The organism is Candidatus Colwellia aromaticivorans (genome assembly GCF_003333305.1).
GTDB classification, from domain to species: Bacteria; Pseudomonadota; Gammaproteobacteria; order Enterobacterales; family Alteromonadaceae; genus Colwellia; species Colwellia aromaticivorans.
The window spans coordinates 1-55,648 of sequence record NZ_QOLD01000097.1 but is presented as its reverse complement, the minus strand read 5'-3'; the positions used below and the strand labels follow the sequence as shown (position 1 = coordinate 55,648).

Genomic DNA, 55,648 nt, shown 5'->3' with positions numbered 1-55,648 from the left:
CGACCATTTCAATGATGAATTGCCATTTTAGTCATCGAGTTGATTAGTTCAAAAAATTGGTAATAGAGCCTTCTGAACGGTAAATTATTATGCGGCAAATAGTGGCGGATTTACGCCGGCACCAACATCCCCAAAGGAATCACAATTCTTGTTGTAATATCGCTAATTAAGGCATTCTGAATATCAATAATATACGGGTATGCTTCACGGCTTTTTTTACTTGGATTTATATATACATCAAATTGCGACATTAAAATTCTCTAAATTCATCACCAAAACATCCATTATCATCTACAAAGTCATTGTAGGCTTGTATGGCATTTTTATTTTCTTTTACCCATTTTTTAGCTTCAATACTTTTTAATTTATCTTTTAATGCTTGCTCTAAAGTTGCAGATAAATTAATGTTAAGTGCTCTTGTTCTTTTTAGTAAGTCACTATTTAGACTAAGATTTGTCGCTTTTTTGGGGGCGTCAAAATCGTATAATGCTTGCATAATATGTCTCCAAGTAGTTATTGAATTAAGTATGCGCACTCTAATGCGTATTGTAAAGGGCATATAACAAGCAAATTAACAAGGACACGTAACAGTTGGCTACGTTTCGCTTCGCTACACATTTTAGCAAACTATTATCAGACCCTTATGCGGTCGTTATAAGCACACTGAATTACGGTGAACATTTCTAACATGGGGAGTAAAATGAAAAAACTAGTTTTTTTTGTATTAATAACTTTTGGGTGTATAGCAAACGATGACACCCTATTTGATTCATCTACATTAGATGACACGCAAATAATTTACTGGGTAGACAGCCAAACAAGATCAGCTGTTTTATATGCTAATTTTGAAGTGTTCCATAAACTGAAAAATTTAGTTTCAACGACTATTCTTACCACTAATGCTACAACCCAAACATCTGAAAATCTTTGCTCATACGATAAGCTTGTATTCGTAGATAGCAATAAAAATATTAGTTCTATATTTCATATAAAAAATAACAGTATGATTTTTAACAATAGTGATTTTACAGTACCAAGAATGCAATTAAGTAAATTTGTTAATCACAACCAAAACCGCATAAACAAAGGTGACGGGTTGCATAGTAAAGCAATGAAGCGCAATATTAATAACTACAGTGAAAAGTGCTATAAGAAATTAAACAAGGACAAAAAAACAGTTGGCTTTTAACGAGGCGTTAGCAGTATCACTGGAGTAAAGATATGAATCGTAATTTGGTAATGTTCGGAACTGCAATAATATTTCTTTCAGGTTGTAGTTCATCTTATAAGCATAATGAATTCTAGTCGCCAGAAGTTAAATTAGATCAAAGCGTAGCTGTTTTAATCTCAACACCAGAAAATGGTTGGTATGATCAAACGGAATATAGAAATTCTGGTCGAATGACAGCAAATACAGTTAGAAGTGCCTTTTCTAAGAACGCTTCTAAAGTAACTATTACTACTGATTGTAAAGGTCAGGAGTGTTTAGAGTCTATTGATCCGAATGCATATGGTTACTTTGTACAACCTATTATCCTGCATTGGGAAGATAGGGCTACGGAATGGTCTGGAAAATCGGACAAAGTAGAAATTCAAATCATTACTTACGATTCAAAGACCCAAAAAGAGATCGGGAATACAACGTACACAGGCAAAAGCAAGTGGTTAACTTTTGGGGGAGATCATCCTCAGGATCTACTTGAAGAACCAACCCTTAAATACGTTGAAAGCTTGTATAAGTAACTGCTAACAAGGCGTTTAAACGGAACTAAAACAGTTGGTTAGGTTCCGCTTCGCTCCACATTATAACCAACAATTTTTAGCCCATTATTGGGGCGTTAGCACTATAGGTAATACATGAGTTCAGAATCAGATAAAGGACTTTATGAAATAGAGGTGTTTAATCAGTTCTGTTCTAAATTATCTCATATTGAAGTATCTGGTGTTGTTAAATGCTTTCCTCCCAAGCCTGATTTAGTCTGTAATTTTGATGGGAAGGTTACTTATTTTGAGTTAGCTAGAAATTATACTAAAGAGTCCGCTAAACCATTCCTTGATTGTTCAAACAATACCAATGAGGTTTGGGGGGAAGACAGCACGAATAGAATACTGCATGCAAAGTTAGAAAAAAAATATCTGGTTAAAGAACCAATTCAATTATTACTTTATGATGATTTAGAATTAGCATTACCAAATGATGTAGTAATTTCAACTATAAAATATATTTTATCAAATAGAAAAAATGTTCAATTTGATAAAATATGGTATTTTGCAGAAGATGAGGCAATAGAAGTATATAGTGCTAACAAGAAAATCAACAAGGACACGTAACAGTTGGCTATGTTTCGCTTCGCTACACTATTTTAGCCAACTATTTCTGTCCGCTTAAGTGGGCGTTATAACTCAAAATCAAAGGCTTGTGTTTATTTCTAATTCTTCCTATAACCAGTACTATTTAAAGTACAACTAAAGGTATCACCATGAGTAGACTTCATTTTGATAAAGATATTCAACCCTTATCAGATTTTAGGGCTGGAGCGGCTTCATTTATACGACAAATTAATAAAACAAGACGGCCAATTGTTATCACCCAGAGAGGAAAAGGTGTAGCTGTAGTTATTGATGTCTCAGAATATGAAGCGATGCAGGAAAAAATTGAATTACTTGAAGAAGTTCAAGAAGCAGAGGCTCAACTTTCTGCTGGGTTAGGTATTTCTAATTCAGATGCCCGCACAAAAATATTGCAGAGTATTAAGTCTTGAAAGTAGTTTGGTCTCCATTAGCATTAGAGAAATTATAAGCAACAGCAAAGTTTATTGCTCTTGATAAACCATCTGCGGCAGATAAATGGGTAAATGATGTTTTTGATCGTACTGATTTACTTGGTTCTCAACCTGAATTGGCTCGAAAAGTACCAGAGTTGTTAGGTTCAAATTATCGTGAAGTAATATTTGGTAGTTATCGTATTATCTATAAAATTGAGAATGAGATTAAAATACTAACTTTACGTAATAGTCGTCAATTGCTTGGTTTGGATAATATTGAGTTATAACAAGCGCTTCAAACTTATAGATCAGCCTGTCTTTCTGGGAAATTAAGTCGGACACATAAAAGCTTGCTGTGCTCGTACCTCGCACATTTAGCCAACTATCCTACGCCGTTTAACAGTAATCCTGATTTTTTAAAACCTTAGAATACCGCCCTACTTTGGATCATCTTTTGGAAGGTACTTATAGCCAGTAATCATGGCAGAAACCAATGCAGTTTTTTCTCTTCTTTCAGCGACGATAACACCTATAATGTGCAATGGAATAAGAAAAAGAAAACAATAAAATGCATAAACATGGGCTGTAATGAATGGTTTTCGTATATCCCTCATTGCTTTGTAAGCTGTTTCATCAACATTCACTTTTGAGTAAGGCTTAATTGCTTCAATATTTTGTTTATCTATTGCAATACTCTCGGCAAAGTATCCTCCAAAAGGTGGATAATAAATGTCTGTGCCAGCAATCACCAGACCTGAAACCATTTGAACGAGCATTAAAAATAACAATGCCAACACCATTAATTTTCCTGCAGGATTATGCCCTTTATAAGCTGATTTTTTCTGCTCCTTAAATTCAACTAACTCTTGTGAAAAGCCTTTATTAAAGGGTAACACTTTACTCCATCGTTCGTGTGCTTTACCTATAAAACCGATAATTATTCTAAAAAGTAAGTTGACCGCAAAAACATATCCTACGCTTACATGTAACGTTTTTAAGAGAATTTTTCCATCGGTACTAACACCAAATAATTTCGCATTTAAAATGATTAATCCTATACAAATAAGTAACGTTATCGCTATTACATTTATCCAATGAAATAACCTTATGTTACGACTCCATACAAAAATTTGTTCTCGTTTGATATCCATATTAACCTCTCTTTTTTGTCGTAAATAGTATTAAAAATGACCATTTTCTATAACGGGTGTTAACCAATACCTTAATTTTGCTGGCTGGTAAACAGGCTTCAGACATTCTTTTAGCTTACTAACCTCACTTGACGCGATAAGCACTTCAAATTGAAAAAAAGCTTTGTAACCTTCAACTTGTTCAGATATATCAAATAAGCTGTATTCTTTACTATAGCCGCTTATCTTTTGTAAGTTAAATCCCGAAAGGTTTGGCAAGCTAATTAATTGATCAATTATCTCATCTTTTAGGCTTGTCGGCACATTTAATGTAAACATTAATACTTCAGTCATTTTTTTCTCCAACCAGCAGTAAAATATAGGTAATACATACAGTGTAGTAATCGTGGATGTTATCAACCCGCCAATAACAACTATCGCTAAAGGTTTTTCAATTTCAGCGCCAGGGCCTGTTGCAAAAACTAATGGCAGTAATCCAAACATGGCGGTTGGCGCTGTCATTAGTACTGGCCTTAATCGACGATTTGCGCCTTCAATAACACGTTTATAAAGATTTGGGTGTAGTTCTTTTAAAACGACGACCTATTACTAAGCTACCTCGAGCGAGTGAATTGATTGTATAAAGACGCTTTTTCGATTGCTGTTTATGGAAGTCCCAGTACTCATCAAAATCACCGCTTGATTTTAACGATCTCAGCTTAAGTAACGCCTCTGCTCCTTTCAGCCCCAGCGAGCTCCTGTTATATCTAATCTATCATTAATTAGGTGGCGACAGGCTACTTCAATAATACCGCTGGCTATAGGGAAACCTGCAACCAAGGCCTCATCATACTTCAGCCTTTTTTATTATTCAGCAAGTACTTAGCACAACTGTCGACGGTGCCATGCTCTTGAGTAAGCGGTAAATCCGCACTTAAATGAGTGATCATAGTATTTAGCTGCTGCTTCGCATCAGAAAAGAATGAAAAATCGAAAGAATTACCGTAAAGCTGGAGTCATAAGAGGCTTTTTGGGGTGTTTATTTTTCTTCGCGGTTAATAACTACCACAATATGGCCTTTTTGTTATTTTATGTTAAAGGTAACTCACTGAAATAAAAGGATCTTACCTTATTTTCTGTCGTCACAAAGGATCTACACCCAATTTAGATTGACTAATTTGGTATACAAGTTCTAGCTTTGTCGAAGACGGTAAAATAAACACCCGAAGAATAAAGCGACACCAAGAAAGCCGATACTAAGCAAAAGAAATACACACCTTTGCTTTTGTCTTATTTCACATCAATAGATTAACTTGTTAGTTGAGCTAAAATGACCTTTTAATCAAATAATTTATTGGTGGATATAGTGTCAGAGTCTTTGAGCCTATCGCGTTTCTCAAGTGAAAAAATCATGAGTTACGCTTTGGTGTTTTTTACAAGTTTAGTGATCTTCTTTATCGCACAAGTTATTCAATTTTATCTTGGCGCTTATGATTTTAACACCATGTATATTTCTTTTTGCGCAGGCTTTGTTCTATTTATTCCTTTAGTGAGCTTAGTCTTACACCCCCTACTCCTTAACAAAGAAGGAAAAAGAGATACTTTTCATTTTAGCGACTTACTCGCAAATATCGGTTTAGTCTGTGTGGTGCAGTTTCTCTTCTTTCTCATTTGGATTACCGATGCTATTGCTTTGTATAGTATCTATGTTGATCAAAACTCATTTCTTGCCAAAGCCTTTGATATACAAACACAAGCCAGAGGTGATATGACCTTTGAGTTTTATTGCTTTAACTTTGTGCTTGCTTGGGTGTTTGCACTTTTATCTATGGTTGTTGGTCTACTACCGTGTTTAATTGCCCGTTTAGACAATTTAGGGATAGTTGGAAACTTTGTTGCTGCTTTTTCATTAGCAAAAAGGCATAAAGGTATGTTTTGTCTCTATGCCTTGTTAATTACTAGTTCAGTCTTAGTGCCCTTGCTATACGCTAAGTATCTTTTTTTAGTAGTTTTTCCTACTGTATTAGTTTGGGTTTTCATTAGTTTAAATGAAAAATACTTATTATTACCAACCTCAAAAAAGTAACGTGTATACCTAGCCACTTCAAAATATAGAATTAACCCATTAAAAGCCTTCTAATACGATTTTTCCAATTGATTTACCTGATTCAATCTCTTTATGGGCAGCTCTTAAATTTTTAGCATTAATTGTTCCTAATGTTTTACCGACCGTAGTTTGGATATAACCTTGGTCAATCAAATCAGAAACCTTGTTCAGTAAGTGATGTTGTTCGTTGATATCTTTTGTTTTGAACATTGATCGGGTGAACATAAATTCCCAATGCAGTGACAAACTTTTCTGTTTAAGTTTAGTGATATCAATTGATTTAGGGTCATCAATTAATGCAATTTTCCCCATTGGAGCTAACAGCTCAACATAGCTATCTAGATATGAATCGGTGTGGGTTAAGCTGGCAACATGCGTTACTTGTCCAATATTTAGATGCTCAATTTGTTTCTGTAATGATTTGGAGTGATCAATTACATAATCAGCGCCAAGTTTCTTTACCCAATTTGACGAGCTTTCACGAGAGGCGGTAGCGATAACTGTTGCACCGGTTAATGCACTCGCTAATTGAACTAAAATTGAGCCTACACCACCTGCTGCACCAATAATCAAAATCACATCAGTTGACTGTTCTTTTGTGTCAGGGTGCTGTTGTGGCACGGCCAATCGCTCAAATAATAATTCCCAAGCAGTAATCGTTGTTAATGGTAATGCAGCAGCTTCTCTATCAGATAAACTTTTTGGCTTATTACCGACAATACGTTCATCAACTAATTGATATTCTGCATTACTACCCTGCCGATTTAAGTCACCTGCATAAAACACCCTATCTCCAGGCTTAAAATTATTTACTGATTCACCTATTGCAACCACTTCACCAACAGCATCCCAACCAAGTACTTTGTAATCATCACCTTCTGGTACAACATTTTGACGAATTTTACAATCAACTGGATTAACAGCAATCGACTTAATTCTCACTAACAAGTCATGACCTGATGCGGTAGGTTGCGGTAGCTCAATATCTATTAAAGATAATGGGTCGCTGATAGATAATGATTGCGTGTAGCCAATTGCTTTCATGGTTATTCTCCTGTGTATCTAAAATTGATAGCTAAAATTGATAGTTAATGTTCACAGTTAACTTGGGAGTAATAATATAACTTGATTGATCAGATGGAAACAGCATAATGATTGAATCTTTATCAATTATTATTTGACAATCATGCTTTTAGAAGACCTTAATGTTATTTTAAAGGTTGCTGAATTTCGCAGCATTACCGCCGCCGCAGAAAGTTTAGATATGCGTACAGCAACAGCCAGTGCGGCAATTAAACGGGTTGAACGTGCGCTGGGAGTTGAGTTATTTATACGAACGACTCGACGTTTAAGACTTTCTGTTGCGGGTGAAAAGTACATTCCCAATTGCGAGCAAGCATTACAAATGCTCGACCAAGCCCAGCAAAACGTTAAAGATGATTTAGATATTATTGATGGAGAATTAAGAATTTCAGTTCCGTCTGATTTAGGCCGAAACTTGATTTTACCTTGGCTTGATGAATTTATGCAAGCACATACAGGTATTCGTATAAAACTTCATATCAGTGATAGTAATGTTGATTTCTATCGTGACCCTGTCGATATCGCGTTGCGTTATGGCTCTCCAAATGATCCTAACCTCTATGGCTTTAAGATTTGTAATGTGCCGCGTGTGGTTTGTGCAACAGCTGAGTACCTAGAAAAATATGGGTTACCTAAACACCCGAATGATTTAACAACCCATAATGGACTTTTGTATCAGCTTCATGACATTATTTATGATGTTTGGGAATTCTCTCATCGAGGTGAATCTATTAAAGTAAAAATACAAAGTAATCGTACTTCAAATGATGCTGAACTGGTTAGGCGTTGGTGCGTCAGTGGTAAAGGGATCGCAGCAAAATCTTGTTTAGATATGTCACATGATTTACTTAGCGAGAAAGTCGTTCCGCTATTATCCAAATTTGAAGCTAGATCGACTGAACTATGGCTTATCTGCCCTAGTAGACAAACAATTACACCGGCAGTTCGACTGCTTAGAGAACATTTAAAGGTCAAATGTGCTGATGTGTTAGCCCAACTCGTTAATAAAGGCATTTTGACTAAAACTGGATTATGAAAAAAGGTCTTAATCAGTGGGAGTTTATCTTGAGCCATTAACAAAATGAGTGCATGTCTACACATTATAGTATGGACTATTATATAGACAATTGAAGTTATACTGGGGCACATAGCCACAGAAAGTGATAGCCAAGACTAAGGCATTAGTTAATGGCCTTCACAAGCACATTTTAGATTTCCGAAAAATGACATTTATTCTACTTATTACTAAACTCTGTTTATTTAACCGATAAAAAAAGCTTGTAAAGCTCTATTACTAGCTCAAGGCTCTCAATGGATAAATAGTCTACACTTGAATAACAGTCTTTTTACAATGCAGTGGACTAATTTATAAAAAGGAGAATTAAAATGACCAATGAGGTAGTAATAGAAGCATGGAATACGGTGTTATTTGACAAATTCACACGATTTAAATATCTCTTTGTTGAAGGCTATGCGGCAATTAGTGAACAAGTTTTTGAACGGCATCCTCCACCAGTTGGTTCAAAAATATTAGATGTTGGCTGCGGATTTGGTGATTGCACGGTTCGTATAGCCAAGTTAATTGGCGATAAAGGTATCGCTTCTGGTGTTGATTGTGCTAGTAACTTTATTCAGCAATGTAACCTTTTAGCTGAACAAGAAGCCCTTAACAATACAAAATTTTTTGTTGCTGATATTGAGGTTGATGATTTATCAGGTCCATATGATCAAGCATTTGCCCGCTTTGGTACTATGTTTTTTAATATGCCAAGCCTAGCGATGAAAAATATCCGCCTATCACTAAAACCTGGTGGTAAGTTTACGCAAGTGGTGTGGCGTAAAAGAGAAGCAAACCCTTGGCTACATGATGCTGAAATGTGTGTAAGAAATATTGTGCCAGTAGTTTCTCATGATGAAACTGATGCTGTGCATTGTGGACCTGGTCCATTTTCAATGGCAGGCCCTGATATGGTCAGTGACATGCTAAAGGCAGTAGGTTTTGAGCGTATTCAGTTTGAACGGTTTGACTCTGAAATATGTATTGGTCGTAATTTGGATGAAGCAATTCAATTTGCCCTTGAGATTGGTCCCGCAGGTGAAATAATTCGTCTTGCCGGTGAAGAAGGACAGCGCCTAAAGGGACAAGTTGAGAAGGGTTTGGCCGATGTTATTGCCAAGTTTGAACGAAACGATGGAACAATCTGGGCGCCTTCAAGTGCATGGTTTATCACGGCTTTTAATCCAAGTTAGCCACAATGATACGGGGGTATTGTATCGCCAATGATTAATACCTTGTCGTTAAAAGGTGACGGTGTGCATATTGCTCGCGACTGCACTGTTGTTCCGTGAGCTATATCTCTGACTTTCTATTTTAGAAAGTCGCATGCTCGAAGTTTACAGTCGAGTGCCAAATTGAACATAGTTAGCTCGCGGAAATTATTACTAATATCCAACCTTGTACGAATTGAGCATATTTCTTCAAGCTTTAGCAGTAACTTTTGTCCAACAAGTTTATCTTTATTCCAGCTTGGTTTTGGAATATAAGGAATTATTTGATACATGATAGCTCTCCTTTGATAGGGACTATTAAGTATGGCAGCTTTTTCATGGTCAAAATGCCATTGGTCTCATACTTTAATTTGAATAAAAAAGAAGTTAGAAGTGAGTTATATCTAACTTCGCCTGTGCGCTCAGACAAGTGAAGTTATAAAGGATCACAAAGGGTTAGATTATGAAGATATATAGGTAGTAGGTCACAAATTTACGCTCTGTATTAAGAGGCAATTGTGACCTGAAATGACTAACCGTTAACAGCATCTTTTAATGCTTTCCCAGCTTTAAAAGCAGGTACTTTTGCCGCAGAAATTTGGATCTCTGCACCTGTTTGAGGATTACGACCAGTACGAGCAGCACGGTCATTTACTTTGTAAGTACCAAAACCAACTAATGCAACATCACCACCATTAGCAAGTTCGGTTGTTATAGAGCCAATTAAACTATCTAAGGCACGACCAGCAGAAGCTTTTGTAATGTCTGCGCCTTCGGCGATTTTCTCTATCAATTCACTTTTGTTCATTATTATTATTCCTTGATTATGTTTGTTACCAACATATTAAGGAATATCGGTGAATTGAGCAATAGAAATAGTATTCTTTGTCCTCAATACTACCTATCCATCTGTCGTTTTATCCGACATTGCGGTCATAAGCCTCAAACATTTTGCTCTATATTGTCTACTGAATAATTTCTGTCGTATTACTTAGTATAATAACACCTCCAGTTAGGTGGCTAAATAAACTATGCACTACAAAGAATGGAAATCACTCGCATTAACGATAAGAGAGTACTACGCTTATCTGTGTATATTAAAAAATAAACGCTATTTACTGGTAGCAAAAAAGTAGCCTAAGCAAGTTATTTGAGTGTAATAGGAGGCATGTTGCCCTTCTCATTAATCGTTGAATATCTTATGCTGGTGCATTAGGCTTAATGCAAGTTTTACCAAGAACAGGAAAAGAATTAGGTATTACAAATTTAAACGATCCTGAGCAATCAATTATTGCTGGTGTAAGGTATTTAGATTGAACCCGAGATCGTTTTTCAAGTTCCTTACCTATTCAAGAACAGGTTTTGTTTTCTTTAGCATCCTACAATGCTGGTTTTGGTCATGTAAAAGATGCTCAACGACTTGCTAGGCAACTTGGATTAAGAGATGACAAGTGGTTTCATAACGTTGAAAGCGCTATGCTATTGTTGCAAAAAAACATTATTATCAACATGCACGATTTGGCTACGTCCGTGGCAGTGAGCCGGTAAAATATGTCTATGATATTCATCAACGCTATTTAGCTTACGTGGAATCAACAAGTCGATAAAAAAAGAGCTAACTTAACACTAACACTCAAAATATCATGCTCTTTTGCAGAAATAAGTTACCCCAAAATTTGATTACCCATTTTTACATTAGGGGCTGTTGATCTTTCGAGATTGTTTTTGCAGCAACTTGTTGGGTATTTATACAAGGCAGAGCCTTTGTCATGTGGTTGTTCAGGACAATATGCTCCTGCATTGTCTTATAAACTACATCCATGTAGCGTCACATAAAAAGGTGATAACGCCGTAAAAATGACAAAAAAATGCTGTCCGATGGATTCGGCTAAAAGCGTTTTACTCATTGTTGAGTAGTATTTGCTTAGAATGATTAGGCTACATACTACTCGCCGCGATTAAAACGCTTTTATCTCGAACAAAATTTAACCGCGAAAGATCAACAGACCCTAAACTCGTCAAACAAATAAGCAAACATAATGATGTAAATAATGTCATTTCGTAGGTAGAATTGCGTCAATCATGTCAACAGTCATCTTATTTGATATAAGTTGTCTAGCAAAAGGTAAGTAAAGTTAATGGATTATTTTGAACAGTTAGGTGTAAGTAGAGTATCGACGACTCTCGATATTAAAAAAGCCTATCGTAAACTCGCTAACAAATATCACCCTGATAGAAATGACAGTACTGAGGCATTAGAAAAATTTCAATTAATTCAACAGGCTTATGATGTTATTTCTGATCCAAAAAAGCGTTCATTATACTTAAAAAGCAACTATACCGTCATTACTGATCCCCGAGAAATTGCTGATTCTTTTTGGCAAAGTGCTTTAAACTAAGCTTTGAATGAAACGCTAAATTAGACTTTTGCTAGACTCTCCATTAAACTTTTTGTTAGATTTTTCATTAGGACACAATGAATGCAACCCGAAACAAGCTTACCTGATTATTTAACCGATGATTTTTCTCTCTATTTAGAGAATATGATTTCATTAACTGATCCTGAAAATCCTGATTTATTATCAAATTATTTATCTAATTTATTCGAACAATTAAAACAAATGCCTTTGTTATTTAATGGCATGGTAGATCAACTCGCAATGGCAATATCAACCAAGGTGAGAATTGATAGCAAAAACCTAGCAAAAGTAGAACTGACAGCAGAGCCTACTTGGGACGAAATAAAACCTTTGGTGGGAGTGCACGCTGATGCTAGAGCCTGCATAACAGAAATAATGACCCATACAGAACAGGATTTAAAAACCGCCATTTTACTCATTCATTTTTATAATGGCTACGATGCTACCCCGTTAAAAGCTGAAGAAGATGAACATGAACAGCTCGATAGCTATAACTCAAATGAATACGAATATAATGACTATGATGAGAACTACTAGGCTTTATAAAACCTATAGCCGTTCCACTTGAAGATGCATGGTTCAGCTGGAACGGGTATAAACGTAACCAATTAAGAAGTCTCATTAAGATATTTACTTAATGAATCTATTTAAAAAATATATAAGCTTTAAGGAATCACCTTGACAAAAAATGCATTAATTCTTGCTACCGACATTATTGAACAAGCACAACATAGCGGTAGACGCGCAGGAACCTCATTAGAAAACATTGCTTCTGAGCAAGGTGATGAGACTATGCTTGCAGTGTTAACCGAAATGGATATCTTAACCGTTGCTAAAATTGTTAGAGAGCACGACGCGACTATTCCTTCTATTGCAACATGGTTAATGGACGCTGAATCAATTAAGCAGCTATTAAACGTTGAACCATCCTATTGGCAAAATATGGATGAAGATCACGTGTTTTGTGCACAAACTGAAGCACACAGTTTATTAACACAAATTTTCCTCTCTTCTGATGATGAAGAAAAACAATTGGAAGTATTAACTGCCATTGTTGAAGATGATTTTGGCCTTTTATATTTATCTTTACCGTTTATTGGTCACGATTTTTCGGAATTAGAAGAAGACGAAGAACAAACGTCTGGCAGCATTGAAGAATTGTTAATGAAAATAAAAACGCTAAGCGAAGAAGCTTATCGTGAAGTAATGACCGTAAGTACGAATGGCACACTCGACAATATCGAAAACGCTTTAAAACAAAATGCCAATAAACAAAGAGTAACTGCTGTTGAAATGGATACCGACGATATGTTCGCGCCACTTTAATTTGTTAGGTAATTTGTTAGGTAATTTATTAGGATTCATCAATGAAAATTGCAGCGTTAAGAAATCAACCATTTCTCCTTTTAATCTTAAAAGATGGCGAAAGTGAAGGCTATTTTACGCCAGAATTCATGCATAAAACTAAGCAACAATTATCCGATATGTCATTGAGAATAGCCTCTGATAACTTGTCGATTATTTATGCTGATCAAATAAACAAAGGCTGTGAAATTGTTCTGGGAATGAGTAATTTAGGTCTATTAGAACTGTGCGATAACGATACAGATAAAGCAAAAGAATTACTAAAAACTCAAGGTATCGTTTATTGCTTTAGAGCCGGTTGGGCAAAGTATGCTCAATTAAAAAAAATATCTCCTTCATATTTTGAAGAGGTCTCGCTCAGTAGTTATGCGTTGGCCATTAATGATACCTCTGATATAAGGCTTATGCACGCGACATTAGTGAGTGAAGGCTATCAAAGTGCCATGCTTTTAACCGTTTATAAAAGTATTGCCGCAAACTATTGTGCTAACGCCCTACTTATTGATACTGATGAAGACGTGTTAATATTTGAATTACAAAAGTTTCTAAATACTGCTATTGCATTGCTGCTCATTGATTGTGACAAAAAAATGTTTACCAATACATTATATCAACAGTTGAACACTTATCTTACTAGCACGGATAAAGCGGCGCTGCTTGTTAAAGTGGACAGTAGTATCAAACACTTCACCCAGCAACTACCGCTATTAACTAAAGAGTATCTGCAAGAAACAGGTTTATTAGATTTCAATGAGTTAAAGGGAATTATTGATCAACAAGTTAATATCTCTATTTTTATCCCAGAAATATTAGAACTTCCTATCACTGTTGCCAATGAATTGAATGAAGATTTTGAGGGTGGTTATGACTTTCATGCTGATGATGAAGATGATATTGCTTATTTAAAACCTGACGAGCAATAAAACAAGCGCTCTACTGTGCGCAAAATCTGGGGAGTATGGAACTCTCCAGATTTCTTTATTTCTAAACTTCAACGTTAACCTTTGATTAATCCGTTTTCACCTAAAGATTTAATCTAGGCATTTCTATAGCAGGACAGCGGTTTACAATCATTGTGATATCACTTTCTAACGCCAATAATTCAGCCTTTACGTCAATTACCCCTAGTTGTGTCCATACATAGGTAATATTAGCTTGTTTAGCCTCAACAACTATATCGTACAAATACTTAGACTGGCGAAACACGTCAAGCATATCGATAGATGATGGTATGTCGCTTATACAACTATAAACCTCACGGTTCATTATTGTTGTTCCCTCAAGGAGAGGGTTGACAGGGAAAACTTGATAGCCCCTGTTTATTAGGAAAGCCATCACTTTATAACTAGCACGATCTGGTTTTGAACTAGCCCCTATTAAAGCAATAGTTCTGACATTTTTTAAAGTTTCAATGACTTTTTGATCTTCAAGATCATAAATAAGCTCAGTGCTCACATTAAAGTCCTTTCCATTGTGGTGCTCTTTTATCAAAAAATGCGCTCACGCCTTCTTCACATTCATCAGACAACATAGCTTGCAACATAGCATGACTTGCTGAAATGTATGCGTTTTCGATAGATTCATCAATTTGCTGATAGAAAGCAAGCTTACCTGAATGAATACCAACAGCGGATTTTTGTGCAATTCTATTTGCTAACTTTTCGGTTTCATCTTTTAAGTATTCTATTTTTACAACCTTATTCACCAATCCGAAACGCATGGCATCTTCTGCAGAAAACATATCACCTGTTAATGCTATCTCCATCGCATGCTTACGGTGCATGTTACGGCCTATACCTACAAGTGGAGTGGTACAAAATGTACCGATATTAACGCCCGGCGCACAAAATTCAGCCTGTTCTTGAGTAATAGCTAAATCACACATAGATACCAGTTGGCAGCCCGCCGCACTTGCCGTGCCTTGCACACAAGCAATGACTGCTTTAGGAGATTTAATGAGTGACATCATTAGTTTCGTACAGTCATCTAAAACAGTTTTGATTCGTTTAGCATTATCAGGCTCGCAGTTCTCTTTTCTTCCTGACATTTCTTTTAAATCATGACCTGCAGAAAAAACACCACCTTCGCCTGTTATAACAATTACGCGAACATCATCATTTGTATTCACTTCATTTATATGTTCATGTAAAGCCCTTAACATAGTAGAAGATAACGGGTTTCTTTGTTTCGGACGATTCATAGACAACCAAAGAACATGGTTTTTGATGCTTGCTAATACATAAGGCTGATTTTCATTACTTTGAGTCATAACTTTCCTAGTTTTGATTATTATTCCATATTATGCGTGACAATAACGCCTTGCTATGAAGCTAAAATTCGTTAGCTAAAGTTAGCGAGATATAAACAAATATTCCACTCAACTCCGTATTAATTTTAAACACATTAACACAAAAGTATTTCGCTTTCATTTAATTGAAAAATGAATCCAAGTGAGCATGATTTGCACATTCGCCTGTTTAACTTAAAATGTTGGTTGTAAGAATATTGTTAATTGGTCTACCTATTCACAAGGTTTTTCTATCTTATTGTTGCTTAACTGGAACCATTATCTAAAAGTAATATTTGACTGTTAATCCGTATGTACGTGGGTTAACGTAGATGTTTCTTCGAGTGCCAAAAAAACTTTTTTCACCTAGTATTGTTGCACTATCTTCATCCGTTAGGTTTCGTACCCATAAATGAAGGCTGATACCATTATCTAACTGCTCTAAACTGATAGCACCATTGATAATACCAAAACCATCAACATGCCCAATACCGAGTATTTCACCATCAGCCAGTGTCACTGTTGTTTGACCGTCAAGATCGGTATTATAATCATCTTGATAATTGTAACTCAGTGATACTGACAACTGTGAATTTGCGACGGGTATAGGATAGTAATATTGAACACTTAGGTTAACGGTAAAGTCTGAAACTCCCGGTAATGATGTTCCAGAAAGATCTTCTCCATTACTACCACCAGCTGGAAACTCATCAAATTTAGCCTCAAGTAAGCCAGCGGCTGCGTTTAATACTAAGTAATCAGTTAATTGATAAGTTAACTCTAGTTCTGCACCATAGCTTTTTACCTTTGCTGCATTACGAATACTTAACGCGGTAGTTCCTGCAGTAAGATTAACCAGCTGGTTAATTTGATAATCATCGTATTTAGCATAAAAAATTGCACTGCTAAATCTCATTTGGTGATCAAATAAGTCACCCTTTAGACCCATTTCGTAGCTAGCGACTGTTTCTTTGTCAAATTCAATACCGGCATCAAGTTGAGCTTGAGTTAAAAAATCAACATTATAACCACCACTTTTATAACCTGTGGAGTATTTAATATAAGCATTTACATCGTGATTAACTTGATAATTTAAAGAGATTAACGGCGAAAAATCATGATCAGTTCGTTTATCTATCACTTGGCCATTTGCTAATTCGAATATTGGAATAACGGGAATGTTTGTTTGAGGATCAATACTTGAGATTGTCCAATCTACTGACTTTTGTTCTGTAGAATATCGAAAGCCTAGATCGAGCCTAATATCATTATTAAATTGATAGTTACTATTAAAAAACATTGAATAACTTGTAGTATCAACATTACCAATAGTACTAAGAATACCAGGATGGAATGCCGCTAGCATAAAAATTGATTCTGGATCAGATAATGATGCGCCGTATTCAAAATCACTACGTGGTACGCCAGTAAATAAAGACAATGTTTCATCACCTACATTAGGTAAACGCTTGGTAAAAGCATCTTGCTGAAAATAATATATTCCTGCAACGTATTGAAAATCACTTTCAGGAGAGATAAGTTGTAACTCCTGACTCCATTGGCTGTAATCATCAACATAATCTAAAAAGGCAACAGATTGTGCTGAAAAGTCAAAATCATTCTTAAATTTAATAGTTGAATCTCTATGCCCTGTAATAGATTTGACGATAAAGTCATTATCAATATTCCAATCGACCGTAATTGACTCTCCACTGATTTCACGCTCTTCTTGGGGGTCAATATCAAAGCTCACTTTATTCTGCTCTGGTGATTCTGTATTTTTCAAAGTACCTAATGTATTGGTGATTGGCTCACCATCAAACGATAAACGATCTGATTTTAAACTATCAATGGAAAAGTTTATTTCAATGGAGTCAGATAGCTTGGCACTAATCTGCCCTCTATAAGAATAACTGTCTTGTTCATTTAATGAACTTCCTGTTGCAATATTTTCAACAAAACCATCTCTTTGATATTGGTTAACACTAAATTTTGCTGCTAAACCATCACTGATCGGTGCATTTAAAATAGCGCTATACTGCCTTAAATCATAATTGCCAACTGATATTCCAACATTGCCACTAAATTCATCTTCTGGTTTTTTGGTAATAAGGTTAATTGAGCCAGCTACATTATTTTTACCGAATAATGTTCCTTGTGGCCCACGTAGTATTTCAATACGCTCAAGATCTAATAAATCTTGATTATGTGCTGGTGACTGCCCTACATAAACACCATCTAGATAGAGGCCTACCCTTGCATCAAAGCCAATATTACGGCTGTGTGAACCAACGCCACGAATAATAATACTTGATGAGAAATCATTGGTTTGACTCATTTTTAGGTTTGGTATAAATTCCGCGACTTCATTAAGCTGCCGTAAGGCCATTCTTTCAATACGTTCGCTGCTAAAACTTGCAATCGAAATTGGCACTTTTTGAATGTTCTCTACCCGTTTTTGAGCGGTAACTTCAATAATTTCAATTTGACTATCACCATCTAATACGTTCAATTTTTTCTCTTCTTCCGCCCTGATCATAGTTGAAAAAAATAAGATAAATAGTGGTAGAAAAAATTTGCTTGGAATATTTTTAGATAATTGAATCAATAATATAAAATGAAAACGCATTAACGATGACCCTGTTTATAGTACGAATTAAAGAAGTGATGGATATATTTAAGGTAGGCTGCAAGGCACTGCAGCCTACCTGATGTTGCTTACATAAAATTTTTAATAGACAGAGCTAAACAATGATATTTTCAATGACTAACATCAATAAAAAAAACAAACTAAAATGACGGGTATATACAAATGCATTCGGTGCAAACCACAATGGCCATACTTCTTCACGAAATCCTTCGGGCATGATTTTAGGACGATCGTGATTAAAAACCTTGAATGTTTTAATAAGTGTAGGAAGGGTAAATAACAGTACTAAAATACTGATGCTAATATAGCCATTCAAATAGATATAAGCCGCTAGAATATATTGAGATAACATCATTAATTGAACTGCTTTTCTAGCGTTAGCAGAGCCTAATAATACCGGTAATGAATAAATGCCTTTACTTTTGTCCATATCAATTTTATCAATATGTTTACCAAAAATAACAGCGGTGGGCGCTAACGCATATAAGGTGCCTATTAGCATTGCAGCGAAACTCCAATGTCCACTACTAACAAAATAAGAGCCTCCTACCATCAATGGCCCCCAAACAAGTAATACCGACAATTCACCTAAAGCAAGTTTCTTGAGTGGCCAAGTGTAAAACAACACAAAAAATGAACCGGCTAACATTAACCATAAAATCTCTATGCCACGTAAATAAACAATAACGCCGCCACAAGCCAACGCTAATAGCCCGGTAAACATAATGTAGTTCATCAATTGTTTTTTGGTTAATAACCCACCTTCTAAAACATGAGTGCCGTACTGAATACGAAAGTAATTTCCTTTGTCCACTCCTCTTACCGAGTCAGTATAATCATTAAGTAAATTATTTGTCGCATGAGCGAAAATTAAGCCTATTACACATATTATTGATAGGCCAAAATCAACGGTTCCTGTGCTTAATGCCAGCAAAACACCTATGATTGCTGAAGTAAAAGTCATAATTGTTACGGAAAATCGAGAGGCTATAAGCCATTTTGTGAATATATTTAAAGTATCCCAACATGTTTTATCAATTTGAGGAACTGTTCTTAAGGCTTGAACCCATATAGCTTGTGACATTAACGCCTCTAATGTATTTAGTGGTTTTATAAAATAAATCAGCATATCAACGTTGATTATTGATAAAAAAGATACTTATAAATAATGATAAATATCTATATTTTTGCAGTAATAGGGTTTATAAATAATAAAGTGAAAAATATATACCTTCTATTGTACAAGTGTATGTAATAAATAATTATTTGTCACTACAACGAGAAATATAAAACCACTAAAAACATCAATTATTGGCCAGCATGGTTCGATATGGTTCAAGGGATAACTGGGCTGATATTAGTGTTATACCAAATGAAATAATGAATGAGTCAATTCAGAGCTGTGTCAGGGAAGTTAGGACTGTGGTTAAATTATTCAGTTCTTAGCGCTTCAATTGGTGTTAATTTAGCGGCATTCATCGCCGGATAAATACCGGCTAATAATCCAATAAAGGCAGAGAATCCTAATGAACCTATTAGTACATAAATATTAAGTTCTATTGGAACAGTAGGCAGTGATATTTTGGCAATAACGAGTAATACAAAAACTATCGCATAACCAATTAATCCACTCAGTAAAGCTAAAAATACCGCCTCAGTTAAAAATAATTTTTGAATTTGTTTTGATGAAAATCCTAATGCTCTCAACAATCCTATTTCGCTGGTTCTTTCTGTTACGGTAATGGTCATAATTGTTGCAATACCTACAGCACCTACAAGTAAAGAAATCAAACCTAAACCCGCACCTGCCATTTTAATAATAACAAGAATATTATCGAGACTTTTTAACATCTCCTCTTGAGTGATCAAGGTGAAATCTTCCATGTTATGTCGTTTGATTAAACGCTGTTTTATTTGCTCTGCAATCATTTTTGGATCTAAACCTGGTTGATAAAATATATCTAATTCCATCAAACTTTCGCGATTAAATAATTGCATTGCTTTAGCTGTGGGGATGTAGATCATATCGTCTAGATCTTGGCCCATAAACTGGCCTTTTTCTTTTAACACGCCAACAATACGAAAACGTTGACTACCGACATGGATGTTTTTACCTAATGCAGAAGAATTGCCAAATAATTCGCTTTTCAGTGTTGAACCTAGCACAGCAAAACTGCGTGGCTTTTGGTGATTATCATCTGGCAGAAACATTCCTTGAGCAACCGTTAGCTTCCAAGCCTGTGCAGCTTTTTCACCTACACCGGCAACTTCAGTGTATCTGGCTCTATTTTCTGATTTTATTTTTGCAGTGCCCATCACAACAGGTACAACAAACTCAACATTTTTATGCTGGTTTATATATTCACCATCAGCAAGAGTTAATGGTCTTACTGTATTGAGTAAACCACCCATGCCAAAGGTTTCTGTTTTTCCCGGAGTGATAGCAATAATATTACTGCCAAATTGAGTGAATTCTTGCATGACATAATCACGAATGCTTTCCCCAATAGAATTCATTAGTACTACTGCCGCCATACCTGTAGCAAAACCCGCAATCGTTAATCCTGCCCGCAATTTTTGCGACATTAATGATCTTTCAACCCATACAATAAGATCAAGTAGCTTCATAGATGATTATCCAAACGATTAATCATGCTTAGTATCCTCTTAAGGCAAGCACAGGATCCTGCCTTGCCGCGTATGAAGCGGGTAACCATGAGAATAACAGCCCAATAGCAAGTGCAACTGATGAACTAGCAATAGGTGACCACCACGGAATAGCAAGTGGAAAATCTGGCCAAAAATAACTCGCTAAAGTAACAACCCCGTAACCAAATACGGTGCCAGCGATTACGCCTAAACTAACCAACATAAATGACTCAATTAAAAAAAGTTGTCTAACTTCTTTGGCTGTTGCGCCGATCGCTTTTAACAAGCCTATTTCTTCACGTCGTCGACTCACGGAAACATAGCTCACATTCATAATTAAAAAGCCTGCAACAACTAAGCTTATGGCGGCAATTGCGCCAATACTGGCCGTAACTAAGGTTAAAATATTTGAAAATGAACTCATTAGTGCATTTTGACTTAATATAGAAATATCGTCTTCACCGTCATGTCGTTTAGCAATGATTTGCCTAATTTTTTCTTCGGTATAAATTTCACTGCCTGTTTGATTTAATTCGAGTAGAATTCGAAATAAACTTGGAGAGTTAAATAAGGATTCGGCTGACCTAATGGGAATTATTGCCATTTCACGTAAGTCTAATCCCATTGACTCACCACGTTCAGCTAAAATGCCAATAACCCGAAAGCGTTGCCCTGAAAATCTAACCCATTCACCGATAGCAACATTATTACCAAATAACTCCTGCTTTATTTTGGCGCCAAGCACACAAACAGGTGAAGAAAAATTGTCACTACTTTTTGGCAGAGCTTTACCCTGCCCTATGGTAAGTTTTCTCACCGGAAATATCGCCTGAGTAGAGCCTAATGTAATGACTTCTCGACTTTTAGATTGATAACTCACCAATGTTGTTCCTGCAATAATAGGTGCCATTATTTTTACTGTTGATATTTTTGCAATTGCATTAGCATCTTCAATGGTTAAGTCACGTGGAGAGGTTCCATAAATGGGGACTGAGCCACCTGTAGTTTCTTTCTTTCCGGGCAAAATAATTAAAACTTGATTACCAAGGGCATTAAATTCTTGCTCTATAAACCGCTTAGCGCCTTCCCCTAAACTGGTTAAAATGAGTACAGATGCAACACCAATAGCGACGGCTAATAACAAAAGTAAAGTGCGCACTTTATGTCTTGCTAATGCTTGCCAACTATAACTGCTGCTATCTAACCAATTCACTGAGTCGCTCGATTTATTTGGTGATTGTCTTTGTCCTGCGATATTTTTCCATCAATCATGCTTAATTGACGGTGTGCTCGTTGGCCAATAGCCTTATCATGAGTAACGATAAGTAAAGTGATTCCTTGTTTATTTAATGACTCTAATAATTCGATGACTTCTTTCCCTGATGCTTGATCAAGGTTACCGGTAGGTTCATCGGCCAATAATATTTCAGGGTTCATCACTAACGCTCTGGCAATAGCAACACGTTGTAATTGTCCCCCTGAAAGCTGTTTTGGTAAGTGATCGCTTCTGTTTTCAATACCTAATTGGGAAAAAATAGTTTTAACGATTTTTCGTCGTTCTTTTCTGGGTAATCCAGTTAACACTAAGGGTAATTCAGCATTTTCTAATGCAGTTAAACGGGGAATTAAATGAAAGTTTTGAAATATAAAACCTATATGTTTTTTACGCAGCTCAGCACGATACTCTTCTGTTTTATCAGTTGTTGAAGAGTTGTGCAGTAAATATTGACCCGTATCAGGTCTATCAAGTAAACCAATCATGTTTAACAATGTTGATTTGCCCGAGCCAGAAGGCCCCATAATAGAAATATACTCTCCTTTATTTATATTTAAACTAACCTTATTTAAAACACAAAGCCCTTGTTCGCCAACTTGATACGTTTTGTTAACTTCTTTAAGTGATACAATCAGATCGGTCATACTATTTGCTACTTTGGTTTTTATTACTGATAGCGACGGCTTCATTACCCGCCACAACACCCGCTTGACCAATTGAGCTTATAACGCGATCTGTTAATGTGATCCCTTCAAGTATTTGGCTAAATTGCCAATTATTTAAACCCACCCTAACCTTTCGCTCCTCTATCAAGTTTTGATCGTTTAACACTAATACCGTTTCATTATTAATGATTAAATCAGAAGGTAATCTAAGCGTTTGTTTTGCTGAATCTAATATAACTTCCACATCAGCACTGTAACCAGAAAGTAAGCGAACTGCTTCGTTATCGATAAAGTCAACTTCAATGCTAACGGTGCGCGCCTGTTTTTCATAATCTTGTACATAAGGTGAAATTCGTCTTAACTTACCTTCAAAAATTTGATTTCTATGGGCATCCATCGTGATTTTTACTGGTTTACCTATAATCAAACTACCGGCATCAACTTCATCAATTGGTGCGGTAACATAATGACAATCATGAGTGAGTAGATCTATCGCAGGAGGTGTAGCAACACCTGGTGGTGATGGCGTTGTATACTCTCCCACTTCGCCGGTTATTTCGGCAACAATGCCAGAAAATGGTGCTTTGAGGTAAGTTTTTTCTAGCGTTGCTTGTACAACATTTACCATCTCTTCATTCGCGAGTATTTGAGCGGTTAGTGCTCGGCAATTTGCTTGTGTTGATTCTGCATTTGCATTTGCAGCATCAAGGTTCTCTTGTGAAGTTAGGTTCTGTTTTAATAATGATTGTTGTCTTTTAGCAGCTTTTCGTGCATTTTTAGCGATAATACAAGCACTATCTTTTGTACGCTGACTAACTGTTAACAAAGCTTCTGACTCAGCTAGTTTTGCCTTTACATCATCATTCCATAATGCTAATAGTAATTGATTTTCAGTAACTAACTGCCCTTCTTCTACCGAAATTGACTTTATTTGACCACCAATAGGAAATGACATTTTAGCACGCTGGCAAGAAGTGACGGTGCCTGCTCGCGTATTTGAGATTGTTTGTTCAACTTTTCCAATATCGGCATTAATAATAGAAACCGTCAAAACCTCAGGCTTTGACAGCCAGTAGTATAAAGCGATCATGATGAGTAATACGAGTATCCATTTGATCCATTTAGTCATTGTTTTTCCTAATTAAGCATCATGTTTTAACTCTATGTAATTTTGCCAAGATTAAGCATGATATAAAACATAATAGCTTAATTTTTCCATTTCATATTTAACAAATAGAGTAAATGACTAATTAAGACAAATTAAGACAAATTATTGTGCGTTTTATCAATGAATAAAAGTTGATAAAATTGTAATTATTCACCATACCCAGCGTGCACGTCATTCCGGTTGTGTCTTTGCCTACAGGACGTAGGTATTTAGCCTTTGGTCTGGAACTACAAAGCTGAAGCCGGAATCTGCCTGTTTTAAACATTAGACTCCCGATTAAAACATCTCGGGAGTGACGATAGGTGAGTAGTTACATAAAATTTAAATTAAGCGTAAAAATTCGTCCAGAGGTAATGGTTTATTGAAATGAAATCCTTGATAAATGTTACAATCAAGTGCGCTTAAAATATCGAGTTTGGCCTTACTTTCAATACCTTCAGCAACAACATCTAAACCAAAGTTTTTCCCTAAACCAATCATAGTTTTCACCATAATCAGGTCTGATTTTTCATCAATAATATCCTGAATAAAAGACTGATCTATTTTTATTTCACTAATAGGTAAATGTTTCAAATAACCTAATGAAGAATATCCCGTACCAAAGTCATCTAAGGAAAAATTCAAACCAAAAAGTTGTAGCTCGCGTAATTTTTCAACTGTATCTGCCATGTCTTTTAATAGTACTGATTCAGTCAACTCTAATTTTAATTTAGATTTATCGATTTGGGATTCAGTCACTATTTTAATTGTTTCACTAACAAAGTTTTTCTGCCAAATCTGTTTAGCACTTATATTTATAGATATAGACAAATGTTGGTAATTATAATCTAATTGAAATTCCTTTAACTGTTTACATGCCTCTGTTAACACCCATGAACCAATAGGAATAATTAAATTAGATTCTTCAGCTACATCAATAAAATCGCTAGGGTTAACTAGGCCTAATTCAGGATGGTGCCACCTAATTAAACCTTCTGCTGCAATTAAATCGCCTTTGATATTATACTGTGGTTGATAGTACAGCTCGAAGTTATTCTGTTTAATAGATAACCGAAGATCTTTTTCTAGTTTGGTTGTATAGCTTAATTCCTTCTGCATTTCAGGATCAAACATAACAAAGTTATCTCTTCCGTTTGCTTTCGCTCTATACAAAGCCACATCGGCGAGTTGCAACAATTTAGATGCGCCAATATCAATAGAATCGATCATGGTTATACCAATACTCGCACTAATAACATAATCCACTTCGCCTTTCTTTGTCTGTAGCTGATAAGGTTTATTAACGGCTTGAAGAATATTACTGGCGATATTTTCTACTCTTAATGCTGCTTTTAACAAATCAGGATTAAGAGCATTTAAGATTATAACAAACTCATCCCCACCAAATCGGGCAACAGTATCTTCCGTTCTAATTGTTGATTGAATTCGATTCGCTACTTCAATGAGTAAGTTATCGCCGGCATGATGACCATAAGTATCATTTAATTGTTTAAATTGATCCAAATCCAAAAATAAAATTGCACCATGTATATTTGAACGCTTAAAATATTCAATTGCCTGTTTCATTCTATCTTGAAGTAAAGCTCGATTAGGTAACTGCGTTAATACATCGTAAAAAGCTAAGTTCTCAATTTTTTTCTGATTGATTATCTTATCGGTAACATCTTGCATAATACCTACTACCCATAATGGCTCTCCTTGGTCATTATGTTCAAGTACCATACCTCTATCCCAAATCCAGATCTGTTTATTATCGTTCGGGCGCTGCATTCTGAATTCAATATCATAGGGAATATTTTCTTCAAGTAACCTTTTAATTGCGGAATTTACTATTTCTTTATCTTCTTCAAAAATACAGCGTTGGAACTCTTCAAATGAATTGTCAGCATTACTCACTCCAGTAATGACTTCCCATCTGTTATTGTGAAAAACATCATTGGTCTGGGTATTCCAGTCCCACATCCCTTCACCAGAAACCTCTAAAATACCTGCGAGCCTTCGTTCATTTTTTTCTGCTTGGTTTTTTAATGCTATTAAATCAGTAACGTTTGTTGCAATAATAACGATATTATCTTCCCCTTCACTATTAGTAAAAGGCACTTTTAAAGAGCGAAAGCTATGTGTTTCTCCTGTGTTAGTATCTGTAGCATCCTCATAAATAACTTCAGGCTTTTTATTGTTCATGATAGCTTGTACATTTTCTTTAAAAGAGTTTGACTGCTCCATGTTTCCTGTGAAATGAAAGTCATCCTTGCCAACCATTTCATCTGGTATTGTATTATAAAAATCAGCGAGGGCTTTATTAGCAAAAATGAAATTTCCATTATTATCTTTCGCAAAAACAGGCTCAGGAATAGCATTAATAATGTCTAGTAAAAGCCTATTTTTTTCTTGTTCTTCTTTCAATTGCTGCTGATAATTATTTTTCATCTTGTGAAATGCCTTATTGTACCTACAATATAAAACCAAAGTAATTCTACCATGTATTCAACTATTTAAAATCAGATAGTTAATAAATATCATTATAATCAAGCATTATTACACTACTCACCTTTGCCACAAAGTGTGGCAAAATTTAAAAACTTAAACTAAATAATAAGTGCAATTAATTTTCTCCTCTAACGATCCAATCATCGGGTTCATCGTTATGCCATCCCGAAAATCCGTTTTATGCTTAACATCTACGCCATAAGCCGAAGTATCTCCAACATCAACTAAGTGTTTTGCTTAGCCGAACATGGTTACACCAATCCCTACTGAATTATCCTTATTTCGCTTTGATCATGTTTTTTGAGGTTACTTTAATATTCGTTAAAGTTCGTAGATACTTTCAAAGACTTATGTGAATGGACATAAAAAAGAAGATTAAGGTGTTTTTTCAATATTGATTAATGAGACAACAGAGCTACATAGCTAAATAAACTAATTAATTGGAGATTAAAATGAAAATATATGATGTAGAAGGTTTTCCTAACTAACTTCGCATACGTATGGTTTTGGCCGAAAAAAAATATGCGGTAGAACAGATCACCTTTATTCCTGTTGATGTAATGAATGCTGAGCATAGAAGTAATTTTTTTTAGTAAAAACCCCTGTGCAAGTGTTCCTGTACTAGAATTAGATGATGGTACCTATATTTCTGAATATTCAGCTATTATTGAATATATCGATCACACGTTTGAGGGTATTTCATTAACAGAAACGTCTGCAAAAGAGCGTGCTGTTATTATCATGATGCAACGTAGAGCTGAATCAATGTACTTGACGCTGCTGCCGCTTATTTTCATCATGCTACTGATGGTTTAGGACCGGATCTTGAAACATACCAAAATAAAGAATGGGGCAATAAACAAGATAAAAATGTACTTGCCGCTTTTAAATACTTTAATACAGTATTAAATAGCACCCCTTATGTTGCTGGTGATACATTTACTATGGCCGACATTACCTTATTCGCAGGTCTTTCTTTTGCAGATTTTGGCAAACTAATCGTGCCAAGTGAATACACAAATTTGCTTGCATGGCGTGCAAAAGTTGAAGCACACCCAAGCCTTAAATAAAAGTATATCGCTAGTTGTTTAACAGCTTAAATGGCATTAACGACTGGCTTTCCCTTTAATCTTTTTTAGATAGGATTTACTCATGGAAATTTTTGATGATTTTAATCAAAGAGCTGTTGTTCATAGTGCATCATTAGACTGGTTGGCCTCACCTATGCCCGGCGTTGAAAGAAGACCTTTAGATAGAGTTGGTGGTGAAGTTGCTAGAGCAACCACCATAGTACGATACGCAAAAGGAAGTAAATTTTCACCTCATGTTCATACGGGGGGCGAAGAGTTTGTTGTACTTGAAGGTATATTTCAAGATGAAAGTGGAGATTACCCTATTGGCTCGTATATTCGAAATCCACCTCAATCTGGTCATACGCCACGATCTGACAACGGCTGTATAATTTTTGTAAAATTGTGGCAATTTCAACCTGAAGATAGAACACATGTTTGTCTACAAATGGATAAAATGTCAGCGATTCCTTCACGAACAGTTGGCGTATCTATTACCCCGTTATACAAAGACAAACATGAAGAGGTGTCTGTTTATTATTTTGAACCAAATGCAAAAATAAATTTATCGGTACCTGAAGGTGCTGAAATATTAGTATTAGCGGGGGAGTTACAAGCACAAGATGATTTACTTCAAAAGCATAGCTGGATGCGTTTACCTTTAGACGACACATTAGCAGTAGCAGCAAAAAGTAATGGCGCAAAAGTTTGGGTTAAAACTGGGAATTTACCTGATGTAAGCAACCAAATAAAACGGGTTCAAGCTGCCAGCTAATTTCCAAATATAAGAATAAAAAAGGGACATGTTGTCCCTTTCGTTAAATTTAACTAAAAATATATTACTTTATATTCAAATAAATGATTTTACATGAATAGTTAAGCTTTCTTAATCCTCTACACGAACGCCCCAAACATCATGCTCATCGGCATGAATAATTTGTACCCAAATTAAATCGCCCGGCTTGGCATCAAAATCGTCAGACAAATAAACTTTGCCATCCACTTCTGGTGCATCCATATAAGAGCGCCCTACCGCACCAAGTGAGTTTACTTCATCAACTAGAATTAAATATTCTTGGCCAATGCGTGCTTGTAATTTGTCTGCACTGATTTTAGCCTGCACTGCCATAAAACGTTGTAACCTGTCTTCCATAACTTCATCTACATGATCAGGTAAAGCATTTGCAGTAGCACCTTCAACGGGCGAGTATTTAAAGCAGCCAACGCGATCTAATTGTGCTTCTTCTAAAAAATCTAACAATTCTTCAAACTCTGCTTCGGTTTCACCCGAAAAACCAACAATAAAGGTTGAACGGATCACTAATTCTGGGCAAATTTCACGCCATTTCTTTATCCGCTCTAGCGTTCTATCTGAACTACCAGGACGTTTCATCAACTTCAAAATACGCTTGTTTGCGTGCTGAAAAGGAATGTCTAAATACGGCAGTATTTTACCTTCCGCCATCAATGGAATGATTTTATCAACATGCGGATAAGGATAAACATAATGTAAACGTATCCAAACGCCCTGCTTCGCTAATTTTTCACAAAGCTGCTGCATGTGAGTTTTAACTGGCATGCCATCCAAAAAATCTGTTTTGTGTTTAACATCAACACCATAAGCAGAGGTGTCTTGTGAAATAACTAAAAGCTCTTTTACACCAGCATTTACTAATCGCTTAGCTTCACCAATTACATCGCCTACCGGACGAGAGTCTAAATCACCACGCATTGATGGGATTATGCAGAAGGTACAACGATGGTTACACCCTTCAGATATTTTTAAGTAAGCGTAATGCTTAGGCGTAAGTTTAACACCATGATCGGGGACTAAATCGATAAATGGATTATGCACAGGCTTAGCAACATGTTCATGCACTTGCTTTAATACTTCATCATAAGCATGCGGGCCAGTAACCCCTAGAACATTGGGATGAAGTTCGACAATTTCGTCTTTTTTAACACCTAAACAACCGGTAACCAATACCTTGCCATTTGCTGCTAACGCTTCACCTATGGTATCTAAAGACTCTTGTACTGCGCTATCAATAAAACCACAGGTATTAACAATCACTAATTCCGCATCATCATAGCTATTAGTTACATCATAACCTTCAGTGCGAAGCTGAGTAAGAATGCGCTCTGAATCGACAAGATTCTTTGGACAGCCTAGCATACTTACACCAATCCTTTGTGAATTAGCACTTTGACCGTTAATATAATGTCTTATATACAAATTATATTTACTCTTGACTTGTATTATCAATAAAGTTCAACTTTACTTAAAATCTATAATGTTTATGGTGAAATTTAATTAACCATCGACAGCGTGTTTATTTATTTGTATTCGATTTTAAATTTTATAACTTTTTATCAAAAACAATAAAGTAAAAAGGATAACCATTCATGCAAAAAAAAATAATTCATTGGCTAGCTGGGGCATTATTCTTAATGATGACTGCATCAACCAATGCAACGCTAATTAAAGTTGATTTAGTGCAAAAAACGAGTGACCGTTGGGAAGCAACCTATGTCGTAACAAACAATGTATTACCATTTAATTTAGAGTCGTTTTGGATTCATTTTGATCTTGGATTATATGAGGATATTGTTGCTATTGAGGCGCCAGCAGGTTGGGATCCTGAGGTTTTTCCACCGGACCCTTTTCTACCAGACGTTGGATTTTATGATGTCTTCGCCTTATCTGCACCAGGTATTTTGCACGGCGACATGTTAGGTGGCTTTGTTGTTGAATTTGACTTTCTCGGTAACGGCGTTCCATTTGAGCAGTTTTTTGAAGTTTTCGACCCTTTTTTTGCTGTTATAGACAGTGGCTCTACCTCAATTAACTCAGTTACGTTGTTGCCTGTACCAATACCTGCGACATTATGGTTGTTTATGTTAGGAATGGTGGCATTGAAAGCTAATAAAAAGAGTAAAAACATTTGATTTTAATCACTACGCCTTGGTGATTTAGTTCTTATAAAATTTAGGGTATGTCTATTGTCTAGGCTGCCCTAGGATATATATGTCTAAAGGATAATAAGCTAAATAACGCCTTTGACTATTTACTGAACAACGTTAATTTTAGAATGTTTTTATCTCGTTAAATTCCTATCAACATTATATTAAAAATTTCAATACCTTAAATTTACCTTTTCTATAATGTCAATTTTTTCTCATTAACCGCCTTGAATTTTAATTATCTCTCAACTATGCTTTCTAACTTAATAGAATGTAATACAGTAAGCATTTTAGGTGCTGTTTTATTTAAAGCTAGCTTAAAAATTAGCTTTACCAAACCTCTTTATTGTATTTGACGTACTCCCTGAGCTTTTTGTCAGAATTATTGACTCCACTGTTGTGAATATAACGGTGGAATGATCAGCTGACCCAGCGCCATTTTATGTTGGTAGTATGTAAAATAATTAAACGCATATCTTGCCGCAAGTTAGCTATCAATGCCCATACGCTTATCGCTCATGGAATAAATTAGTGAAACTTTCAGCATGCATTATCCTGGCTGAACAGTTTATTTTATTGTATTGATCGCCAAGGGGGAATGTGATGGATATTGGCCATCGTTTAAAACGCATTAGCCTTATTTGTTTATTAGTACTCTTTTGGATACCCACCGCCTTGGCCGAAATCTTGGTCGATAGCAGGAATATTGTCAGTTCAGCACGAGTATCAAGAACGGATGTTCAATATACCAATACCTTAAATTTGTCTAATACCGAAGGGAGTTTTTCTAACGTTGTTATTACCGTAAGCAGTAACTCCCCCAATACTGTTATTGTCGATAATCAAATTACAGTAGGTGATTATTTATCTACCGCTAATATGACCACTACCAATACCTTTTCCTTCCGCCACAATCGCCGTTTTGCCTTTGACCCCAACGCTCTTCAATATCAAATTGATTTTATTCTTATTGACGAACAACCGCCCTCGGTCGAGATAACATCCCCCATTGATAATCAATTATTTAGCAACTCCCCCATCACAGTTCTCGTTGACGCGACCGATAATGTTGGTGTCGAGACTGTTACAGTAAATGGCATCGCTGCCAACTTTGATGGCCCTAATTTTAGTGCCATTGTACCAATTAATATCGGCTTAAATACGTTGATTGCAGAGGCCACTGATGCGGCTGGAAACACCTCAACAAATAGCATCACCGTAGAACGTTCGGTTCCCGATGATATTCCCCCTGACATCGATTTTCTATCACCCAATAATGGAGATAGCTTCAATCAATCTCCTGCAAGTGTCAGTATCACCGCGACAGATAATGTCGGCATAGCAAGTGTTACCGTCAATGGTTTCAATGCCGTATTTGACGGTACTAATTTCAATGTGAATGTTCCATTAGTAGAAGGCAGCAATACATTAATAGCACAAGCAATTGATACCTCGGGGAATTTAGCCTCAGCGTCTATTGATATAGAACTCGTTGTCTTAGATGGGATTCCACCGACACTTAATATCTTATCTCCTCAAGATGGTGACACAGTGAATGAGTCACCTGTCGTTGTATCCGTTGAAGCCAGCGACGATGTTGCTGTAGCCTCAGTAACCGTAAACGGTGTTCCAGCTGACTTTGATGGGACAAATTATAACGCCAACGTTCCTTTGATTGCAGGAAACAATACTATCACCGCAACTGCAAAGGACGCCGCAGAGAATAGTGCATCAAGATCGATTGATATCGAGCTAGTGTCACTAGATTCGTCTCCCCCCACTGTCGAGATCCTTTCACCTGATGATGGCAGTATTGTCGGCGAAAGTCCTGTCAATGTATCTGTCAGTGCAAATGATGATATAGCCATTGATACCGTTGTTATTAATGGCATAAATGCTATATCTGATGGTACTAACTACAATGCAAGTATACCGCTTAATGTGGGTGCAAACACTATTCTTGCCATAGCAACAGACACCAGCACGAATGCTGCAAACGTTCAAATTTCTGTAACACTAGATCTATCCGTAGGAGATGTAACACCGCCTACCATATCCATATTGGCCCCTTTTGACGGTGCATTGTTAATTAACAACCTGCCAGAATTAGAAATTATTTATGCGGATAATGTTGCCATTGATGAAAATTCATTACAGATAAGTATGAATGGCTCACCGGTTGCGACTAACTGTAATGCCGACACTTCAGATGCATTTTGTGTTTTCAACTCAGCCTTACCTGACGGGGATATTACCTTAAGTGCACAAATCAGCGATACCGCCGGTAACTCAGCAAATACACAAATAAACTTTATAGTGGATGTTGAACCCATTGCAATTGCGGTTAGTTCCCCCCTTGAAGGCTTAATAACAATTCTAGCGGAAATTTTGGTAGAGGGAACCATCAGTGACAATGCGGAAACTGTACGAGTTAACGGGGTTGACGCCACAATAAATAATGGCCAGTTTTCTGCGTTAGTACCATTACGCGAAGGAAAAAACATGCTAGTGGCTGTTGGCACAAAAGCATCTGGCAGAACCGGCACTGATTCTGTTGATATCACTCGTGACAATATTGCGCCCATCGTCGTGATCACTTCCCCTTCAAACGCCTTTGTTTCTGTTAATAACACCGTTGATGTCACCGGACAAGTGAATGACATTGTTAATGGTGCCGTCAATCCTACCGTGTATGTTAATGGCATTCAGGCAACCGTTGCATCAGGATCTTTCTTAGCGACTTCTGTACCTTTGGTTAATGGTCCCAATACCATTGAAGCTATTGCCACCGACCAAGTGGGTAATCAAGGCACTCACCAAATTGATGTAACATTTACCATGCCTGCTGGTGCTCGAATGAGTCAATTCAGTGGTAGCGGTCAAGCAAGTGAAGTGACCTCACAGCTAGTACAACCCTTAGTTGCTCAAGTGTTAGATAGTTTAGGAAATCCCGTGGCTGGTCGACTAGTGAAATTTGAAGTGACCAGAAATAACGGCGGTGTTAGCCCCATAATGGGCCAACCACTGATGAGGGTTATTCAAATACCCACCGATGGCTCAGGTAAAGCTCAGGTGTTTTTCACCTTAGGTGCTACCGCTGGTGAAGGTAATAACAGAGTGAAAGCAACGGCGGTAGGTGTTGTTGGCGAAGTTGAATTTTGTGCCACAGCCCTCACACAGCCTGCCGATAAAATATTAATGACCAATGGTGACAACCAGCGTGGTCTGGTGGGCAGTCCATTGCCTAATCCTTTAGAGGCGTTAGTTGTTGATATCGATGGAAATCCAATAGAAGGTATACAAGTAACGTTTGCAGTGGTAAAAGGCAACGGAAATTTAGATGGTAATAGCACATTAGTGAAACAAACAGGCACAGACGGTGTCGCACGTGCTGTGTTAACCCTAAGTCTGGAGCCCGGTATCAATAATAATGTAGTCAATGCTACATTCGTCGGCTTAGCTCGTTTGCCAGCAACCTTTACTTCATCAGGTTTAACACCTGGACTTCCTGAAGATACCGCATTCAAAGGAGTAGTTCTTGATAGTGGTTTAACAGCGATACCCGGCGCTGTTGTTTCTATCCCGAATAGCACAGCAACCGGTATCACCAATGCAGAAGGGTTCTTCTTATTAGAAAATGTCCCCATTGGCAAAATTGACTTGGAAATTGACCCAACGAGTAGCCCACGACCAGAAACTTTCCCTGTATTGCATTTCGAAACAGTCACGGTGGCAGGACAACAAAACGATCTGGGTATGCCGATTATTTTACCGGCGATTCAAACCCAAGACTCTAAACTTGTTGGTGGCAATGACGATGTTGTCATAGCAATGTCCGGCGTGGCTGGCTTGAATCTTACCGTGTTTGCCAATTCAGTGACATTTCCTAATGGTGATAGCACGGGGCAATTGACTATCAGTCAGGTGCATTTAGACAAAGTGCCTATGCCACCGCCAAGTGGTACCTTCTTTATGCCTCCAGCATGGACCGTTCAACCTGCTGGCGTGAAATTTAATCCGCCAGCAAAAATTAGCATTCCCAATGATGGTCTACCCCCAGGCAGAGTGATTGATATCTTCCAGTTTGACCACGCCTTGAATGAGTTCATCAATATAGGTAAAGGCACGGTGTCAGAAGATGCCTCGGTGATTGTCTCTGATCCCGGGTTTGGTATTACTCGTGCTGGTTGGGGTGGTTGTGGTCAACCGCAACCGCCAACTACTTGTGCCGCTAAATGTGGTCCTTGCCAAAAATGTGAAGACAACGCTTGTGTCACTGACACAGGTAAAGATGGCAATGCTTGTGCGGATGGGCCTCAATCAGTGGCGTCCAACGGTGTGACCTACTCGATCGATGATTCGTGCCGAGGTGTTTGTGACAACGGCACCTGTAAAGATAGTGCTGATGGATTTAATGTCAAAAAACTACTTGATGCGCTTAAAGAAGCCGGTGGAAAAGCCTTCTCTGCGTGTATGAAAGAACCACTTAAGAAAAAGATCACAGATTTCCTTAAAGATAAAAACTTTAAAGTCAAATGTAGTTCAACCAATCCAAATTGTGGTGGCGCAGCACCAGGCTCAAACACCTTAACTTTAGGTAAAGCTGCTCTCGATGTCGCGGGCTGTCAAGATTTAGCGTCAAGTACCTTACATGAAATTGTTCATGCTGCAGGCGGTCAAAGACATCGTAAATGTAAAGCAGATGGCACTGTTTTGGGCGAAATAGCTTGTACTTCAGGAGCCGACTGTAAAACTTGTATTGACCCAGATACCGACAAAGCCTATGGGTGTGAAGCGTCCTGTTATCCTGTCAAGGGTTCAAAAGTTGGTAAAGCTACGGCATGTAAATGATGACTAAAAATAGGATGAATTAAGTGATATTTAGATGGTGGTTACCCTTAGTTTTTTTTACCGTATTCAGTGGTGATGCGATGGCTGATAACAACTTAAATAACCACTTGCACGAAGAAGTGGAGCAACATGAATTTTCAAAAGATAACCGCTTTAATTTTGAAGGCGAACAGTATTGGTATTACAATATGCTCAATCAAGTGAGTCAAGAAAGTATTAATAATGGCATGTTATTTGGAGAAATTCAGGAAAGGGATAGTAAAATTTATTTTCAAATTTCTACTAAGGAAATAGATAACGTTAACAAACGGAACCAAGGCTATACCATGGCAATAGCAAAAATTGTTGCTTTTTTAGAGCCAGGTTATTTAACTCAAAATGAGAATAACAAAGCTTATATGCAGCGTTTGAAGAAAATTTTACAGCAAAATACACAGTTATCCGATCAAATCATCGATAACCATAGTCGTTTATCATTATGGTTTTCAAGAAATAAAGCCCGGTTGCAGTGGTCTGAAAAAGACCGTAAATTGGTTGTTGGAGAGCTGAAGTAAGACATTAACAAAACTTTATCTAGATAAAGTGAATGTGGAGGTCGTAAACAAATGAATACCGAACGATTTTCTCAGAAATATGACAATGTGTTTCTACACTCATTGCGACAGTGCCTCCCTGTGATTTTACTGTCAAGCATGATAGGTTTTAGCTCCCTATCCTTAGCCAACAAAGATGATGATGAATTACCTGGGCCACCTGTAATTATAGATATCCCTAATGCGGGTCCTATACTTAATGAAGATTGTATTGCCACCATTTTAAATCGCCAAACGCAAGTCAATGTAGATGGTACTTTTATTATTCCTAATGTCCCTGTCCCGCAGGGTGCCTTTAGGGTACGTGTAGTCTGTGCTCGAGCTGATGGCAGTGTTGACAATGGACAATCCCCTTTTGTTCTTGGCACACCAAACGGTGAAACCCTCTTCGACGACATTTCGTTTACACAAGACGACCCGGTACCAGTATCCATTAATATAACGTCTCCTGCACTAGAGCTGACTCCACTGGCCAATGGGGCACAGCTTGTCACTACGGGTACATTACCTGATGGTACTGAAATCGACTTAACATTAGAAAATTCAGGGACCTTTTATCTAGTCTCTAACCCTGCCATCGCAACGGTAAGTTCAGATGGCTTTGTCTTGGCGGTTTCTAGTGGCACAGCCTTAGTCACCGCAACGCACGAAGGCGTTATTGCCACCATTCAACTGATGATTAACTTAACCCTTGATGCCGATGAAGATGGATTGCCAGATGATTATGAAACGTTAAATTCAGTTAATCCCGGTGGAGCTAACTTAGCCCGATTGCCCGGTGTGGTGGTTAATGCCAGTAGTTTCTCGGGCGGCAATGTGCCAGAACGTGCCATTGATGGCAATATTTTCACTTCGTGGTTTACGGGTGTCGGGGATGCTGCAAACAAACGTAGTGCGCCTTTTATAGAAATTTTTCTACCTGAAGATGTCGATGTTGCCCAAGTAAGATTATTAGGTAATCGTGCTAATCCGGTAGGGTTCGATTTCTTTGCTGGTCGCATTGAAGCGTTTGATGTCACTAACAATTCAGTGTTTGATTCGGGCGAAGTCTTTTTACCCTCACCTACCCGTGATTTAGCGGTACCTGTTGATATCGATATGATTCGCAGTATTCGTTTTAGTGCAACCGATGATGAAAGTAATACGCCAGGTCTTTCTGAAATTCAAATTTTATCACGTCCAGGGGGAATTGGCCTTGATCTTAACGACGACGGTGATGCATTTCTCGATTTTGATCTTGACGGTTTAGATAATACAGAAGAATTTAATTTAGGGACCAGCATCTTCCTAAATGATACCGATGGCGATGGCTTAGATGATTCACAAGAACTAGGATTAGGCTCTAACCCGTTATTATCTGATAGTGACGGCGATGGGCTATTAGACGGCTCAGAAGTCAATCCAACCTCTGACTCTGACGGTGATGGTCTTATCAATATTCTCGATCCTGATAGTGACAACGATGGATTACCCGATGGTGTCGAGATATTATTAGGACTTGACCCACTACGTTCAGACAGTAACTTTAATGGTATCCCCGATGGCAGTGAAGACAGTGACAACGATGGATTACCAAACAGTGAAGAAGTATTAGAAAACACCGACCCAACAAATCCTGATACAGATGGTGATGGGATACTCGATGGTGAAGAAGTTATCGCCGGTGCCGATGGTTTCATTACAGACCCCTTACGCGCTGACACTGATGGTGATGGAATGCCCGATGGTTACGAGTCACAATATGGGTTAGATCCCACAGATCCTACTGATGCTTTAGATGACCCAGATAATGATGGTTTTACTAACCTAGAAGAGTCACAACTTGGAACTGATCCATTCAATGACGATGTGGTAGCACCTGCCGTTGCTCAAATAACGCCACTCGACTTAGCGAATGATATACCAACTAATTCTGTGATAGTGATCCGGTTTAATGAACAACTTCAGGCGGTTTCGGTTGTTAACGGTACGGTCAGTATAACCAACGGCGTATTTATTGAAGGCAGTGTTAGTTTATCAAATGATTTATTGTCTGTGACCTTTACCCCAAATGAACAAATGCCTGGCTTAACCACGCTTGCCGTTGAAGTACAAGGAATTAGAGACATTGCGGGTAATTTGATGATCGGTAGCTTTAATAGCTCATTTTTCACAGCCGAATTTGTTGATATTGAACGCCCTACGGTAATACGCACTAGCCCGATTAATGGCAGTACTAATGTGCCGGTAAATGCGCCGTTTACTGTAGAATTTAGTGAACGCATGGATCCCAGTACTTTAACACCAGCTAACTTTATTGTTCGCGATAACATCACCTTCACTAATGTTCCTGGCATGATCCAAGTGGATCCCGATGGCAGAGTGGCTTCTTTTGTACCAGACAGTACCTTGGCTATTGGCCGTAGTCATTCCGTGTTTATTACCACCAACACGAAAGATGTTTCCGGTAACTCACTACTATTTCAACACAATTATTTCTTCACGACCGCTTTTGTTGAAGATGCTGACCGACCAAACTTTATTGCCAGCAGTCCAAAAGACTTTGATCTGAACATACCGGTTAATGCCTTAATCCAATTACAGTTTGATGAACCGATGAACTTGGTAGATGCTGTGCGAGGCATCATAGTAACCACGAATGAAGGTGAAGTTTCTGGCTCTGTTTCGCTTGAAGATGCTAACAGGCGTTTAAGTTTTATTTCAGAAAATGCCCTTGCACCAAATACCACTCATACGGTAAATGTCAGTACTGGCCTAACCGATATAGTCGGTAACCCCATTGATAACCCGATCAGCTTTACTTTCGAAACTGATGAGCTAGGCGATATTGCAAGACCGAGCTTTACTCAGGTTGATCCCTTAAATAACCGTAGTAATGTGCCAACCAATATGTCGGTTAATTTAACCTTTAATGAACGGTTTAATGATTTAACCCTTAATAGTACAAGTTTCTATGTAGAAAAATCTAATCCTTGTTGTTTCCCCGTTGCGGCAAATATCGCCGTAGCTGCAGACCGTCTCAGTGCTACCTTGACGCCTAGCGAATCACTTGAGCCGTTAACTTCATATCGTGTCAGATTGCTAACAGGAGCTAGAGATCTTGCTAACAATTCATATATTGGTACTTCAGTACCTTCTAATTTCACCACCAGTGCAGGTGAAGACAATACGGCGCCAATTGTAGCTGGGCTGAGTATAGAAGATGGACTAATAAACGTCCCTGCCAATGCAAAAATTCAAGTGAAATTATCCGAGCCGATCAACTTAGTTAATTTAGCCAATGATAGTATTGAAATAAGGCTCAATGGTTTGGCGATTGCCGGGGCTATTAGCTTGAGCAGTGATCGCATGACCATTATATTTATCCCAGACATTGCATTGGCAGAAGGCGATTACACCTTAAGCTTGATCGGTTTAACCGATATTGCCGGTAATACCGGAATCACCTTTGAAAGTAGCTTTAGCGCAGTGTCGACATCAGACACTACCAGACCAACCATCAGTTCAGTTTCCCCAACCAATGGTAATAACTCGGTTGCCGCCAATGCCAGCATGTCAGCAACCTTTAGTGAGCGCGTTAATCCACTCACCGTTAACAGTAGTACTTTTTATGTTGAAAAAACATCTGGTGGCACTACGCGTATTGCAGGAGATTTGAATCTGTCTGCTGATGGTCTAACAGCTACTTTCACACCATTAACGCCACTATTACCAGGTCAAAATTATCGAATACGAGCATTAACAAGTATTCATGATTTGGCTGGCAACACCTACTCAGGTACGTCCGTGCCCAGTTCATTTACTATAGATGTTGGTGAATCTAACGATACCACTAGCCCGCAAGTACAAATGATCACACCGAATGATGGTGCCAGTGATATTGGGGTAATAAATACCTCAGTGGTCATTACGTTTACCGAATCGCTTAACCCGAGTACCGTGAATAACAATGGCTTTGAACTCTATGCAAACAGTGTAAGACTTTTCCCCTCCATTAGCCGCTCCTTAGATAACCGCACCATCACGTTACGAGATAACTTACCGGGTAACAGCACTATTACGGTCATTATTACCGATACGGTAAAAGATTTAGCAGGTAATGCCATGGCTAACTTCACCAGTGACTTTTCCACTATTGCAGGTACAGATACCGGCAGACCATCGGTATTTACTCAACGACCCGGCAATGGAGCTACAAATGTGGCGACAGATCTCAGTGTCGTATTGTTTACCAATGAAGTGATGAATGCAGCTACCCTTCCCAGTGCGCTGCATATCTCACAAAATGGTGATGTTGTTGAAGGCACAATTGATATTACCGGTGATGGTCGAAATATAGAATTTACCCCAGATACACCATGGCAAACAAATGCATTAGTACAAGTATTTTTAGACACAAGTGCTAAAGACATTGCTGGCAACGCTATGAACAATTACCAAGGTTCATTTAGAACAATAACGGATACGTCGTCAACAGCCCCCTTTGTGAATAGAGAATCATTATTTGATCAAAGTACCAATAATATTTTGACTAATAGCTATTTTGATATTCAATTTAATGAAGATTTAGACCCTGCAACGGTCAATGGCACTAATGTCTTTATACAAGAAAACATTGGCGGTGGCAGTTTAGTGGCGGTTGATATCAGTTTGATAAATGGAAATACCATACGCATTAGGCCGGATTCGCCGCTAGCAAGCACCAGTAACTATTTCTATCGATTATTGAATGGCTTGCGCGATCTCGATGGTGTTGCGCCTACCTTTAGTACTTGGACACGTTTCTTTACCACGGGCAATTTAGCAGACAATGACTCACCAAGCGTTGTGGCTATTTCGCCACCGGATAACAGTATTGAAATTCCCACTAATGCGGTGATCCGGCTATTATTAAGTGAAAGAAGTGCCATAAGTACCATTAATGAAATGACAGTGAACTTAAATAACGGTACTGATACGGCGATTGCTTGTACCATTACCAGCCAAAATTTCAATGACGGTCAACAAGAAATTTTAATCGTGCCTCACGCGCCATTAAAAGAAAATACAGTTCACCAATTAACCCTTGATGGCATAACCGATTTAGTGGGTAATGCGATTACCCCACAAACAACAGAATTTACCACAGGCACTCAACCCGATACCGTTTCCCCTGTATTAATCAGGACCAACCCTTTTAACGGCGCAACAAACGTCGCCGTAAATGCGGTGGTTAATTTTGAAGTCAATGAAGCGCTAGATCCCGCAAGGTTTGAGCATTCTGGTACTGTGTTACGTGACAATGTAACGTTCTTGAATCTTCCAATGAGTTCAACCTTAAGTGATGACGCTCGACAAGTAACTGTTACTCCTGATGCAGCTTTACTGGTTAACCGTAGTCATTCGGTTTTCCGTTCAGGCAACAGCCTGACAGATTATGCTAACAATCAATTATTTAATTGGACCTTCAGTTTCACCACCTCTTATGACCCAGATATTACCGCACCACAATTAGTGGGAGTAAGTCCGGCAAATAACCTAATCGGAATTCCAAGAAATGGCGTGGTTCAAATAGAATTTGATGAGGCGATTCGCACCTCTAGCCTTGATGGCATTAGTCTTACTGATGATGTTGGTACACTGGTGGTGACTAAGCAGTTCAGTAACGGCAACCGTACCGTAACGTTAGTGCCACAAAGCCTACTTCGTGCTGATACCATACATACTGTCAGTATTAATGATATTGAAGACTTAAGTAATAACGTGCTTACCGGACCGATAAATGTCAACTTTACCACCGAAGATGGGGTTGATTTTTTCAGACCCTTGCTAAGATTAGTGGATCCGGTTAACCCCAGCAGTAATGTTCCCACTAATATGGTTGCCCATATTTCATTCAACGAACGACTAAATCCATTATCAATCAATACCGGTAGCTTTTATATTGAACAAACCTTGCCAAGATGTTGTCCGAAAGTACCCGGAGTAATCACGGTATCAGCAGATCAGTTACATGCGTCATTTACCCCACTTGAGCCGTTATTACCGAGAACCAGTTATCGTATTCGCATACTTACCGGTGCCCGCGACTTTGCTAACAACACCTATGGAAGTACTTCTGTTCCATCAAGATTTGTCACCGGAGATAGTGCTGATAACACCGGACCTGTGATTACTGGCATCAGTTTAGCCAATGGCATAACCAATGTGCCCAGCAACGGCGTGATTGCCATTAGGTTTGATGAAACCTTAACACTGGTCGATTTACCTGCCGATGCGTTAGTTGTAAGCCTTAGTAGCGTGCCAATTGCAGGCACAATAACCATGAGCAGCGATCGTCACACCCTATTCTTTACCCCTGCAACATTGTTAACCGCAGGCAGTTATCAAATAGATTTAACTGGTTATACCGATCTTGTTGGAAATACGGGAGTTGACTTTAGCAGTAGTTTTGACGTGACCAGCAGTACGGCAGATACCACACGGCCAACACTGGTTTCAGCCTCTCCGGTTAATGGTGCTGTTAATGTCAGTAGTAATGCGGTTATCTCAGCGACGTTGAGTGAGCGATTGAATCCACTCACAGTTAGTGCAAGCAGTGTTTATGTAGAGCAAACGTCTGGTGGTACCGCACGTATTGCCGGCACAGTGAGTTTATCCAATAACGATCAAACCGTTAACTTTACCCCATTCGCCCCGTTAACTGCTAGCCAAACCTATCGTTTACGAGTATTTAGTAGCGTGCACGATTTAGCGGGTAATACCTACGGAAGTACCTCGGTGCCAACTAGTTTCACTATAGACCCTGCTGGTACACAAGATACCACGTCACCGACAGTGCTAATGGTTACCCCTATCGATGGTGCAACAGACGTTAGCTTAATCAATAACCCCGTTGTGGTGACTTTCTCAGAGTCGATACGATCCAACACTTTATCTAATAATACCGTTGAGTTCTTTGCTAATGGCGCTAGATTATTCCCTCAAAGGAGTCTATCAAGTGACAATAGAACCTTGTTCCTTAACGATACCTTACCTAGTAATAGCCTAATTACTTTAGTGTTAACCAAAGGCATTAAAGATTTATCCGGTAATGCATTGGCGTACTACACCATTGAATTTTTCACCGGACCTGCGATAGACACTGGTAGACCTTCGGTTGTTGGTCAACGTCCAGGTAATGGGGCAAACAACGTTTCTATGGACAGCAACTTCACCTTATTCATTAACGAAGTCATGGACGAATCGACAATTGCCGATGCCTTGAATGTTGTTCAAGACGGCGTATTAATCCTCGGCACAACAGACGTGATGGGAGATGGGCGCACCGTTACCTTTACTCCAGATATCCCATGGGAGAACAACACTTTAATTCAAATTTTCCTTGATACTAGCGCACAGGACACCAGTGGAAACGCACTAAATAATTATCAAGGTTCTTTCAGGGTTGAACAAGCTGATAGTTCTATAACTCCAGCGGTTATCAGTGAAAGTTTATTCCAACAAACGACTAATAACGTATTGGTTAACAGTCAATTTGATATTAAATTTAATCAAGCGCTTGACCCTACTACGGTAAATGGTGGCACAGTTGAATTGCGTGAAAACTTCGGTGCTGCTAACCTGGTGGCTGCTACCGTCAGCTTAATCGATGGTAATACTGTTCGTATCACCCCAGACGCTAACCTTAACGATAGCAGTAATTATTTCTATCGCTTATTTAACAGCATTAAAGACCTAGATGGACAACAACCTACATTTGGTACTTGGACACGCTTCTTTTCCACAGGTACAACTGAAGACAACAGTTCACCCGCAGTGGTGAGTGTCTCGCCTCCGGACAGTGCAATAGGTATTCCTACCAATGCCCTTATCCGCATATTGTTTGATGAATCAATCAATATTACTGCAGTATCTGAGAATAATATCGAAATCAATGACGGTAGTGGCGCAGCAATCGCGTGTAGTATCAGTAGCCAAATATTTAGCGATGGACAAAATATGGTTACCCTAGTTACTCATAATCCTTTAAAAGAGAACACCAGTTATGATTTAACTCTTAGTGGGGTCAATGACTTAGCGGGAAATACCATTACCAGTCAAACCACCAGCTTTACCACGGGAGAATTACCCGATACCCAATCACCGATATTTGTTAGAAACACACCGGTTAGTAGCTCGACTGATGTTCCGGTCAATGCAGTTATTGAAGTTGAAGTAAATGAAGCATTAGATCCTAGCGTATTTGAACATATTGGAGTATTAATAAGAGAGAATACCGGCTTTACCAATCTACCATCCACCCAAAACCTTAGCGGTGATGGCCGTACGATGATGTTCGTGCCAGATAGTGGCTTAGCCTTAAACAGCAGTCATACTGTATTCCGTTCAGGCATTGTGCCAACTGATTACGCGGGCAACTCATTCTTTATGCCAACCACTAGCTTTACCACCAATGCAATAGAAGATCTTACACCGCCGTCTGTTGTTGCGGTTAGTCCAGAAAATAATTTAACGGATGTACCTATTAATGGTGTAATCGAAGTTCATTTTGATGAACCTATTCAAAGTGGTCATTTGACAGGTATTATTCTTAGTAATAGTGCCGAAAATGTTGATTTAATCATGACATTAACCAATGCTAACCGTAAGCTTATGTTAACCCCTCGAAATCCGTTAATGGCAAACGAGCTTCATACCTTAACCATAGATGGTGTTAAAGATCTTGCCGATAATACCATTGCAGCGCCAGCGATAAGTGATTTCACCACCAACGACAATCTCGATTTTGGCCGCCCCTTATTGGCCTCTGTTGACCCAATCAATAACGCTAGTAATGTACCCATAAATTTAGTGGCACAGGTTATGTTTACCGAACGGGTAAACCCTTTAACGGTAACCAAAGACAGTTTTTATATTGAAAGTACCAATCCTTGTTGTCCAAAAGTAGCGGGGACTGTGCAAGTTGGCAGTAATATGTTCAGTGCTACTTTTACACCCGATAGCAATTTAGAAACGTCTCACAGCTATCGTGTCCGATTACTCACGGGCGTACGTGATTTTGCCAATAATTCCTATGGCAGTACTTCTGTACCCGCTAATTTCGTTACCAGCGATGCAGAAGACAATACACCACCAGCTGTTTCCGGCGTAAGTCCTATAAACGGATTTACCAATGTGCCGTTAAACAGTGTAATTGTTGTTGAATTTGATGAACCGATTCGCAATGAAAGCTTGATGGATATTATCTTGAGTGATACTAGTGGACTGGTTTCGACTTCCAAAGTTCTTAGTAATGGTAATAGAAGAGTAACCTTAACGCCAAATGGTGATTTAACAATGAATGAATTACATTCTATCGATGTTACGGGAGTCAAAGATCTCGCAGGTAATGCGATGCCAATAGCCTTTGCCTCAGGTTTCACCACCGGGACTATTACAGATACAACACGGCCAACCTTAACGTCGATAACGCCCGTAAATACCAGCATAAATGTCGCGGTTACCACAACAGCAATCGCGGTGTTCAATGAGCCGATTAATGCTTTGACCTTACCGGGGAACTTTTACATTGAACGAACCTCTCCTTGTTGTACAAAGGTAGCCGGTAGTTACAGTGTTTCAGCCGACCAGATGACAGTGACTTTCACTCCAGATGAGTCTCTGGTAAATAATACAAACTATCGTGTCAGAACATTGTCAGGAATGCGAGATTTGGCCAATAATTCATTTAACGGTACAACTGTTCCCAGTAATTTCACCACGGAGCCTTAAGGGTTATGAGAAATAAACCAATAATAATTTTATCTTTATTTGTATGCTTAGTAAGCTGTAAAGATGCCGACATTAAACAACAAACTAAAGCGGTTCAAACCGACCCAGATATACAGGTAATAAAAGACGACTTAAAGCATTTAAAAAAAGAAATTGCCGTTATTCGTCAAGCATTAACTGATATTCATAAAATTGCCATGGACACTCCTGAGCCTGCGGCGCAACCCATTCCCGCTGAATTAACCTTAGACTTAAACCCAGACGACCCGTTATTAGGCAGTGCAGAGGCTAAAATAGCGATTATAGAATTTTCTGATTTTCAATGCCCCTACTGTAAACGTTTCGCTGAGCAAACCTTCCCCCCCATTAAAAAAAATTATATAGATACCGGAAAAGTTCGCTACATTGCACGAGATTTCCCCCTCGATTTTCATCCACAAGCACAAGGCGCAGCCATTGCAGCAAGTTGTGCTCAAGCGCAAGGCGCTTATTGGCCAATGCGTGACAGTTTATTCAGTAACATTCGTAATTTAGGACCTGAGCGATATACAGAATTAGCATCTAATCTTAAATTAGATTTAACGAAATTTAATCAATGTAGTAAAGATAAGAGCAAGGCAGAAGAAGTATTAGCCGATCAAGGCTTCGGAGCCTCTTTAGGTATAAGCGGAACACCGAGCTTTTTGATTGGCATAATTAAAGGAGATAAATTGATAAATGCTCGTTTAATCGTTGGTGCACAAGGATATCAAACCTTTTCAACTGTTATTAATGCAATATCGGCATCAGCACCTTAACGTAAGAGAAAAAAGTGATTAATGATATGATTGAACCTCTCCTATTGACCTAATATCAGTAGATTTGGTAGCGAAGTAACTCGTTACCGATATTTTTTTAAAGAAATGTTATTTCACAACATTAACGCCATGCGCGACTTTAAAGTTTAGTGACTAAGGTTGAAAAAGGCATGCACTGACTTTATATATAGTAATCGCCAAAAAACATTATAAAGCGATTCAGAACATGCCATTAGAAGAGTTTATCATTTGGGTTTACTGTTAGGTAGATGAAAATATCACCGAAATATTAGGTGAAACAAAAATAAGAAAACGTGGGTTTGAACCCGCCCTAAGCGACTGTTAACGTTTGCTCTTTGAGACAGCTTATATTTTAAATAAGCTTTTCCTCGGACCAACCAAAGAAAGCACATAAAAACAATAAAAGGGTTAGATTTTAAAGCAATTACCAAGCTTTCATAAAGCAAATCTGATCTAGTAAATGTACCATCTAAATCTACGTATAAAGGGGTAAGTGTTTTGGAAACAACGTCCATTTATTTACCTTCTATTCATTTAATTTAAAACTACAGATAGTAAGTTTAAAGAAACAAAAAGACAAACGACAATAAAAGTACAATCATTTGTTTATCATGACTTTTCATTAAACTTCAAAACATTTTTTTTAATCGCGACATTAAAGCTAGGATGTTTTTAAATAAAAACCAACTAAACAAGTGCATTTTAATTTACTTAGACATTTGTGATTAAAAAAAATAGCAGAGTGATTAGAGTGGAATCTACTAACAGCAGACCGAAAAGGTTCAACACTTAATATATTAAGTCTTTAGGGAAGGTAATGAAGAAGCTGTCAAAATAGATCCGAAAATACAGTATCTTAGAATTTAAAGTAAGAAGTTTTATACACTCTATGAATACTATTTACTATTGAAAGGTCAAGCTCAGCAGTTTTGCATAACTACCAAGCATTTAATGAATGGAATATTACAGAATTAACAGCAATTAAATTGATTTAAATAAGCAGAGGCTCCCAATAAGCCTGGTTGCTTCTCAGTTATAACATAAGTAGGTGATTGTTGAGTTAATGGTGTCAAACGTCCCTTAGCTTCAAAACGCGACCTAAAGTCACTTTGCTGAATAAACTCAATAAACTTTGGCACAATACCACCGGCAATATAAACACCTCCCAAACTATTCGCCATTAATGCTAAATTTCCAGCGAATGAACCAAGCACACGGCAAAACAGTGACAGTGCCTGATAACAAGTGGAACAAGAGTTAGCAACTGCCCGAGCGCTAATTTGTGCGGCAGTCAGTTTATCCACTGCTGCATTACGTTTAGTTGGGTAACTATCGAGTACAATTAATGCCTGATAAATTTGCTCTAAACCATAACCTGAAAGTAATTGCTCATAAGACACTCTATTTTTTACTCCTTGTAAATAGTGCAGTATTTTTATTTCGAGAGTATCAACGGGGGCAAAATCCATATGCCCGCCTTCACCACCCAAACAATGCCACTTGTTATCAACAGGGATCAATGTCGCCACACCTAAACCCGTACCTGGGCCACAAACCGAAATGGCTTTGCTAGGCGTGGACTCACCGCTGCCAATTTGCACCTTTTGATCATTACTTAGAAAAGGAATTGCCATGGCAATAGCAGTGAAATCATTTATTAAAGTCAAACTATTGAGGTTTAACTGTTGCTTTAAGTCTTTTTGCGAGAACTTCCATGGTAGATTAGTCATTGATATTAGGTCGTTATCTATTGGACAGGCTATAGCCAAGCAAGCATTGATACTTCTATTCTGTATTTTATGTTCTGTTAAATACTGACTTATAACCTCAAATAAGTTTTTAAACTTGGTACATTGATAAGTTTCAATGTTTGTTAGGTTATTCTTTTTATCACTAAGTGCTAACCTGATATTTGTTCCACCAATATCAGCCACTAAATTAATTATTTTGTTCATATTTTCTCTTAAGGGTATTTCTTCAAGGTAGCTATTCAAGGTAAGGCACTCACTATGGCTTTAACCGACGTTGCTTTGCCAGGCAAGCCTAGCAAGCTTCTAGCTGTAAGTACTTCAAATCTTGTCGATAGCCATTTCTAAAGTCACTTGGCGTCATACCTTTTAACTCATGAAAACGGCGATTAAAATTCGAGATGTTTTGATAACCGCACATGTAAGCAATTTGAGTGACATCAAAGTTTTCTCTTACTAACAAACGACACGCTTCATTAACCCTTAAGGTATTAACAAATTTGACAAAAGTAAGGCCGGTATACTTTTTAAAAAAACGACTAAAGCCTTGCGTGGTGAGCCCTACTTTGCTGGCAATTTCAGTTTGATTAATATCTTCAGCCAAGTTTTTTCTCACGTAACTGTAAATGTTTTCTATACGTCTTAAGTTAGTATTATTAATGTCGGCGTGTAAGTCATAATCAGGGGTGGTCAGTACGTTCAGCTCATCAGATTTAGCTATCTGATCAAGGATTTTAATCAAGGATAATAATCTATCCATATTTTGCTGTTGATATAAAAAACGCATTTTTTTGGCTATGCTGTCAGCGGTTTCACCCGTGATGGAGAGCCCTTTACTGGCGTTAATTAACAAACGGTTGATCAAGCCGGCTTCAGGTAATTGTAAAAAACCTTCGCCAAAACAACTGGCTTTAAACTGTATCACCATCAACTCAGCATCTTGGGGCAGATTTGAAAGGCCATTTTGCCAGCAATGTGGCACATTGGGACCTATTAAGATCATATCTCCCGGCAGATAATTATCAACACTATCACCAACAAAGCGGGTACCTTCGCCACTAATATTCCAGATGAGTTCATATTCAGGATGAAAGTGCCAATTATGATCTTCATTTAAGTCATGGCATTTCACCCGAAAACAACAAAATGAGCTACCTTCATTGGTCTGTACATTTTCAAATGTCGGTTCCATAACTAACTCCTAATAAGTGATAAATTGCTTCCGCAGCTCAATATTCAACCTTGTAAATCAGTGTAAGCCGCAAAACTGAAATAAGCCTGAATATCAATATTCAGGCTTATTTAAGCTTTGTAAGGGTATCTTGGTAGCACAAAAATATTTTATCGAGCCTTTAACCATGACTATGCAAGAAGAGAATAAATGTTCAAATTACATTACGCTGCTAACTTTAGTGGCCGCTTTAGGGGGCATGCTTTTTGGTTGGGATACCGCAGTAATATCCGGAACCGTAAGCTCACTTGATGCTTACTTCATAACACCGCTTGGTTTAGCTGAATATGAAGCTAACTCGTTATTAGGAACGCTCGTCTCTAGCGCTTTAATTGGTTGTATCATTGGTGGCGCAATCGCCGGCCTGTTAAGTCAACGTTTTGGCCGAAAGAAAATGCTCATCGTCAGTGCGGCATTGTTTTTCGTCTCAGCCTTAGGTTCAGCATTTCCTGAAATAGGTTTTTATAACATTGCTGGGACAGATGCCAACCAAGCACTACCGCAATTTATCTTTTACCGCATTTTAGGCGGTGTCGGTGTCGGTATGGCTTCCATGTTATCGCCCCTTTATATTGCCGAAATTGCACCAGCAAAAATCCGTGGTCGCTTAGTTTCCTACAACCAAATGGCCATTGTTACCGGTATTATTGTCGTTTACTTTGTTAACTACCTAATTTCCTTACAAGGTGATGATAGCTGGATCCAAACCTTAGGCTGGCGTTATATGTTTGCTTCAGAAATGATCCCTGCAGCAATATTTTTTGGTCTATTGTTTACTGTGCCAGAAAGCCCTCGCTGGCATGCATTAAAAGGTCATGATGCGCTAGCCAAAGACACCTTAGCTAAATTGCACGGCAATGAAGCGGCCGAAATAGAATTTAAAGAGATTAAGCAGTCATTAAGCCATCACGCCTCAAGCAAGTTATTTTCTTATGGACTGTTAGTGGTAGTTATTGGGGTATTGTTGTCGGTGTTTCAACAAGTGATTGGTATTAATGCGGTACTCTATTATGCCCCAGAAATATTTAAAGATATGGGCTCAGGCACCAGTGCCGCCATGCTGCAAACCATTATCGTTGGCGCTACCAATGTGGTATTTACTTTAGTGGCCATTTTTACCGTTGACCGTTATGGCAGAAAACCTTTGATGATTTTTGGCGCTTTGGGTATGTCTATCGCCATGATAACGCTAGGCTTTAGTTTTTATAATGAAGCTAAAGGCATTATGGTATTGATTGCCATGTTAGCTTACGTCGCTTGTTTTTCATTATCTTGGGGACCGGTTTGTTGGGTACTGTTATCAGAAATCTTCCCGAATAAAATTCGTAGTATCGCCCTATCGCTAGCGGTAGCGGCGCAGTGGGTTACCAACTACCTAGTCTCATGGAGCTTCCCTATGATGAATAACAATAGCTACTTGATTGAACAATTCAATCACGGTTTTGCTTATTGGATTTACGGTGGCATGAGTTTATTAGCGGCATTCTTTGTGTGGAAATTTGTTCCAGAGACCAAAGGCAAGTCGTTAGAAGAAATGGAAAACTTGTGGCAAACAGATACGCAAGCAGAAGCTGACTTCGCTAAACCAACGGTGAGTTAATCAATAATTGCTTTGCTTATTATAAGTAAGTATATAAGAAAGGACTTCGGTCCTTTTTTTATTGCCATTTCAGCTCACGTTAAGCTTACTATGAAAACATGAGGTATTATTTCAGTCATTAGGCAGTAACATGCGTAAAATTCTTATCGTTATAACCTTAACTATTATTGCTATTGCTCTGTATTTTTTCTTTAGCAATAGCGACAACAAACGACCAGCTGAAGCGGCTTTCATTGACCATGCTCGCATCATCCAGCCACTTAATAATAACTGGCAATTTATCAAATCAACGCCAGCGTTAGCGCATAGTTTAGCCACTAACAAATGGAAAAATGTCCACTTACCTCATACTTGGAATGCTAAAGATGGCCAAGATGGTGGCGGTGATTACTATCGTGGTACCGGCACCTACAAACACACATTTACCTTGGATGAAAAATTTGTCGATAAAAAGGTCTATATCCACTTTGATGGCGCGACTACCGCGGCGAAAGTTTATATTAATGGTACCGAAGTCGGCGCGCATAAAGGTAACTATGCCGCCTTTCGTTTTGATATCACCAAGCAGGTAAAACTTGAGCAAGAAAACATCATAGTCGTTACCGTTAACAATGAAATTGATAATGAAGTTGCCCCGCTATCTGCTGACTTTACCTTTTTTGGCGGCTTGTATCGAAAAGTTCGCTTAATTGCTAGTGCAAAGGTGCATATCGATAATTTGAATTACGCTTCTTCTGGCGTCTTTTGGCAACAAGCGAGTATCTCTCAACAGCTAGCAAAACTTGACGTTAAAACAAACGTAGTTAATGAAGAGAGCCAAGCAGCGACAATAACGGTAACAAGCCAATTACGTGATGTTAATAACAACATTGTCGCTAAAAATGAGCAAAACCTCACCCTGAAAGCTCAACAATCACTGGCTTATACCGCGACACTTACCCTTGATAATCCTCACCTGTGGCATGGTTTAGATGATCCTTATTTATACCGCGCTGAGCTTATTGTCACTATCGATGGTCAAGTGGTTGATCAAATTAACCATGATCTGGGTTTACGCTATTTTCGTGTCGATAAAGATCGAGGTTTTATCCTTAATGGCAAAGATTATCCCTTGTATGGCATTAACCGCATGGCTGATTTTCCTAAAAAAGGCACGGCGATAAATGAAGAGGACCATGAACGTGATATTCAGCTTATTCTAGAATTAGGCGCTACTGGTGTACGTTTAGGGCATCAACAAAGAGATGACTATGTATATCAACGCGCCGATGAAACAGGTTTAGTGATCTGGGCTGAAGTGCCGTTAATTAATCGCATCAATACTAACCAAGCATTTACTGACAATGTAAAACAACAAGCATTAGAGTTAGTCAGACAAAATTATAATCATAGCGCTATTATGTTTTGGGGGCTGTTTAATGAGCTCACCTTAAAACCTGGGCCAGATCCTCGCCCCTTGGTAAAAGAATTAAATGGGTTAGTTAAAAAAGAAGATCCAAGCAGATTAACCACCGCAGCCGTTGCCGCTTCTGGCGAAAAAGCATTGCAAGACCCACTAGCAACCACCACAGACATTACCTCCTTTAATCGCTATTACGGTTGGTATTATGGCAATTTCAATGACTTTACTCACTTTATGGATGAATCTCGGGAAAATTATCCCGACTTACCTATCGCATTAAGTGAATTTGGCGCCGGTGCCAGCACTAAAATTCATACCGACAAACCGGTAATGCAAGATCACAGTGAAGAATATCAAGCCATCTTTCATGAAAACTATTGGCAAGATTTAAGTCAACGCCCGTATGTTTGGGGTAAGTTTTTATGGGTATTAGCAGATTTTGCCGTAGACAATAGAGATGAAGGTGATACGCCTGGGAGAAATGATAAAGGCTTGGTAACCTTTGATAGAAAAATAAAAAAAGATGCTTTTTATTGGTATAAGGCTAACTGGTCAAAAGAAGCGGTTAGCTATATTACTGGCCGTCGTTTTAACATTCGCTCTCAAGCTCAAATTGACGTTAAAGTTTATAGCAACCAAGATGAACTTGAATTAATCGTTAATGGCAGAAGTGTTGGTAAACAAAAACTCCAAGGCAGCAAAAAAATTATTTGGCAAAATGTTTCGCTAACGTTGGGCAAAAACAGCATTGAAGTGGCAACAATGGATGGCAAAGTTGTCGACAGCATTGAATTAGAGCGTATCAACAGCCGTAATACCGAGATCACTTCGTCATTATTAGGCATAGACAGTACTCAAGGTAAGATCTATAACCTGCCAGATGGCACAACCTTTAATGAGCTTGAGCAAATAGTGACCTTTCCTCAAGACAGCAAGGTTTCGTTAATTAATGGCCAACAAGCATTGCCTCTAGGCAATGGCAATATTATCAAAGTTACCGCACAAGATGGCGTAACCAGTCAAGACTATGAGTTTATCTCCGACGCGATTTCGGTACTCAAACAAACCACCGCCAGCGCAGAAATTGCGGCGAAGTTATCAATTGGCCCAATCGATATTCCGATCATGAGTGCGGCAAAAGCCAATGATGGCATTATCACCGGCATGATTGATGATATGGAAGACGTTAATATTTGGAATGCCATGGGCAACGGGCCACATTGGTGGAAAGTTGATTTAGCCGCCGAGTATTATATTGATCACATTGAAATTATCTGGCCGCAACATATTGAGATGATAAAGCCTGGCGCTATGTCTTACAGTATTGAAACTGCAAAGGACTTTGAACAAACCTTTGATAACTTTTCCGAGACTTATCAAGTTGCAGTAGATAAAACTAACAATAGCGTGATTGGCACGACCACTGATAAATTACACCGTGAGGCACGATTTGTCAGAGTACGCCTACATAATACCAAAACCTTTGCTGACGCACCTGTAGTTGGCAAGTACCCGATATATGGCGCTGAAGAAATATCAATTATCGGCGGTTTACTTAAATCTAAATCAATTAAAATTAACTATAAAAATAAAACAATTAGCAAAGATAAATTGAATACGGTAGCTGATATTCTAAACAATATTGAGCCGATAACCAATGGCAAAATAACCGTCGTTAATGCCAGTAATCGTACGTTAACCAACCAAGATAAAGTTGATAACACTAGCCAAGTTATTGTTAGCAATGAAACAAACTCATTAGTTGAACGGTACTTTATTCAGTGATTATTTTCTAATTCAGATTAAACAGAAACTAATACCAATTACACTAATAAATTGATCAACTTAGAGTTGTATTAGCGAGCTTAGAACAAGCAAAATTACTTAAACATAGTTATTCTATATTTCTTTAATTTTGAGCCGTTATTGGTTCGCTAATAAACTCCCAAAGGGCGAGTTTAAAAGGCTTACATGCGTCGTTATTAATTTCGACAAGGACGCTACACGGATGTAGCTTCTTAGAGAATGCAGGAGCATATTCTCCTGAATAACCATTCTCTTCAATCAATGCCTTGCCTCTAAGTCTTTTAATTCTCGCTAAGTGGTCAATTAATTAATGTACTTGGTATAATACATATAAACTTACCTTAATTAATCTTCCTTTCTATACTAGAGAGGAAGCTTAATTTTTTTGGTTTAATCTTTTGGTATGACATATGTTGAAACGCAAAAAACTCTGTTTGATACTCGTTTATACTTTAATGATGTTTACTCAAACTATGCTTGCTCAATTTACTTTTGCAGCAGATAAAATATTGAGTTTTGCCGTACCTGATGCCATTTCAATCAACGTCGACCATCAGGCCTATTGCTTGTTTGAAAAAGCCATTGATAACATGGGTTATCAACTTGAACGAGTAAAGGTGCCATTAATAAGAACCATTACTGAAACCCAAAAAGGCAATATGGCTATTGTTTTGATTTCCAGGATTAATTTTAGGGTCAATTCAGGAGCAGTAAAACTACCACAAGATATTGCCTTAACATCAACTCCCTTTGTAACTACCCCGATATCATTTTATAGCACTCAAAATAGCCAAATAATTATGAATACAACGGACTGGATAAATCGTTATCGTATTGGTGTGGTAAGGAGCTTACATACCCATAACATCAGTGACTACAACACAAAAGAAACTGGTAATTATTATTTTTATACCAGTTCACTCGCCGCCTTTAAAGGATTGTTAGCTGACAGGCAGGATATTGTCATTGCCTCAGAACTCGATTATTTATCAGCACAGTTAACTCTCAACTTACATGATGAGGTAAAAAATATCTCTACTATAGGTACGGTATCTCTTTATCCGGGCTTTTCTTTTCAATACTTTGGCAAGGAAAAGGCTATAGCGCTCGCTAAACAGTACCGCGTTGAAAGAGAAAAACTAACTGACGCCGAACGTAAACAATGTCTGCCCCAAGTAAAAACAAACCGTTAATCGCTAATAGTATTCAACCCAGTCAATTCACATCCCTGTCACCGCGACATACCGTTCGTCCGGAAGATAACAGCAAAGTTACTCCCTGCATTTGCTTAATACAGTACTTCCTAAACATACACGCTCTTTGCCATCCATGGCACCGCGACATACCGTTCATCCTGAACATATCGAGTAGGGTGAGGCTCATGCCTCATCCCTCTCACAGAACCGTACGTACGGACCTCGTATACGGCTCATGCAATTTACTATTTCTCATCACTTTGATCAGTAATAAGAAGCGAGAACGCCTGTTT

At 38.1% G+C, this 55,648-nt stretch carries 39 protein-coding genes and 7 pseudogenes; 25 read left to right on the top strand and 21 right to left on the bottom strand.

The features are described from left to right. Nucleotides 1-110 precede the first annotated feature (110 nt). Together DWA31_RS16055 and DWA31_RS16050 are read right to left on the bottom strand one after the other, a co-directional pair. Nucleotides 111-251, bottom strand: coding sequence for a CcdB family protein (locus tag DWA31_RS16055; RefSeq protein WP_114327577.1), 141 nt, complete (start codon nt 249-251; stop codon nt 111-113). Next, the gene (locus DWA31_RS16050) at nt 251-496 is read right to left on the bottom strand and encodes a type II toxin-antitoxin system CcdA family antitoxin (protein WP_114327576.1); all 246 of its coding nucleotides are present in this window, start codon (nt 494-496) and stop codon (nt 251-253) included. The genes DWA31_RS16055 and DWA31_RS16050 overlap by 1 nt, the downstream gene beginning before the upstream one ends. A 204-nt stretch (nt 497-700) precedes the next feature. Here DWA31_RS16050 and DWA31_RS16045 point away from each other — a divergent pair, with 204 nt between their 5' ends. The 5 genes and pseudogenes from DWA31_RS16045 (at nt 701) to DWA31_RS16025 (ending at nt 3,052) form a co-directional block, all read left to right on the top strand. Beyond that, a complete protein-coding gene (locus DWA31_RS16045; RefSeq protein ID WP_114327575.1) occupies nt 701-1,189 on the top strand; it encodes an SMI1/KNR4 family protein in 489 nt (162 codons plus the stop codon). A gap of 140 nt (nt 1,190-1,329) precedes the next feature. Next, nucleotides 1,330-1,743: pseudogene (locus DWA31_RS16040) on the top strand (DUF4823 domain-containing protein); the annotation flags it as partial. A 114-nt stretch (nt 1,744-1,857) separates the two neighbouring features. Beyond that, nucleotides 1,858-2,331: a hypothetical protein gene (locus tag DWA31_RS16035; protein ID WP_114327574.1), complete on the top strand. Its 474-nt coding sequence runs from the start codon at nt 1,858-1,860 to the stop codon at nt 2,329-2,331. A 149-nt stretch (nt 2,332-2,480) separates the two neighbouring features. Continuing rightward, nucleotides 2,481-2,762: a type II toxin-antitoxin system Phd/YefM family antitoxin gene (locus DWA31_RS16030; RefSeq protein WP_114327573.1), complete on the top strand. Its 282-nt coding sequence runs from the start codon at nt 2,481-2,483 to the stop codon at nt 2,760-2,762. A 53-nt stretch (nt 2,763-2,815) separates the two neighbouring features. Beyond that, entirely contained in the window at nt 2,816-3,052 is a 237-nt protein-coding gene (locus DWA31_RS16025; RefSeq protein WP_168427377.1) for a type II toxin-antitoxin system RelE/ParE family toxin, read from the top strand. 150 nt (nt 3,053-3,202) lie between these two features. Here DWA31_RS16025 and DWA31_RS16020 read toward each other — a convergent pair whose 3' ends face one another. The 4 genes and pseudogenes from DWA31_RS16020 to DWA31_RS17645 all read right to left on the bottom strand — a co-directional run. Beyond that, entirely contained in the window at nt 3,203-3,916 is a 714-nt protein-coding gene (locus tag DWA31_RS16020; RefSeq protein WP_114327572.1) for a cytochrome b/b6 domain-containing protein, read from the bottom strand. Between the two features lie 30 nt (nt 3,917-3,946). Next, a pseudogene (locus tag DWA31_RS16015) lies at nt 3,947-4,237 on the bottom strand (DUF3240 family protein); the annotation flags it as partial. Nucleotides 4,238-4,249: 12 nt separating this feature from the next. Continuing rightward, nucleotides 4,250-4,471 (bottom strand): annotated as a pseudogene (locus tag DWA31_RS16010) (efflux RND transporter permease subunit); the annotation flags it as partial. Continuing rightward, nucleotides 4,461-4,794: pseudogene (locus tag DWA31_RS17645) on the bottom strand (ISKra4 family transposase); the annotation flags it as partial. The pseudogenes DWA31_RS17645 and DWA31_RS16010, both read right to left, overlap by 11 nt. Before the next feature lie 467 nt (nt 4,795-5,261). Here DWA31_RS17645 and DWA31_RS16005 point away from each other — a divergent pair. After that, nucleotides 5,262-5,981, top strand: coding sequence for a hypothetical protein (locus DWA31_RS16005; protein WP_136038008.1), 720 nt, complete (start codon nt 5,262-5,264; stop codon nt 5,979-5,981). Nucleotides 5,982-6,020: 39 nt separating this feature from the next. Here the strand turns inward: DWA31_RS16005 and DWA31_RS16000 are convergent, their stop codons facing one another. Further along, nucleotides 6,021-7,046, bottom strand: coding sequence for a zinc-binding alcohol dehydrogenase family protein (locus DWA31_RS16000; RefSeq protein WP_114327570.1), 1,026 nt, complete (start codon nt 7,044-7,046; stop codon nt 6,021-6,023). A 142-nt stretch (nt 7,047-7,188) separates the two neighbouring features. Between DWA31_RS16000 and DWA31_RS15995 the strand changes: the two genes are divergently transcribed. Both DWA31_RS15995 and DWA31_RS15990 read left to right on the top strand, forming a co-directional pair. Then, entirely contained in the window at nt 7,189-8,121 is a 933-nt protein-coding gene (locus DWA31_RS15995) for a LysR family transcriptional regulator (protein WP_114327580.1), read from the top strand. A gap of 350 nt (nt 8,122-8,471) precedes the next feature. Next, nucleotides 8,472-9,335, top strand: coding sequence for a methyltransferase domain-containing protein (locus DWA31_RS15990; protein WP_114327569.1), 864 nt, complete (start codon nt 8,472-8,474; stop codon nt 9,333-9,335). A 550-nt stretch (nt 9,336-9,885) separates the two neighbouring features. Here DWA31_RS15990 and DWA31_RS15980 read toward each other — a convergent pair. Then, nucleotides 9,886-10,161 carry an HU family DNA-binding protein gene (locus tag DWA31_RS15980; RefSeq protein ID WP_114327567.1) on the bottom strand — a complete coding sequence of 92 codons (276 nt, stop codon included), beginning with the start codon at nt 10,159-10,161 and terminating at the stop codon, nt 9,886-9,888. Nucleotides 10,162-10,574: 413 nt separating this feature from the next. On the opposite strand from DWA31_RS15980, the gene DWA31_RS17640 reads away from it, so the two are divergent. Both DWA31_RS17640 and DWA31_RS17635 read left to right on the top strand, forming a co-directional pair. Continuing rightward, nucleotides 10,575-10,670, top strand: a complete 96-nt coding sequence (locus DWA31_RS17640; RefSeq protein ID WP_114327566.1) for a hypothetical protein — start codon at nt 10,575-10,577, stop codon at nt 10,668-10,670. Between the two features lie 45 nt (nt 10,671-10,715). After that, nucleotides 10,716-10,901 carry a lysozyme family protein gene (locus DWA31_RS17635; protein ID WP_114327565.1) on the top strand — a complete coding sequence of 62 codons (186 nt, stop codon included), beginning with the start codon at nt 10,716-10,718 and terminating at the stop codon, nt 10,899-10,901. A gap of 116 nt (nt 10,902-11,017) precedes the next feature. Here DWA31_RS17635 and DWA31_RS17630 read toward each other — a convergent pair. Next, a pseudogene (locus DWA31_RS17630) lies at nt 11,018-11,260 on the bottom strand (hypothetical protein). A gap of 231 nt (nt 11,261-11,491) precedes the next feature. Here DWA31_RS17630 and DWA31_RS15960 point away from each other — a divergent pair. The 4 genes from DWA31_RS15960 (at nt 11,492) to DWA31_RS15945 (ending at nt 14,061) form a co-directional block, all read left to right on the top strand. Beyond that, nucleotides 11,492-11,752 (top strand): DnaJ domain-containing protein, encoded by a 261-nt coding sequence (locus DWA31_RS15960; RefSeq protein ID WP_114327564.1) that lies wholly within the window; start codon nt 11,492-11,494, stop codon nt 11,750-11,752. A gap of 81 nt (nt 11,753-11,833) precedes the next feature. Continuing rightward, nucleotides 11,834-12,310 carry a hypothetical protein gene (locus DWA31_RS15955; RefSeq protein ID WP_114327563.1) on the top strand — a complete coding sequence of 159 codons (477 nt, stop codon included), beginning with the start codon at nt 11,834-11,836 and terminating at the stop codon, nt 12,308-12,310. Nucleotides 12,311-12,451: 141 nt separating this feature from the next. Beyond that, nucleotides 12,452-13,099, top strand: a complete 648-nt coding sequence (locus tag DWA31_RS15950; protein ID WP_114327562.1) for a hypothetical protein — start codon at nt 12,452-12,454, stop codon at nt 13,097-13,099. A gap of 41 nt (nt 13,100-13,140) precedes the next feature. Then, nucleotides 13,141-14,061 (top strand): DUF6178 family protein, encoded by a 921-nt coding sequence (locus DWA31_RS15945; RefSeq protein WP_114327561.1) that lies wholly within the window; start codon nt 13,141-13,143, stop codon nt 14,059-14,061. A gap of 100 nt (nt 14,062-14,161) precedes the next feature. Here DWA31_RS15945 and DWA31_RS15940 read toward each other — a convergent pair whose 3' ends face one another. From DWA31_RS15940 to DWA31_RS15900, 9 genes are all read right to left on the bottom strand, one after another. After that, a complete protein-coding gene (locus DWA31_RS15940) occupies nt 14,162-14,593 on the bottom strand; it encodes a CoA-binding protein (RefSeq protein WP_114327560.1) in 432 nt (143 codons plus the stop codon). Between the two features lies 1 nt (nt 14,594). Further along, entirely contained in the window at nt 14,595-15,407 is an 813-nt protein-coding gene (locus tag DWA31_RS15935) for an enoyl-CoA hydratase (RefSeq protein ID WP_114327559.1), read from the bottom strand. Between the two features lie 301 nt (nt 15,408-15,708). After that, nucleotides 15,709-17,937, bottom strand: a complete 2,229-nt coding sequence (locus DWA31_RS15930; RefSeq protein ID WP_168427376.1) for a TonB-dependent receptor — start codon at nt 17,935-17,937, stop codon at nt 15,709-15,711. A 232-nt stretch (nt 17,938-18,169) separates the two neighbouring features. Continuing rightward, nucleotides 18,170-19,159 (bottom strand): prenyltransferase, encoded by a 990-nt coding sequence (locus DWA31_RS15925; RefSeq protein WP_114327557.1) that lies wholly within the window; start codon nt 19,157-19,159, stop codon nt 18,170-18,172. 347 nt (nt 19,160-19,506) lie between these two features. After that, the gene (locus DWA31_RS15920; protein WP_114327556.1) at nt 19,507-20,703 is read right to left on the bottom strand and encodes an ABC transporter permease; all 1,197 of its coding nucleotides are present in this window, start codon (nt 20,701-20,703) and stop codon (nt 19,507-19,509) included. A gap of 28 nt (nt 20,704-20,731) precedes the next feature. Beyond that, nucleotides 20,732-21,937, bottom strand: coding sequence for an ABC transporter permease (locus tag DWA31_RS15915; protein WP_114327555.1), 1,206 nt, complete (start codon nt 21,935-21,937; stop codon nt 20,732-20,734). Further along, on the bottom strand, nt 21,934-22,644 hold the full coding sequence (locus DWA31_RS15910) for an ABC transporter ATP-binding protein (RefSeq protein ID WP_210725622.1): 711 nt from the start codon (nt 22,642-22,644) through the stop codon (nt 21,934-21,936). The genes DWA31_RS15915 and DWA31_RS15910 overlap by 4 nt, the downstream gene beginning before the upstream one ends. Nucleotide 22,645: 1 nt before the next feature. Continuing rightward, the gene (locus DWA31_RS15905; protein ID WP_114327554.1) at nt 22,646-23,794 is read right to left on the bottom strand and encodes an efflux RND transporter periplasmic adaptor subunit; all 1,149 of its coding nucleotides are present in this window, start codon (nt 23,792-23,794) and stop codon (nt 22,646-22,648) included. Nucleotides 23,795-24,154: 360 nt separating this feature from the next. After that, complete coding sequence (locus DWA31_RS15900) at nt 24,155-26,263, bottom strand: sensor domain-containing protein (RefSeq protein ID WP_114327553.1); 2,109 nt, start codon at nt 26,261-26,263, stop codon at nt 24,155-24,157. A 560-nt stretch (nt 26,264-26,823) separates the two neighbouring features. Between DWA31_RS15900 and DWA31_RS15895 the strand changes: the two are divergent. Next, nucleotides 26,824-27,393 (top strand): annotated as a pseudogene (locus DWA31_RS15895) (glutathione S-transferase family protein). Between the two features lie 82 nt (nt 27,394-27,475). Further along, entirely contained in the window at nt 27,476-28,168 is a 693-nt protein-coding gene (locus tag DWA31_RS15890; protein ID WP_114327552.1) for a cupin domain-containing protein, read from the top strand. Nucleotides 28,169-28,279: 111 nt separating this feature from the next. Here DWA31_RS15890 and rimO read toward each other — a convergent pair whose 3' ends face one another. Continuing rightward, nucleotides 28,280-29,629: a 30S ribosomal protein S12 methylthiotransferase RimO gene (gene rimO, locus DWA31_RS15885; RefSeq protein ID WP_425451905.1), complete on the bottom strand. Its 1,350-nt coding sequence runs from the start codon at nt 29,627-29,629 to the stop codon at nt 28,280-28,282. Between the two features lie 170 nt (nt 29,630-29,799). Here rimO and DWA31_RS15880 point away from each other — a divergent pair, with 170 nt between their 5' ends. The 6 genes and pseudogenes from DWA31_RS15880 to DWA31_RS17920 form a co-directional block, all read left to right on the top strand. Further along, a complete protein-coding gene (locus tag DWA31_RS15880; protein WP_114327551.1) occupies nt 29,800-30,342 on the top strand; it encodes a hypothetical protein in 543 nt (180 codons plus the stop codon). Nucleotides 30,343-30,960: 618 nt separating this feature from the next. Further along, nucleotides 30,961-35,208, top strand: coding sequence for an Ig-like domain-containing protein (locus tag DWA31_RS15875; RefSeq protein ID WP_114327550.1), 4,248 nt, complete (start codon nt 30,961-30,963; stop codon nt 35,206-35,208). A 23-nt stretch (nt 35,209-35,231) separates the two neighbouring features. Then, a complete protein-coding gene (locus DWA31_RS15870) occupies nt 35,232-35,762 on the top strand; it encodes a hypothetical protein (protein WP_114327549.1) in 531 nt (176 codons plus the stop codon). 51 nt (nt 35,763-35,813) lie between these two features. Then, complete coding sequence (locus tag DWA31_RS15865; protein WP_114327548.1) at nt 35,814-45,554, top strand: Ig-like domain-containing domain; 9,741 nt, start codon at nt 35,814-35,816, stop codon at nt 45,552-45,554. A gap of 5 nt (nt 45,555-45,559) precedes the next feature. After that, complete coding sequence (locus DWA31_RS15860) at nt 45,560-46,351, top strand: DsbA family protein (RefSeq protein WP_114327547.1); 792 nt, start codon at nt 45,560-45,562, stop codon at nt 46,349-46,351. Between the two features lie 226 nt (nt 46,352-46,577). Continuing rightward, nucleotides 46,578-46,691, top strand: a pseudogene (locus DWA31_RS17920) (IS982 family transposase); the annotation flags it as partial. A 652-nt stretch (nt 46,692-47,343) separates the two neighbouring features. On the opposite strand, the gene DWA31_RS15850 reads toward DWA31_RS17920, so the two are convergent. Further along, a complete protein-coding gene (locus DWA31_RS15850; protein WP_114327545.1) occupies nt 47,344-48,327 on the bottom strand; it encodes a glucokinase in 984 nt (327 codons plus the stop codon). Nucleotides 48,328-48,415: 88 nt separating this feature from the next. Continuing rightward, nucleotides 48,416-49,312, bottom strand: a complete 897-nt coding sequence (locus tag DWA31_RS15845) for an AraC family transcriptional regulator (protein ID WP_114327544.1) — start codon at nt 49,310-49,312, stop codon at nt 48,416-48,418. A 166-nt stretch (nt 49,313-49,478) separates the two neighbouring features. On the opposite strand from DWA31_RS15845, the gene xylE reads away from it, so the two are divergent. The 3 genes from xylE (at nt 49,479) to DWA31_RS15830 (ending at nt 55,352) form a co-directional block, all read left to right on the top strand. Beyond that, on the top strand, nt 49,479-50,951 hold the full coding sequence (gene xylE / locus DWA31_RS15840; RefSeq protein WP_245942653.1) for a D-xylose transporter XylE: 1,473 nt from the start codon (nt 49,479-49,481) through the stop codon (nt 50,949-50,951). A gap of 130 nt (nt 50,952-51,081) precedes the next feature. Beyond that, entirely contained in the window at nt 51,082-54,138 is a 3,057-nt protein-coding gene (locus DWA31_RS15835) for a glycoside hydrolase family 2 TIM barrel-domain containing protein (RefSeq protein ID WP_114327543.1), read from the top strand. Nucleotides 54,139-54,569: 431 nt separating this feature from the next. Beyond that, complete coding sequence (locus DWA31_RS15830) at nt 54,570-55,352, top strand: hypothetical protein (RefSeq protein WP_114327542.1); 783 nt, start codon at nt 54,570-54,572, stop codon at nt 55,350-55,352. The last annotated feature ends 296 nt before the right edge of the window (nt 55,353-55,648 follow it).

What these genes read in the sequence shown, in the direction of transcription:
- DWA31_RS16055 (WP_114327577.1), bottom strand. Translation starts at nt 251, where the DNA reads ATGTCGCAATTTGATGTATATATAAATCCAAGTAAAAAAAGCCGTGAA.
- DWA31_RS16050 (WP_114327576.1), bottom strand. Translation starts at nt 496, where the DNA reads ATGCAAGCATTATACGATTTTGACGCCCCCAAAAAAGCGACAAATCTT.
- DWA31_RS16045 (WP_114327575.1), top strand. Translation starts at nt 701, where the DNA reads ATGAAAAAACTAGTTTTTTTTGTATTAATAACTTTTGGGTGTATAGCA.
- DWA31_RS16035 (WP_114327574.1), top strand. Translation starts at nt 1,858, where the DNA reads ATGAGTTCAGAATCAGATAAAGGACTTTATGAAATAGAGGTGTTTAAT.
- DWA31_RS16030 (WP_114327573.1), top strand. Translation starts at nt 2,481, where the DNA reads ATGAGTAGACTTCATTTTGATAAAGATATTCAACCCTTATCAGATTTT.
- DWA31_RS16020 (WP_114327572.1), bottom strand. Translation starts at nt 3,916, where the DNA reads ATGGATATCAAACGAGAACAAATTTTTGTATGGAGTCGTAACATAAGG.
- DWA31_RS16000 (WP_114327570.1), bottom strand. Translation starts at nt 7,046, where the DNA reads ATGAAAGCAATTGGCTACACGCAATCATTATCTATCAGCGACCCATTA.
- DWA31_RS15995 (WP_114327580.1), top strand. Translation starts at nt 7,189, where the DNA reads ATGCTTTTAGAAGACCTTAATGTTATTTTAAAGGTTGCTGAATTTCGC.
- DWA31_RS15990 (WP_114327569.1), top strand. Translation starts at nt 8,472, where the DNA reads ATGACCAATGAGGTAGTAATAGAAGCATGGAATACGGTGTTATTTGAC.
- DWA31_RS15980 (WP_114327567.1), bottom strand. Translation starts at nt 10,161, where the DNA reads ATGAACAAAAGTGAATTGATAGAGAAAATCGCCGAAGGCGCAGACATT.
- DWA31_RS17640 (WP_114327566.1), top strand. Translation starts at nt 10,575, where the DNA reads ATGCAAGTTTTACCAAGAACAGGAAAAGAATTAGGTATTACAAATTTA.
- DWA31_RS15960 (WP_114327564.1), top strand. Translation starts at nt 11,492, where the DNA reads ATGGATTATTTTGAACAGTTAGGTGTAAGTAGAGTATCGACGACTCTC.
- DWA31_RS15955 (WP_114327563.1), top strand. Translation starts at nt 11,834, where the DNA reads ATGCAACCCGAAACAAGCTTACCTGATTATTTAACCGATGATTTTTCT.
- DWA31_RS15945 (WP_114327561.1), top strand. Translation starts at nt 13,141, where the DNA reads ATGAAAATTGCAGCGTTAAGAAATCAACCATTTCTCCTTTTAATCTTA.
- DWA31_RS15935 (WP_114327559.1), bottom strand. Translation starts at nt 15,407, where the DNA reads ATGACTCAAAGTAATGAAAATCAGCCTTATGTATTAGCAAGCATCAAA.
- DWA31_RS15925 (WP_114327557.1), bottom strand. Translation starts at nt 19,159, where the DNA reads ATGTCACAAGCTATATGGGTTCAAGCCTTAAGAACAGTTCCTCAAATT.
- DWA31_RS15920 (WP_114327556.1), bottom strand. Translation starts at nt 20,703, where the DNA reads ATGAAGCTACTTGATCTTATTGTATGGGTTGAAAGATCATTAATGTCG.
- DWA31_RS15910 (WP_210725622.1), bottom strand. Translation starts at nt 22,644, where the DNA reads ATGACCGATCTGATTGTATCACTTAAAGAAGTTAACAAAACGTATCAA.
- DWA31_RS15905 (WP_114327554.1), bottom strand. Translation starts at nt 23,794, where the DNA reads ATGACTAAATGGATCAAATGGATACTCGTATTACTCATCATGATCGCT.
- DWA31_RS15900 (WP_114327553.1), bottom strand. Translation starts at nt 26,263, where the DNA reads ATGAAAAATAATTATCAGCAGCAATTGAAAGAAGAACAAGAAAAAAAT.
- DWA31_RS15890 (WP_114327552.1), top strand. Translation starts at nt 27,476, where the DNA reads ATGGAAATTTTTGATGATTTTAATCAAAGAGCTGTTGTTCATAGTGCA.
- DWA31_RS15880 (WP_114327551.1), top strand. Translation starts at nt 29,800, where the DNA reads ATGCAAAAAAAAATAATTCATTGGCTAGCTGGGGCATTATTCTTAATG.
- DWA31_RS15875 (WP_114327550.1), top strand. Translation starts at nt 30,961, where the DNA reads ATGGATATTGGCCATCGTTTAAAACGCATTAGCCTTATTTGTTTATTA.
- DWA31_RS15865 (WP_114327548.1), top strand. Translation starts at nt 35,814, where the DNA reads ATGAATACCGAACGATTTTCTCAGAAATATGACAATGTGTTTCTACAC.
- DWA31_RS15860 (WP_114327547.1), top strand. Translation starts at nt 45,560, where the DNA reads ATGAGAAATAAACCAATAATAATTTTATCTTTATTTGTATGCTTAGTA.
- DWA31_RS15850 (WP_114327545.1), bottom strand. Translation starts at nt 48,327, where the DNA reads ATGAACAAAATAATTAATTTAGTGGCTGATATTGGTGGAACAAATATC.
- DWA31_RS15845 (WP_114327544.1), bottom strand. Translation starts at nt 49,312, where the DNA reads ATGGAACCGACATTTGAAAATGTACAGACCAATGAAGGTAGCTCATTT.
- xylE (WP_245942653.1), top strand. Translation starts at nt 49,479, where the DNA reads ATGACTATGCAAGAAGAGAATAAATGTTCAAATTACATTACGCTGCTA.
- DWA31_RS15835 (WP_114327543.1), top strand. Translation starts at nt 51,082, where the DNA reads ATGCGTAAAATTCTTATCGTTATAACCTTAACTATTATTGCTATTGCT.
- DWA31_RS15830 (WP_114327542.1), top strand. Translation starts at nt 54,570, where the DNA reads ATGTTGAAACGCAAAAAACTCTGTTTGATACTCGTTTATACTTTAATG.